Source organism: Kitasatospora sp. NE20-6 (genome assembly GCF_045862635.1).
In genome coordinates this window covers 1-40719 of the sequence record NZ_BPRL01000085.1, presented here as the reverse complement: position 1 = coordinate 40719, position 40719 = coordinate 1, and the positions used below count along the sequence as shown (strand labels likewise).

36 protein-coding genes and 1 pseudogene are annotated in these 40719 nt (G+C 72.2%); 16 read left to right on the top strand and 21 right to left on the bottom strand.

The window, feature by feature from the left end:
• Positions 1-126: pseudogene (locus SNE206_RS36525) on the top strand (lytic transglycosylase domain-containing protein); the annotation flags it as partial.
• A gap of 404 nt (positions 127-530) precedes the next feature.
• Here the strand turns inward: SNE206_RS36525 and SNE206_RS36520 are convergent.
• The 9 genes from SNE206_RS36520 to SNE206_RS36480 form a co-directional block, all read right to left on the bottom strand.
• Positions 531-1220 carry a polysaccharide deacetylase family protein gene (locus SNE206_RS36520; RefSeq protein ID WP_407917888.1) on the bottom strand — a complete coding sequence of 230 codons (690 nt, stop codon included), beginning with the start codon at positions 1218-1220 and terminating at the stop codon, positions 531-533.
• A complete protein-coding gene (locus tag SNE206_RS36515) occupies positions 1217-1528 on the bottom strand; it encodes a hypothetical protein (RefSeq protein WP_407917887.1) in 312 nt (103 codons plus the stop codon). The genes SNE206_RS36520 and SNE206_RS36515 overlap by 4 nt, the downstream gene beginning before the upstream one ends.
• A gap of 82 nt (positions 1529-1610) precedes the next feature.
• Entirely contained in the window at positions 1611-2474 is an 864-nt protein-coding gene (locus tag SNE206_RS36510) for a class II fructose-bisphosphate aldolase (RefSeq protein WP_407917886.1), read from the bottom strand.
• The gene (locus SNE206_RS36505; RefSeq protein ID WP_407917885.1) at positions 2471-3493 is read right to left on the bottom strand and encodes a 1-phosphofructokinase family hexose kinase; all 1023 of its coding nucleotides are present in this window, start codon (positions 3491-3493) and stop codon (positions 2471-2473) included. The genes SNE206_RS36510 and SNE206_RS36505 overlap by 4 nt, the downstream gene beginning before the upstream one ends.
• Complete coding sequence (locus SNE206_RS36500; RefSeq protein ID WP_407917884.1) at positions 3487-4266, bottom strand: DeoR/GlpR family DNA-binding transcription regulator; 780 nt, start codon at positions 4264-4266, stop codon at positions 3487-3489. The genes SNE206_RS36505 and SNE206_RS36500 overlap by 7 nt, the downstream gene beginning before the upstream one ends.
• Positions 4250-5272 (bottom strand): D-2-hydroxyacid dehydrogenase, encoded by a 1023-nt coding sequence (locus SNE206_RS36495; protein ID WP_407917883.1) that lies wholly within the window; start codon positions 5270-5272, stop codon positions 4250-4252. The genes SNE206_RS36500 and SNE206_RS36495 overlap by 17 nt, the downstream gene beginning before the upstream one ends.
• Positions 5272-6129: a carbohydrate ABC transporter permease gene (locus SNE206_RS36490; RefSeq protein ID WP_407917882.1), complete on the bottom strand. Its 858-nt coding sequence runs from the start codon at positions 6127-6129 to the stop codon at positions 5272-5274. The genes SNE206_RS36495 and SNE206_RS36490 overlap by 1 nt, the downstream gene beginning before the upstream one ends.
• Before the next feature lie 56 nt (positions 6130-6185).
• Complete coding sequence (locus SNE206_RS36485; protein ID WP_407917881.1) at positions 6186-7139, bottom strand: carbohydrate ABC transporter permease; 954 nt, start codon at positions 7137-7139, stop codon at positions 6186-6188.
• 23 nt (positions 7140-7162) lie between these two features.
• The gene (locus SNE206_RS36480; protein WP_407917880.1) at positions 7163-8464 is read right to left on the bottom strand and encodes an ABC transporter substrate-binding protein; all 1302 of its coding nucleotides are present in this window, start codon (positions 8462-8464) and stop codon (positions 7163-7165) included.
• Positions 8465-8740: 276 nt separating this feature from the next.
• Between SNE206_RS36480 and SNE206_RS36475 the strand changes: the two genes are divergently transcribed.
• From SNE206_RS36475 to SNE206_RS36465, 3 genes are read left to right on the top strand one after another with little or no spacing between them, the layout of a single operon-like run.
• On the top strand, positions 8741-9754 hold the full coding sequence (locus SNE206_RS36475; protein ID WP_407917879.1) for a carbohydrate kinase family protein: 1014 nt from the start codon (positions 8741-8743) through the stop codon (positions 9752-9754).
• 59 nt (positions 9755-9813) lie between these two features.
• Positions 9814-10710, top strand: coding sequence for an SIS domain-containing protein (locus SNE206_RS36470; RefSeq protein ID WP_407917878.1), 897 nt, complete (start codon positions 9814-9816; stop codon positions 10708-10710).
• Between the two features lie 11 nt (positions 10711-10721).
• Positions 10722-11057 carry a hypothetical protein gene (locus SNE206_RS36465; RefSeq protein ID WP_407917877.1) on the top strand — a complete coding sequence of 112 codons (336 nt, stop codon included), beginning with the start codon at positions 10722-10724 and terminating at the stop codon, positions 11055-11057.
• A gap of 57 nt (positions 11058-11114) precedes the next feature.
• Here SNE206_RS36465 and SNE206_RS36460 read toward each other — a convergent pair whose 3' ends face one another.
• From SNE206_RS36460 to SNE206_RS36440, 5 genes are all read right to left on the bottom strand, one after another.
• Positions 11115-11876 (bottom strand): DeoR/GlpR family DNA-binding transcription regulator, encoded by a 762-nt coding sequence (locus SNE206_RS36460; RefSeq protein WP_407917876.1) that lies wholly within the window; start codon positions 11874-11876, stop codon positions 11115-11117.
• Between the two features lie 149 nt (positions 11877-12025).
• Complete coding sequence (locus SNE206_RS36455; RefSeq protein WP_407917875.1) at positions 12026-12583, bottom strand: hypothetical protein; 558 nt, start codon at positions 12581-12583, stop codon at positions 12026-12028.
• A gap of 243 nt (positions 12584-12826) precedes the next feature.
• Positions 12827-14563: an IlvD/Edd family dehydratase gene (locus tag SNE206_RS36450; RefSeq protein WP_407917874.1), complete on the bottom strand. Its 1737-nt coding sequence runs from the start codon at positions 14561-14563 to the stop codon at positions 12827-12829.
• Positions 14560-15933, bottom strand: coding sequence for a hypothetical protein (locus tag SNE206_RS36445; RefSeq protein ID WP_407917873.1), 1374 nt, complete (start codon positions 15931-15933; stop codon positions 14560-14562). The genes SNE206_RS36450 and SNE206_RS36445 overlap by 4 nt, the downstream gene beginning before the upstream one ends.
• Before the next feature lie 47 nt (positions 15934-15980).
• Positions 15981-16871 (bottom strand): fumarylacetoacetate hydrolase family protein, encoded by an 891-nt coding sequence (locus SNE206_RS36440; RefSeq protein WP_407917872.1) that lies wholly within the window; start codon positions 16869-16871, stop codon positions 15981-15983.
• A gap of 226 nt (positions 16872-17097) precedes the next feature.
• On the opposite strand from SNE206_RS36440, the gene SNE206_RS36435 reads away from it, so the two are divergent.
• Positions 17098-18090 (top strand): hypothetical protein, encoded by a 993-nt coding sequence (locus SNE206_RS36435; RefSeq protein WP_407917871.1) that lies wholly within the window; start codon positions 17098-17100, stop codon positions 18088-18090.
• 88 nt (positions 18091-18178) lie between these two features.
• Complete coding sequence (locus SNE206_RS36430) at positions 18179-19381, top strand: saccharopine dehydrogenase family protein (protein ID WP_407917870.1); 1203 nt, start codon at positions 18179-18181, stop codon at positions 19379-19381.
• A 437-nt stretch (positions 19382-19818) separates the two neighbouring features.
• Here the strand turns inward: SNE206_RS36430 and SNE206_RS36425 are convergent, their stop codons facing one another.
• From SNE206_RS36425 to SNE206_RS36405, 5 genes are all read right to left on the bottom strand, one after another.
• Complete coding sequence (locus tag SNE206_RS36425; RefSeq protein ID WP_407917869.1) at positions 19819-21342, bottom strand: glycoside hydrolase family 43 protein; 1524 nt, start codon at positions 21340-21342, stop codon at positions 19819-19821.
• Positions 21343-21571: 229 nt separating this feature from the next.
• Positions 21572-23071 carry an alpha-N-arabinofuranosidase gene (locus SNE206_RS36420; RefSeq protein WP_407917868.1) on the bottom strand — a complete coding sequence of 500 codons (1500 nt, stop codon included), beginning with the start codon at positions 23069-23071 and terminating at the stop codon, positions 21572-21574.
• A gap of 134 nt (positions 23072-23205) precedes the next feature.
• Complete coding sequence (locus tag SNE206_RS36415) at positions 23206-24108, bottom strand: carbohydrate ABC transporter permease (protein WP_407917867.1); 903 nt, start codon at positions 24106-24108, stop codon at positions 23206-23208.
• Positions 24105-24998 carry a carbohydrate ABC transporter permease gene (locus SNE206_RS36410; RefSeq protein WP_407917866.1) on the bottom strand — a complete coding sequence of 298 codons (894 nt, stop codon included), beginning with the start codon at positions 24996-24998 and terminating at the stop codon, positions 24105-24107. The genes SNE206_RS36415 and SNE206_RS36410 overlap by 4 nt, the downstream gene beginning before the upstream one ends.
• A 143-nt stretch (positions 24999-25141) precedes the next feature.
• Positions 25142-26437, bottom strand: coding sequence for an extracellular solute-binding protein (locus tag SNE206_RS36405; protein WP_407917865.1), 1296 nt, complete (start codon positions 26435-26437; stop codon positions 25142-25144).
• Positions 26438-27285: 848 nt separating this feature from the next.
• On the opposite strand from SNE206_RS36405, the gene SNE206_RS36400 reads away from it, so the two are divergent.
• The 4 genes from SNE206_RS36400 (at position 27286) to SNE206_RS36385 (ending at position 31751) form a co-directional block, all read left to right on the top strand.
• Positions 27286-28383: a sugar ABC transporter substrate-binding protein gene (locus SNE206_RS36400; RefSeq protein ID WP_407917864.1), complete on the top strand. Its 1098-nt coding sequence runs from the start codon at positions 27286-27288 to the stop codon at positions 28381-28383.
• An 80-nt stretch (positions 28384-28463) separates the two neighbouring features.
• The gene (locus SNE206_RS36395; protein WP_407917863.1) at positions 28464-29243 is read left to right on the top strand and encodes an ATP-binding cassette domain-containing protein; all 780 of its coding nucleotides are present in this window, start codon (positions 28464-28466) and stop codon (positions 29241-29243) included.
• Positions 29240-30517 carry a sugar ABC transporter permease gene (locus tag SNE206_RS36390; protein WP_407917862.1) on the top strand — a complete coding sequence of 426 codons (1278 nt, stop codon included), beginning with the start codon at positions 29240-29242 and terminating at the stop codon, positions 30515-30517. Before SNE206_RS36395 ends, SNE206_RS36390 begins: the two co-directional genes overlap by 4 nt.
• 13 nt (positions 30518-30530) lie before the next feature.
• Positions 30531-31751, top strand: coding sequence for an ROK family protein (locus tag SNE206_RS36385; RefSeq protein ID WP_407917861.1), 1221 nt, complete (start codon positions 30531-30533; stop codon positions 31749-31751).
• Positions 31752-32066: 315 nt separating this feature from the next.
• Here the strand turns inward: SNE206_RS36385 and SNE206_RS36380 are convergent, their stop codons facing one another.
• Complete coding sequence (locus SNE206_RS36380) at positions 32067-32954, bottom strand: alpha/beta fold hydrolase (protein ID WP_407917860.1); 888 nt, start codon at positions 32952-32954, stop codon at positions 32067-32069.
• Between the two features lie 67 nt (positions 32955-33021).
• On the opposite strand from SNE206_RS36380, the gene SNE206_RS36375 reads away from it, so the two are divergent.
• Positions 33022-33483, top strand: coding sequence for a MarR family winged helix-turn-helix transcriptional regulator (locus tag SNE206_RS36375; protein WP_407917890.1), 462 nt, complete (start codon positions 33022-33024; stop codon positions 33481-33483).
• Positions 33484-33995: 512 nt separating this feature from the next.
• On the opposite strand, the gene SNE206_RS36370 is transcribed toward SNE206_RS36375, so the two are convergent.
• Entirely contained in the window at positions 33996-35282 is a 1287-nt protein-coding gene (locus tag SNE206_RS36370; protein ID WP_407917859.1) for a glycoside hydrolase family 6 protein, read from the bottom strand.
• Positions 35283-35657: 375 nt separating this feature from the next.
• Between SNE206_RS36370 and SNE206_RS36365 the strand changes: the two genes are divergently transcribed.
• The 5 genes from SNE206_RS36365 to SNE206_RS36345 form a co-directional block, all read left to right on the top strand.
• A complete protein-coding gene (locus tag SNE206_RS36365; protein WP_407917858.1) occupies positions 35658-36671 on the top strand; it encodes a LacI family DNA-binding transcriptional regulator in 1014 nt (337 codons plus the stop codon).
• Between the two features lie 296 nt (positions 36672-36967).
• Entirely contained in the window at positions 36968-38272 is a 1305-nt protein-coding gene (locus SNE206_RS36360) for an ABC transporter substrate-binding protein (RefSeq protein WP_407917857.1), read from the top strand.
• A gap of 177 nt (positions 38273-38449) precedes the next feature.
• Positions 38450-39442 (top strand): carbohydrate ABC transporter permease, encoded by a 993-nt coding sequence (locus tag SNE206_RS36355; protein WP_407917889.1) that lies wholly within the window; start codon positions 38450-38452, stop codon positions 39440-39442.
• Positions 39443-39462: 20 nt separating this feature from the next.
• Positions 39463-40422, top strand: coding sequence for a carbohydrate ABC transporter permease (locus tag SNE206_RS36350; RefSeq protein WP_407917856.1), 960 nt, complete (start codon positions 39463-39465; stop codon positions 40420-40422).
• Between the two features lie 56 nt (positions 40423-40478).
• On the top strand, positions 40479-40719 hold a 241-nt coding region (locus SNE206_RS36345), incomplete at its 3' end, for a family 1 glycosylhydrolase (protein ID WP_407917855.1).

The window sequence follows — 40719 nt, the reverse complement described above, 5'->3', positions numbered from 1 at the left end:
TCCGCCGGCGCCGACTGGAAGACCAACCCCAAGACCCAGATCAAGTGGGCCTACGACTACATGAACTCCCGCTACGGCAGCCCGAACGCCGCCTGGTCCTTCTGGCAGACCCACCACTGGTACTGAGCCGACCCCGGCACACCACCAGCCCGTCCGGCACCCCACCACCACTCCCCCACCGCCCCGGCGGCCGGACAGGAACCACCAGGGGCACCCGGAAGGGGCCCGGCAGGCGTACACCGCCGCCGGGCCCCTTCCGGGCATTCCGGGACACCCGGAAGGGGCGTCGGCCCGGAACTGCGGCCGGATCTCCCGGCCGGTCGTCGGCGCAGCGGGCGTGGGTGCGGAGGCGCCGTCTGCCCGGCGGAGACGGGTCGCGTTCGGCGCTCGCACGGACGGCCCGGTGGACGGCCGCACGGCTGCGGCCACCGCCGTCGCGTCCGTCGGCCGTCACGCCCGTCCGCGGGGGTGCCCGGGGTGCCCGGACAAAGGCTCAAGGCTCGCGGAGCCCGGCCGCGGGCGGCAGGGGTTCACCCCAGGTGCTGCACCATGGTGTTGCTGAAGAGGTAGCGGTACCCGGCGTCGCGCAGCGCCGCGTCGTGGTCGGCGCTGTGGCCGCGCGAGGTGCCGCGCAGGAAGGCGAAGCAGGCTGCCGACTGCCCGGTCACGGCGTCCATCCGGCGCTTGGGGGCGAAGATCTCGCGCTCGAAGTCTTCGGGCGTGACGATGTTCGCGGTCTCCTCGTGGCAGGCGGTGTGCGGGGTGACGACGTGCCGCTCGCCGAGTGCCGCGACCTGGTCCCAGGTCATCGCGAGGCGCTCGCCGCGGACGTCCTCCGGTACGAGGTCGATCTCGTGCGCCTCCGCGAAGTCGTACTGCTCGGCGACGGGCACGTCGAGGAAGCCGGTGGCGATGAAGAACCAGGCGGTGAGGCCGGCCTTCTCGGCGAGCGGGGCGGCGACCTCGGCGTTGTTGCGGTAGCCCTCGTAGAAGACCGGGATGAGGCCGGGCCGGTCCTTGTGCCAGAGGCCGGTGGTGCGGAACCGGTCGAGGTCGTCGAGGCCGACCGGCGCGTACCGCTCGGCGTACGCGGCGAGCTCGGCCTCCAGCTGCTCGCCGTCGGCGGCCGGCGTGTTGTGGTAGTTGACGACGCGCAGGAAGCGGCCTTCGGCGAAGGCGCGCGCCTCGTCGGCGAAGCTGATGTCGCGGGCGGTGTTCACGGGGTGTCCTGGGGCTCGAAGTGGGCGATGGCCATGACCTGGAGGACGTCGATCAGGGCGGCCTGGTCGTCGTCGGCGGAGCCGGGTGCCAGCTCCTCGCGGTAGTGCGCGATCAGCGGCGCCAGGGCGGCGCCTTCGGCGCGGGCGCGCCGGTCGGCGACGGGGCCGGCGCCGTCGAACTGGAAGGCGAGGAACATCGGGATGCCCTCGCGTTCGAGGACCCGCTCGTGGCAGGCGTCGAGCACGGCACGGGCGTCGGGGACGGGGACGGGGACGGGGACGGACGAGGGGGAAGGACTGCGGTTCACGGCGGTCTCCGGTGGTTCGCGGTGAGGGTGGCGGTGCGGTCGCGGTCGCGGTCAGGCGCAGCGGGCGCCGGTGCGGTCGCGGTCAGGCGCAGCGGGCGCCGGCGGTGCGGTCGGCGGGTGCGGCGACGACGCGCAGGAGGCGGGCGGCGGCGGCGGTGACGGCGTCGCGGGCGGGAGTGAGCCAGCGGCGCGGGTCGACGGGGAGGCCGGTGACGGGCGGGTTGCGGACGGCGTCGCTGAACGCGACGTTCAGCTGCGTCCCGATGTTGATCTTCGTCATGCCGCAGGTGACGGCCCGGCGCAGGTCCGTGTCGGCGACGCCGGAGGAGCCGTGGAGGACCAGCGGTACGGGGACGGCGTCGCGCAGTTCCGTGATGAGTGCGTGGTCGAGGCGGGCCGACTGCTCCGTCATGGCGTGCGAGCTGCCGACGGCGACCGCGAGGGCGTCGACGCCGGTGAGCCGGGTGAACTCGGCGGCCTCGGCCGGGTCGGTGCGGGCGGTCGCGGAGTGGACGCCGTCCTTGCCGCCGATCTCGCCCAGTTCCGCTTCCAGCCACAGGCCCTCGGCGTGCAGCAGGCGGGCGGCGCGGGCGGTCGCGGCGACGTTCTCGTCGTGCGGCAGCCGGGACGCGTCGAACATCACCGAGCCGTAGCCGTGCGCCGCGGCCTGTTCGACGAGCGCGAAGTCGTCGACGTGGTCGAGGTGGAGGGCGAGCTCCGCGTCGCTCTCGTGGGCGATGGCGGCGCACGCCGCGGACAGCGGGGCGAGGGAGCCCTGGTAGCGGACGGCGTTCTGGCTGACGGCGATGATCGCCGGCAGGCCGGTGAGTTCGGCGGCGGCGGCCACCGCACGGGCGTGCTCGAGGGTGATGACGTTGAAGGCGGCGACGCCGGTGCCGGCGGCGCGGGCCCGGGAGACGAGGTCGGCGGTGCGCAGGAGGCTCATGGGCGGGGTGCTCCGGGGGTGCGAGGGGGCAGGGGGCCGGTGTCGCCGACGGTGGTGCGGGCCAGCAGCTCGGCGAAGAGGGCGGGCGAGACGTCGCCTGCGAGCGGCGACGCGACGGCGGCGGCCGAGAGGGCGACCGCCTGCCGGAGGCGCTCCGGCCACGGCGTGCCGAGGGCGAGACCGCAGGCGAGTGCGGCGACGGCGGCGTCGCCCGCCCCGGTGGGGTTGCCGCGGACCACGGCCGGCGGTGCCGCGTGCCAGGCCCGCCCGTCGGCGAGGAGGGTCATTCCGTCGGCCCCGCGGGAGGCGGCGACGGCGGCGGCACCGGCGTCGAGCAGCAGCGCGGCGTCGCGGGCGACGGCTCCGGGGGTGGCCGCGGTGGCCGCCTCCGGGCCGTCCGCGGTGCCGGGGCGCTCCGGGCGGCGGTAGTCGGCCAGTTCCGTGGCGTTCGGCTTGACCAGGTCGGGTCGGGCCGCGATTCCGGCCCGGAGTGCCGGGCCGGAGGTGTCGAGGACGACCGGTGCGCCGGCCTCGTGGCAGCGGTGCACCAGCTCGGCGTACGCGTCGGTGGGCAGGCCGCCCGGCAGGCTGCCGGAGAGCACGACCACCGACGCCCGGCGGGCGAGGTGCCCGAGCCGGTCGGTGACGGCGTGCCACTCGTCGGCGGTGAGGCGGGGGCCGGGTTCCCACAGGCCGGTGGTGCGGCCGTCGTCCTCGACGACGGCGACCGTGCGGCGGGTCTCGCCGGCGATCGGCACGACCTCGGCGGGCACTCCGGCGGCGGCCAGGTCGGCGTGCCAGCCGTGGGCGGTGCTGCCGCCGACCGGGGCGAGGGCGATCACCGGCACGCCGAGGAGGTGCAGCACCCGGGCGACGTTGACGCCCTTGCCGCCGGCGCGCGCGTGCACCCGGTCGGGCCGGTGCTCGCGGCCCGGGTGCAGGCGCGCCACGTGGTGGGTGACGTCGAGGGCGGGGTTGAGGGTGACGGTCAGGACGGGGGCGTGCGGCGGGGTCAGCACGGGACCACCACCACCCCGGCGGCGTGCAGCCCGCACCGGACGGGGTGGGCGGCGTCGGCGTCCGTGACCAGGGTGGAGATCCGGCCGACCGGGGCGAGCCGGATGGGTCCGCGCCGCCCGAGCTTGTCGGCGTCCGCGAGCAGCACGAGGCTGCCGCCGGCCTCCAGCAGGGCCCGGTCGGTGCGCGCCTCGCGGACGTTCGCGCCGGTGAGGCCGGTCTCCAGGTCGATGCCGAACGCGCCGGTGAAGACCTGGTCGATGCGGAACTCGGCGAGGGCCTGCTCGGTGAGGTGGCCGAGCAGCGACTTCTCGCGGTGCCGCAGGAGCCCGCCCAGCACCACCACCGCGATCGACGGGTGGCGGGTGAGGGAGTGGGCGATCGCGAGGGAGTTGGTGATCACGGTGAGGTTCTCGCGGTCCACGAGGTGGCCGACCATGGTCTCCGTGGTGGTTCCGCCGCTGATCAGCACGGTGGAGTCGTTCCGGACGAGGGCGGCCGCCGCGGCGCCGATCCGCCGCTTCTGTTCCCGGTGCTCCTCGGAGCGGGACGACTGGTCGGGTTCCAGGTCGTCGGCGACGAGCGTCGCCCCGCCGTGGACCCGGTGCAGCAGGCCCTCCTCCTCCATCTCCCGCAGGTCGCGGCGGACGGTGGACGGGCTGATGCCGAGTGCGTGGGCCAGCGCGCCGACCTGGACGGTGCCCTGGGTGCGCAGGTAGCCGAGGACGAGCCGGCGCCGCTGCGGGCTCAGCAGGTGGTCAGTAGCCGTGGACACGGTCCACCAGGTTCAGCAGCGGGCGGCCGTCGAGGTGGCGCGCCAGGTTGTCGGTGACGAGGTCGAGCACCTGCCGCTCGTAGTCGGGGGAGAAGCCCGCGACGTGCGGGCTGACGAGCACGCCGGGTTCCGTCCAGAGCGGGTGCCCGGCGGGCAGCGGCTCGTTGTCGAAGACGTCGAGGGCTGCGCCGGCGAGACGACCGGAGCGCAGCGCCGCCGTCATCGCGTCCTCGTCGGCGATGCCGCCGCGGGAGACGTTGATCAGGACGGCGCCCGGCTTGAGCGCGTCGAACGCGGCCTTGTCGATCATGCCGCGGGTCTCGTCGGTGAGCGGACAGGTGAGCACGAGGTAGTCGCAGCGGGCGAGGAACTCGTGCAGGCGCTCCGGCGTGTACAGCTCCGCCGGGTCGTCGCCGTCGGCGGTGCCGAAGAACTCTCCGGCGCGCGGGGCGGCGCCGCGCCTGAGGCCGAGCACGGTCATCCGGTGGGCGGTGGCGAGCCGGCCGATCTCCCGGCCGATCCGGCCGTAGCCGACGACGCCGACGGTGGCGCCGGCGAGGCGGCGCGGCATGAGGGTGTCCCAGCGCTCGGCGAGGCTCGGCCAGCGGCCCTCCTGCTGCACGGCGATCATGCGGGGCAGCCGGTGGGCGAAGCCGAGGACCGCCATCATCACGTACTCGGCCATCGGGACGGGCGAGATGCCGCCGATGGAGGTGATCGGGGCGGGGCCGTCCCAGACGGGGGTGCCGCGCAGGTGGTCGGCGCCGGAGGTGTCGAGCTGGATCCAGCTGAGCCGGGGGGCCTGTCCGGCGGCGGGGAACACCGATCCGGTGTGCAGGACGTCGGTGCGGGCCCAGACCTCGGCGGGTACGTCCTCCGGGGTCCCGGCGGTGATCTGCTCGACCACCAAGCGGGGCGAGACGGCGCGCAGCTCGTCGAGCCAGGCCTCGGGGAAGGACAGGGTGGAGAGGTAGTGGACGGTGTCGCGGTCGGTGTGCTGGCTCATCACTTGATTCCCGATCGGGCGAAGCCCTGGACGAAGTAGCGCTGGAAGCAGAGGAAGATCACGACCATGGGCAGGACGCTGATCAGGGCGAGCGCCATGATCGCGCCGTAGTCGGAGGTGTACTGGCCCTGGAGGAAGAGCAGGCCGACCGACAGGGTGTAGAGGTCGTGGTCCTTGAGGACGGTCAGCGGCCAGGCGAAGTCGTTCCACTGGTTGAGGAAGGTCAGCAGCGACAGCACGGCGATCAGCGGCTTGCTCAGCGGCAGGACCACCGAGACGAAGGTGCGGATCTGGCCGGCGCCGTCGCAGCGGGCGGCCTCGATCACCTCGTCCGGGATGGCGAGCATGAACTGCCGGGCGAGGAAGATGCCGAAGGTGGCGGAGGCGGCGGGCAGGATCACGGCCCAGAACGTGCCGAACATCCCGAGGCTGCCGACCATCTTGAACTGCGGCACCATCAGCACCTGCAGCGGCACGGTCATGGTGCTGACGAGCACCAGGAACAGCGTGTTGCGGCCGCGGAAGCGGGTCTTGGCGAAGACGTAGCCGGCCAGCAGGTTGACGGTGACGGTCAGCGCCACCACGCACACGGTGACCACCACCGAGTTCATCAGCCAGGTGCCGGTCGGCAGGGCGAGGACCGTGCGGAAGTTCCGCAGGGTCGGGGCGGTGGGCCACCAGTGCAGGTCGGCCGAGTAGAGGTCCGTCAGCGGCGAGAACGCGGTGAGGACCATCCAGTACAGCGGCAGCAGCATCACCAGGCCGACGGCGGCGGCGAGCAGGGTGCGGGCCACCGGGACGCGGCGGCCGGGGCCGGCCGCACGGGTGGTGCGGGGGGATCTCGCGGGGGGAGCCATGGGGAGGGGGTCCTTCCGGGCGGCGGGCGGGGGGCGGCGCGCGGGCGGGGAGGGGTTCAGCCGACGGTGTCCCGGTTGCGGCTGAACCTCCACTGGAGGGCGGTGAAGGCCATGACGACGACGAAGAGGACGATGCCGATCGCGGCGGCGTAGCCCTGCTGCCGCACCTCGAAGCCGTTGTGGTAGGCGTACGTCACGAGGACGTCGGTGGCGTGGCCCGGGCCGCCGCGGGTGAGCACGTAGACGGTGTCGAAGACCTGGAACGAGAAGACGACGTTCATGATCAGCAGGAAGAAGGTCGACGGGCCGAGCATCGGTACGGTGACCAGCCGGAACTGCTGCCACCCGGAGGCGCCCTCCAGGCGGGCGGCCTCGTACAGCTCGGGCGAGATGCCCTGCAGGCCGGCCAGGTAGATGACCATGTTGAAGCCGATCCGCGTCCACAGCGTGACCAGCACGATGGAGAACATCGCGGAGGCGCCGTTCGTCTGCCAGGACAGCCCCGGCAGGCCGAGCGAGGTGAGCAGCTTGTTGGCGAAGCCGATGTTCTCGTCGAACATGAGCGTGCCGATCAGGGCGGTGGCGACGCCGGAGATCACCATCGGCAGGTACACCAGCGTGCGCCACAGGATGCGGCCGGGCAGGACGGAGTTGAACAGCACCGCGGCGCCGAGGCCGAGCGCCATCTCCACGGGCACCGTGCAGACGCAGAAGACGAAGGTGTTGAGGAACGACTGCCAGAACACCGGGTCGGCGAAGAGCGTGCGGTAGTTGCCCAGGCCGACCCAGGTGCCGGCGTCGAACCCGCTGCTCTCCCGCAGGCTGAGCACGAAGGCCAGCACCAGCGGGATGATCAGGAAGACGCCGACCAGGAGCAGGTTCGGGCTGAGGAAGGCCCAGGCGGAGGCGGACTCGCGCAGCCGCCTGCCGCGCAGGCGTTCCGCCATCGGCGGCCTGCCCGGCGAGGCGGTTGCGGTGGGGCGTCTTTCTCCGGTCACGGTGATGGCCATGGTCGCTCCGATCAGGGGGGATGTCAGCCCGCGAGGGCCTTGCGGGTGCCGGCGGCGATCCGTTCGACGGTCGCCTCGGAGGACTGGCCGCCGACGAAGGCGGCCTCCAGTTCGTCCTGGAGGACGGCGTTGATCCGGCCGAACGCGGGGACGGCGGTCTGGGCGGTCATCTCCGGGGTCAGCACGGTCGCCTGTTCGAAGAAGACACCCATCAGGTCGGGCCTGACGGCGTACGAGAAGTCGGCGTCCAGCAGTTCGCCGAGGGTCGGCAGGACGACGGTCTGCTCGCAGAAGGTGCGCATCGCGGCCGGGGTGGCCAGGAACTTCGCGAACTCGACGGCGAGGTCGGCGTGCTCGGTGTGCCGGGTGACGACGACGGTGTTGCCGCCGAGGTCGGTGGCGGCCGCGGCGTCGCGGGGCTGGAAGGTCGCGCCCCACTGCTCGTCCTTGAGGGCGGGTGCGATGGTCGGCAGCATGAAGTCGCCCGCGAAGGTCATCGCGACGGTGCCCGAGGTGAAGAGGGAGTCCGGGTAGCCGTAGCTCTTCACGCCGCTGTTGGGCGGCACCAGGCCGCGCTCGAAGAAGCCCTTGGTGAAGTCCATGGCCTTCCGGGCCTGCGGCGAGGGGATCGCCGGCGCGGTGAGGCTGTCGTCGAGGAGGCGGCCGCCGGCCGCGAAGAGCCAGGTCAGCCAGCGGTAGGCGCCGCCCTGCTGCCAGTCGTAGGAGAACGGGTAGACGTTCGGGGGGAGCTTCGCCTTGAGGCGCCCGGCGATCTCGTCGAACTCCTCCCACGTCCAGGCGTCGTCGAGCCGCTGCGGCACGGAGGTGATCCCCGCCGCCTCGAACATGTCCTTGCGGTAGAGCACGGCGGTGGTGTCGGTGTGGTGCGGCACGGCGTACGGGCGGCCGTCGTGGCAGACCGCGGCCCAGAACGCGGGCAGGAAGGCCGCCCGCTCGGCGGTGGTGAAGTAGGGGGACAGGTCGAGGAGCTGGCCGTTGCCGCTGTACATGCCGAGGGTCATGTAGTCGCAGCGGAAGAGGTCGGGTGCGCGGCCGCCCTGCAGCTGTGCGTCCATGTCGATGAACATCTGCGCGTACGGCTCGATCTGCAGCCGGACCCGGACACCCGGGCGGGTGCTCTCGAAGGTGGCGATCAGGGAGCGGAACGCGGCGAGCTCGGCGTCGCTGCCCCAGGTGGCGAAGGTGAGGGTGGTGCGCCCGTCGCCGCTGTCGGTGGAACCGGTGAATCCTGAGCGCCGCGCGTAACCGAGCCCGATGGCGCCCGATGCGGCGCCGGCCAGCAGAGCACGCCTGGTGAGGGACATCGCGTTTCCTTGGGCCGTGAGGTGGGGGACGGCCGCCGAGGGAGGCGGTTGCGAGATTTCTAGTTCGCCCGACGGCAATCAGTCAATAGCGCGCAGAGATTGCTTGTTTTTGCTCATTTGAGCTTGACTCGTGGGTGTTCGGCTCCCTAGCGTCGTCACCGAGGCCGGCTGCTCATCCGTGACTGCTCACCTGTGAGCGGCCGAACACCGCGGGTCCTCGGCCCCCGGCGCCTCCACCCCACCGTACGAGCCCCCCGAAACGAGGCGATGCACCCCATGCCCGGCCGACCCCTGCCCGGCCCCTCCTGCGACCTCCTGGTCCTGGGCGAGCTCAACGCCGACGTCGTCGCCGACTGCGGCGACACGCTGCCCGCCTTCGGCCAGGCCGAACAGCTCCTCGACCGGGCCGCGCTCACCCTCGGCAGCTCCGGCGCCATCACCGCGTCCGCCGCGGCCGCCCTCGGCCTGCGCGTCGCGTTCGCCGGCGTCGTCGGCGACGACCCGCTCGGCACCTTCGTCCTCGACGAGCTCGCCGCCCGCGGCGTCGACGTCTCCGCCTGCCGCCGCCTGCCCGGCCGTGCCACCGGCATGACCGTCGTGCTCAACCGCACCGGCGGCGACCGGGCGCTGCTCACCTTCCCCGGCACCATCCCCGACCTCGCCGTCGCCGACGTGCCCGGCCACCTCCTCGACGGCGCCCGCCACGTGCACGTCAGCTCCTACTACCTGCAGGACGCCCTCCGGCCCGGCCTGCCCGCGCTGTTCGCCACGCTCGCCGCCCGCGGCGCCACCACCTCCCTCGACCCGGGCTGGGATCCGTCCGGCACCTGGGACCACGGCCTCGCCGACGCCCTGCGCGCCGTCCGCTGGCTGCTCCCCAACGACCAGGAGCTGCGGCACATCGCCGCCGCGCAGACCGGCACCCCCGGCACCGCGGACCCGGACGCACTCCTGCGGGCCGTCACCGCGCTCGGCCCCGGCATCGCCGCCAAGCTCGGCGCCACCGGTGCCGCCGTCCTCGACCGGCCCGCCACCGCGGGCGGCACCGGCGCGGCCGGACGCGTCACCGTCACCCCGGTCACCCCGGTGGACACCACCGGCGCCGGCGACAACTTCAACGCCGGCTTCATCGCCGGCCTGCTCGACGGCGCCGACCCGCACGACGCCCTCGCCCGCGCCGCCGCCTGCGGCTCGGTCTCCGTGCTCGGCTTCGGCGGCACCGGCCGCCACGCCGGGCCGGCCGAGGCCGCGGCCCTCGCCGCCGACCTGCCCCGCACCCCGCTGCGGTGACCGCGCCCGCCGCGGACCGCGCACCCCGCCGACCTGCCGTCCCCGACCAGGAGAACCCCATGACCGTGCCCACCGAGATCCCCGACACGATCACCGCCCGCGAGGTCGCCACCCAGCCCGACGTCTGGCACCGGGCACTGACCGCCGGGCCCGACGCGTACGCCGCGCTCCCCGCGCCCGGCACGCCCGTCCTCGTCGTCGGCTGCGGCACCTCGTACTACGTCGGCGACGCGTACGCCCGGCTGCGGGAGAGCGCGGGCCTCGGCCGCACCCGCGCCGTGATCGCCTCCGAGCTCGACCGGATCGGCGACGACGAGACCGTGCTCGTGATCTCCCGCTCCGGCACCACCACCGACGTGCTACGGGTGATCGGGCGCGTCGCCGGCCGCAACCCGGTCGTCGGCGTCGTCGGCACCCCGGGCTCGCCGATCGCCGACGCCTGCGACGCGACCGTCCTGCTCGACTACGCGGACGAGGTGTCCGTGGTGCAGACCCGCTTCGCCAGCACCGTCCTCACCGTGCTGCGGCACTCCCTCGGCCTCACCCCGGACGGCGTCGCCGACCAGGCCCGCACCGCCCTCGCCCGCCCGCTGCCCGGGGCCGGCCACACCCAGTTCGTCTTCCTCGGCACCAACTGGACGGTCGGCGTCGCCCAGGAGGCCGCGCTGAAGTGCCGCGAGTCGGCCGGCGTCTGGACGGAGGCGTACGCGCTCTGGGAGTACCAGCACGGCCCGATCTCCGTCGCCGGGCCGCACACCCTCGTGTGGTCGCTCAGCCCGGTGCCGCAGGTCGTCGCGGACGCGGTGCGCGGCACCGGCGCCACCCTCGTCGAACCGGAGCTCGACGCGATGGCCGAACTCGTCGCCGTGCACCGGCTCGCCCTGCGGCTCGCCGCCGCGGCGGACCGCGACCCGGACACCCCGCCGCACCTGTCCCGCTCCGTGCAGCTGGTCTGAGCGGGCCCGCCGTGCCGATCGTCCACGTCACCGCACCCGCCTCCGCCGACGGCCGCGACCCCGAACGGCTCGGCGCACTGTGCCGGGCCGTCGCCGAGGGGCTCGGGCTGCCGCACGACGCCGTCGTCGCCGTCCTCACCCCCGCCACCGCGACCGTGACCGGCGCAGGTCCGCTGCCCGCCTGGCCGCTGGCCGTCCTGCACGGCCGGGCCCGCCCCGCGGACGCCGTCCGCGCGGCGCTGGCGGGCGCCGCCCGCGCCCTCGCCGACGGCTGGGGGGTGCCGCCCGACCAGGTCTGGGCCGAGTGGCGCCCGGCCGCCGGGCACGAGATCGCCGCCCTGGCATGACCGGAGGCCGCACACCCACGGGTGTGCGGCCTCCGCCGTGGTGCACGGGCGCCCGCGTCAGACCTGCACGACCGTGACGCCCGCCGAGCGCAGCGCCGCGACCTCGTCCGCCGGCGCGTCGGTGTCCGTGAAGAGGTACGTCATCCGTTCCGGCCCGGCGATCCGCACCGGCCCGCGCACCCCGAACTTGCTGCTGTCCGCGAGCACCGCGACCCTGCCCGCCGAACGCAGCAGGAACCGGTCGGTGTCCGCCTCCTCGACGTGCGCGCCGGTCAGGCCGCGCCGGTCGACGCCGTACGTGCCGACGAACGCCATGTCGACGCTCAGCTCGTCCAGGGCCTCCCGGGTGAGGTGCCCGAGCAGGGACATCTCGCTGTGCCGCAGGTACCCGCCGAGCACGACGACGTCGACCTGTTCGTGCTCGGAGAGCGCGAACGCGATCGTCAGCGAGTTGGTGACGACGGTCAGCTCCGGCACGTCCACCAGGAACGGCACCATCGCCTGCGTCGTGGTGCCGCCCGTCACCATGATCGTCGAGCCGGGCTCGACGTGGCCCGCCGCGGCCCGGCCGAGGCGCTGCTTCTCCACCGAGAACGCCTTGCTGCGCAGCTGCCGCACCGGCTCCTCGCTGCCCTCCGGTGCCACCGCTCCGCCGTGCGTACGGGCGAGCAGGCCCTCGGACTGCAGGTCGGTGAGGTCCCTGCGGATGGTCGACGGGCTGACCTTCAGCCTGCGTGCCAGCTCGCCGACCTGCGCGACCCCCTCGCCGTGCACCAGCTGCACCAGCTGCTTCCGCCGCTCGGCGCCAAGCATCGTCATCTCCCCGCGCTCCTGTCCCGCCCCGCCGGCCGCATCGGGACTTCCGCCCCTGTCCGGACGGGCACTCATTATGACCGGTGCACCGGTCGGCGTCACGGCAGGTGGCACCGCGTGCCACCCCGGTGCGGCGGAGCCGCCCGCGTGTCCCGTCACGCGGGGCGCTCCGTCCACGGACGGACCGAGCCGAGCACCGCGGCGCCCGGTGCGCCGAGGCCCGCCCGGCCCGTGTCGAACAGCCGCAGCGCACCCGTGGAGATCTCCGCGGGGGTGTGCCAGCGCGGCCCGCCGGGGCCGTCCGCCCAGCCGAGCAGCAGCCGCCGGGCTTCCGGGAAGGGCATCTCGCCCGCCTCCGGTGCGGCCCAGGCGCTGGTCAGCAACAGGACGGCCGGGCCTCCCCCGCCGACCCGGCCGAGCATCCCGGAGACGGCCCCGGCCGGGGCCGCCGGGCAGTACAGCAGCGCGCCGGTGAACGGCCCGAGGGCGTCCGCCACCGTGTCCAGGGCGTCCGGCAGCCCCGGGTCGCGGACGTCGGCGGCCAGCGGGCGCACGGCGTCGCCGCACTCCCGGGCCAGGTCGGCCAGCGGGCCCGCCCGCCGGGCCAGCGCCGACACCCGGTGCCCGCGCCCGGCCAGCGCCACCGCCGCCGGGCGCAGCACGCCCGTCGCGCCCACCACCAGCACGTGCCCCGTGCCTGTCGTCCCCGCCATCTCCACTCCTCACGTCCTGCTCGTACAGCGTCCTGTCCGTGCGACGCCCTGTCCGTACAGCGGCCTGCCCGTACGACGTCCTGTCCGTACGCCCTGCCGGGCCCGCCGGGGCGGACATGCGGCAGGGCGGGCCCGGGGGGGATCGCCCCCGGGCCCGCCGTCCGGCCGTCGCCGGGTACCGGCCGCGGGCGTGGTGCCCGCCCGCGGCCGGTGGTCACGGTGCGCCCCGTGCGGGGCGCGGGTTCAGAACGCCTGCTTGGGCACGCCCGCGGGCGACTTGCCGCGCAGGAAGCCGAAGTCGGCGCCGCGCGGTGCCTGCTCGACGTTCTCCACGTACAGCCGCAGGTAGCCGCGGTCGGTGTCCGGCACCTCGGGGGGCCGCCAGTCGGCGCGGCGGCGTTCCAGCTCGTCCGCGTCGACCTCCATGTCCAGGGTGCGGGCCGGCACGTCGAGGACGACGGTGTCGCCGGTGCGCAGCAGGGCCAGCGGGCCGCCGACCGCGGCCTCCGGGGCGGTGTGCAGCACCACCGTGCCGTAGGAGGTGCCGCTCATCCGGGCGTCGCTGATCCGCACCATGTCGGTGACGCCCTCCTTGAGGATGCGGGCGGGCAGCGGCAGGTTGCCGACCTCCGGCATGCCGGGGTAGCCGCGCGGTCCGGCGTTGCGGACGACGAGGACGTCCTCCGGCCGGACGTCGAGGCCGGGGTCGTCGGCGTCGGCGAGGTACTCCTGCAGGCTGTCCCAGACCAGGGCGCGGCCGCGGTGGCGCAGCAGTTCCGGCGAGGCCGCGGACTGCTTGATCACGGCGCCGTCGGGGGCGAGGTTGCCGTACAGCACGGCGATGCCGGATCCGGCCGGCTTGACCGGGTTGTCGAGCGGGCGGACGACCTCGCGGTCGAAGCACTCGGCGTCCGCGTAGTTCTCGCCCAGGGTGCGGCCGGTGACGGTGGGCGCGGAGCCGTCCAGCAGCGGGCCGAGCGTCGTGACGAGGGCGCCGAGGCCGCCCGCGTAGGCGAAGTCCTCCATGAGGAAGCGGCCCGAGGGCATCAGGTCGGCGAGGGTGGGGACGTCCCGGACGAGCGTGTCGAAGTCGTCCAGCTCCAGCGGTACGCCGACGCGGCCGGCCAGGGCCAGCAGGTGCAGCACGGCGTTGGTGGAGCCGCCGAGCGCGGCGTTGGCGCGCACCGCGTTCTCGAACGAGGCCCGGGTGAGCACCCTGGACGGGGTCAGGCCCTCGCGGACCATCTCGACGATGCGCCGCCCGGCCCGGTGCGCGAGCGTCTTGCGGCGCGAGTCCGGGGCGGGCAGTTCCGCCGAGCCGGGCAGCTGCATGCCGAGCACCTCGGCCAGGCAGGCCATGGTGGAGGCGGTGCCCATGGTCATGCAGTGGCCGCTGCTGCGGGCCATGCACGACTCGGCCTCGGCGAGCTGGCCGTCGGTCATCCGGCCGGCCCGGTGTTCCTCGGTGAAGCGCCACACGGAGGTGCCGGAGCCGATGTCGCGGCCGCGGTACTTGCCGTTCAGCATCGGGCCGCCGGTGACCATCAGGGCGGGCAGGTCCGCGCTGGCCGCGCCCATGAGGTAGGCGGGCGTCGTCTTGTCGCAGCCGGCGAGGAGGACGACGCCGTCCAGCGGGTTGCCGCGGAGGGTCTCCTCCAGGTCCATCGCCATCAGGTTGCGCAGCAGCATGGCGCTGGGCCGCACCAGCGGCTCGCCCGCCGAGGTGGTGGGGAACTCGAACGGCACGCCGCCGGCCTGCCAGATGCCGCGCTTGACGTGTTCGGCGAGCTCCCGCTGGTGCAGGTTGCACGGGGTCAGCTCGGACCAGCTGTTGGCGATGCCGATGACCGGCCGGCCGTCGAACGAGTCGTCGGGCAGGCCCTCGGCGCGCAGCCAGGAGCGGTGCATGATGCCGGTCTTGCCCGGGTCGGAGAACCAGCCGGCGCTGCGCAGGCCCGGCTGCGCGCCGCCGGTGCTCATTCGAACCCCGGCAGGTGGTGCGCCTGGGCGGCGAGCAGGTCGTCGGTGAGGCGGGCGGCGGCGTCCGGGTCGGTGACGGCGCCGTCGGCGATCATCGCCTCGACGACGAGGCCGCGGTCGCCGGTCATGGCGGCCTCCACGGCGAGGTACACCGAGGACAGGCGGCGGGCCAGGATCGCCGTGAGCGGCGCGGAGAGGTCGGGCACGGCGATCGGCCGCAGGCCGCGGGCGGTCGCCACGGCCGGGATCTCCACCGCGGCGTCGCCCGGCAGGCCGGGGACCGCCCCGTTGTTGGGCACGTTGACGGAGAACATCTCCCGGCGGTCGCCGAGCACGGAGCGGATGATGCCGATGAGCTGCTCCTGCTCGCCGCCGGAGCGGTGGAAGACGCTCTCGTCGAGCGGCACCTCGCCCTCGGCCTGCGCGCGCATGCCCTGGTAGCGGTCCTCGCCCCAGGCCAGGATCTCGGGCACGGAGAAGGCGTCCACCCCGAGGGTCTTGCCGTAGTACCGCCCGCCGGGGAAGCGCTCGGGGAAGAACTCGGTGACGTGCCGGTCCGCGGCTGCCGGGAAGGCGCCGTAGCGGCGGAAGATCTCCCACGAGAAGGGGTTGTGCCAGGCCTTCACCCCCTCGTTGAAGATCGAGCCGATGTCCGCCGGGTCGGCGGGGACGGCCAGCTCGGTGTCGAGGCGCTCGCGCACCAGCGGCCACGCGTCGGCGCCGCGCCAGCGGAAGTCGTAGATGAACGTGAGGTGGTTGATGCCGGCGTACAGCGTGGACGTCTCCTCCAGCGGCTTGCCGACGAACTCGGCGAGCTCCCGCTGGATGTGGTGCATGCCGTGGCACAGGCCGACGACCGAGGCTCCCGCGTACCGCGTCATCGCCATGATGTTGGCGGTCATCGGGTTGCTGTAGTTGAAGAACAGCGCGTCCGGGGCCAGCTCGGTGACGTCGCGGGCGATGTCGACCATCACCGGCGTGGTACGCAGCAGACGGGAGATGCCGCCGGGCATGATCGAGTCGCCGACGGGCTGGTGGACGCCGTGGCGGCGGCAGATCTCGTCGTCGAGCAGCCAGCCGGTGCGTCCGCCGACGCCGACGCAGGTGACGACGAAGTCGGCGCCGGGCAGGGCGGCGCGCCGGTCGGTGGTCGCGGTGACGCGGACGCGCTGCTGCACGCCGCGGGCCTCGGCCATCCGCTCGGCGAGGCGGTGGGCGACGGACAGCGCGGTGCCGTCCACGTCGACGAGGCGGATGTCCCAGGCGCCGAGGTCGTCGGCGCCGATCAGGTCGGCGAGCAGGCCGCGGGTGAAGACGGCGCTGCCCGCGCCGATGAGGACGAGGGTGCGCCGGTCGGAGGGGGTGGGCATGAATGGCTCCCGGTGAGGTACGGAGGTGCTGCTGCGGTGCGGGCGGTTCAGGGCCGGGTGTGGACGACGGGGTTGCTGAGCCGGCCGATGCCCTCCACGCCGACGGTCACGGTGTCGCCGTCCTGCAGGTAGACCGGCGGCGTGCGGAATCCGCCGACTCCGGGCGGGGTGCCGGTGAGGATGACGTCGCCGGGTTCCAGGGTGGTGCCCGCGGTGACGAAGTCCAGCAGCTCGTCGAGCTTGAAGATCATGTCGCCGGTGGAGGCGTCCTGCATGGTCTCGCCGTTGACCTCGGCCCAGATGCGCAGGGCGTAGGGGTCGTCGATCTCGTCGGTGGTGACGAGTTCGGGGCCGAGCGGGCAGAAGGTGTCGAGGGACTTGCCGCGGGTCCACTGCTTGTCGGAGAACTGCAGGTCGCGGGCGGAGACGTCGTTGGAGACGGTGTAGGCGAAGATGTCGGCGGCGGTGCCGCGGCGGCCCGGGCCGCAGCCGGTGCCGACGACGACGGCGAGCTCCGCCTCCCAGTCGACCTGGTCGGTGAGCCCGGCCGGCACGGTGACGGGGGCGCCGGGGCCGGTGATCGAGGTCGCGTACTTGGCGAAGGTGAGCGGCACCGCGGGCGCTTCCAGCCCGGTCTCGGCGGTGTGGTCGTGGTAGTTCAGCCCGATCGCGATGATCTTGCCGGGGCGGTGCAGCGGGGCGAGCACCTCCAGGGTGTCCTCGGGTACCCGTGCGCCGGTGCGCAGGGCGGTCTCCGCGGCGGCGCGCAGCCCGTCCGGGCCGTCCGTGGTGAGCAGGGCGAGCAGCGGGTCGGCGCCCGCCGGCGCGGGCAGTTCGACCGCCTCGGCGGCAGCGCCGGCCCGGGAGCCGTCGGCGCCGTCCCCGGTGAGCAGGAACGCCGCCACACGGCCGTCGAGTCGGGCCCGTACGAACCTCATCGGTCTCTCCTTGTGATGCCGTCGGTGATCTCTGACGCTTCGGGTCCGGTCGGCCGACCGGGGTGGTCGGCCGTGCGGCCCAGAAGCAGGATTCCGCGCAGAAACGAGCAATGTCAATCGTCATCTCGGAGTTTTTGCTCATTCTTGCTCATTGACGCGTGTTTCTGCGTCGACTAGCGTCCCGACTGCACCGCGGCTCCCCTCCTCCCTCACCGGAAGGCCGGCCATGCCCCTGCCCCACCCCTCCCCATCGGTGCCGGGCCTCACCGATGCGGCGTTCCCTCCGCTCCGCGGCACCCCCGCCCTCGCACAGAGCCGCTACGGCCTGCGCGGCAACCTCGAACTCGTCGCCCCCGCCGCCGACGACGGCCTCTGGGTCCTCTGGCACAACAACGACCCCGCCGACGGACCCGAGCCCCCCACCGGCCCCCCACCGGGCGCCTGGAGCGGCGGGCTCCACTTCGCCGCCGGGCACCGCTACGACGACGTCCGCATCGTGCAGAGCGCGCACGGACCGGACCACCTCGAACTGCTCGCCCGCACCGGCCCGGACGTCCACCGCCACCGCTGGAGCCCCGCAGCGGGCTTCACCCGCGAGGACGCCCTGCCCGTCCACGCCGCAGGAGCCGTCGCACTCGCCGAGGACCCCCTCGGCACCCTGCACGCGGCCGTCCCGCTGCCCGGCGGCGGTGTCGCCCACCTCACCGCGGACCCGACCCGCTACCCGGCACTCGACTGGCGGACGCTGCGCACCGTGCCGACCGACGGCCGGGCGGACGCCGTCACCCTCGTACCCGATCCCGGCCGGCCCGGCGCCGTGCACCTGCTGGTCCGGACCGGCCCCACCGTGCACCACCTGCCGCCCGGCCCCGGCGACCCGCGGCTGCCACCCGTGCCCGCCGCCGCCCACACCGCGATCGCCGACCCGCACGACGGCCTCCGCCTGCTCGTCGCCGGACCCGACGGGCACCTGCACGTCCTGCGGCCGGGCCGGCCGCCCGCTCCCGCCGCCGGCCTCCCCGGCACCGGCCCGGTCACGGGCATGGCCGCCTCCGCGTGCTCCTTCGCCCCCGGCCGCACCGACCTCGTCGTGCTGCGTCCGGACGGCCTGTCCCACCTCGTCCAGACCCACGGCCCCGACGGCCCGTGGACCACCCGCCCGGCCCGCTCGCGCATCCGCCCCGCGGCCGACGGCGCACCCCTGCACCGCCGGGCCTGACCACCACCGGGCCTGACCACCACCGGCCCGGACCCTCCGACCACCGGGTCCTCCGCGCGGAGGACCGACAGCGAAAGCGAGAACCACCATGCGAATCCTGCTCGTGGGAGCCGGCGGCGTGGGCGGCGCCGTCACCCGGATCGCCGCCCGCCGCGACTTCTTCGACCTCATGGTCGTCGCCGACTTCGACGAGGCCCGCGCCCTCTCCGTGGCCGCCGCCACGGACGACGCCCGCTTCGTGGCCGCCCGCGTCGACGCCTCCGACCAGCACGCCGTCGAGGCGCTCCTCACCGAGCACCGCTGCGACGTGCTCCTCAACGCCACCGACCCGCGGTTCGTCATGCCGCTCTTCCGCGGCGCCCTCGCGGCCGGCGCGCACTACCTCGACATGGCGATGTCCCTGTCGCACCCCCACCCCGAACGGCCCCACGAGCTCACCGGCGTCAAGCTCGGCGACGAGCAGTTCGCGCTCGGCGACGCCTGGGAGGAATCCGGCCGGCTCGCCCTCGTCGGCATCGGCGTGGAACCCGGCCTCTCCGACGTCTTCGCCCGCTACGCCGCCGACGAGCTCTTCGACGAGATCGAGGAACTCGGTGTCCGCGACGGCGCGAACCTCACCGTCGACGGCTACGACTTCGCCCCCTCCTTCTCCATCTGGACCACCATCGAGGAGTGCCTCAACCCGCCCGTCGTCTACGAGAAGGACCGCGGCTGGTTCACCACCCCGCCCTTCAGCGAGCCCGAGGTCTTCGACTTCCCCGACGGCATCGGCCCCGTCGAGTGCGTCAACGTCGAACACGAGGAGGTCCTCCTCATGCCGCGCTGGATCGACGCGAAACGCGTCACCTTCAAGTACGGCCTCGGCCAGGAGTTCATCGACGTCCTGCGGACCCTCCACAAGCTCGGCCTCGACAGCACCGAACCCGTCAGGGTCGGCAACGCCCTCGTCACCCCCCGCGACGTCGTCGCCGCCTGCCTCCCCGACCCGGCCGGCCTCGGCGACCGCATGCGCGGCAAGACCTGCGCCGGCACCTGGGTCAAGGGCACCAAGGACGGCGCCCCGCGCGAGGTCTACCTCTACCACGTCGCCGACAACGAGGTGACGATGGCCGAGTACGGCTCCCAGGCCGTCGTGTGGCAGACCGCCATCAACCCGGTCGTCGCCCTCGAACTCATCGCCACCGGCGCCTGGACCGCCACCGGCATCCAGGGCCCCGAAGCCCTCCCTCCCCGGCCCTTCCTCGACCTCCTCACCGCGTACGGCGCGCCCTGGGGGCACCGCGAGATGTGACCCGGCCACCGGGGGCCGGAACAACGGCACCCCCCGAAGAGGTGCCCGCCGTGTCCCCCGCCGTCGTCGGCGGGGGACACGGCGGGCAGTTCACCGCCGCCCGACCGGCTGCCCGGACGCCTCCACCGAGTTCGTGTACGGGAACCACCCGGACGAGCCGTAGGGAAACGGCTCAGGGCCGGGCGGTTCTGCTCGGCGGTCGGGCGGGAACGCCGGCCCGGTCCAGGACAGCGGCCATCTCGTCCCCGGGGAGCGCAGGGTCGGCACCCGCACCGGAGGCCAGGTCGGGGACATGAAGCGCCTCGCGGAGCCGGTGGAGCGGGAGGCGCGGGTCGCCGACCGCCGCCTGGCGGGTCCGGACTTCGGGGTCATGGCCCATGTGACGGGAAGCGTCCCGGCGAGTGGGCCGAGGAACCGGCTGTCCTGCCGGGGCGGCTTCAGGCCGAGGGTGCCGGGACGTAGTGGAACCAGTCGAATGCGACGGTACCGCCGGTTGCGTACATGCCGATGACGCGTCCGGTGAAGCCCGTGGCGACCTCGGTGGACAGGTAGCGCCCCTCCAGTTCGGCGAGCGGCCGCGCGCCCGGTGCGTCGGGATCGCCGAGCCAGAAGGCGATGGTGTCGGGGCCGACGGGCTCGGTGCCGGCGAACTCGGGGAACGGGGGCACGATGTCGGCGGTGCGGACCGTCACGGTGAGGGTGAGCGGGCCCGACGGCGCCGGGCGGCGGGCCACGGTCCGGCGCAGCGGGCCGATGCGCGCGACCACGCGGACCTCTCCCCCACCGGCCTCCAGGTCGTAGTGGTGCGCCTCGTCCATGCGCACGCTCAGGCCGCCCCGTCCCGTGCCCGGGTCGAGCAGGGCGGCGGCACGGCAGTCGTGGTGCTGCTGGCGGCGGCCGACGAAGGTGTGGCCGGGGCGGTCGAGGGTGGGGCCGGTGGCGGTGAGGGTGAGCCAGCCGGTGCGCTCGGTCAGCGACCAAGAGCCGTCGGGACGGGCGTGGGGCGAGATCCAGTGGGGCGCGAGCGCGGGCGCGTCGAAGTCGTCGCGGGCGGGCAGGGCCGGGAAGGGGCACCAGGCGCCGGCGGGCGCGGGGTGGCGCTCCTGCACGGGTGCCACGGCGGGCCAACCGTGCACGTCCCATTCCACGGGGGTGAGGAAGGTTTCGCGGCCGAGCACCTGGAAGTTGGGTGTGTAGCCACGGGGTCGGGTGCCGAGCAGCACCATCCACCAGGTGCCGTCGGGCGCCGTGACGAGGTCGGCGTGGCCGGTGCTCTGGACGGGCCGATCGGTGCCGCTGTGGGACAGCACGGGGTTGGCGGGTGCGCCTTCCCAGGGGCCGCGCGGCGAGCGGGCGCGGGCGATGGACACGGCATGACCGCGTTCGGTGCCGCCCTCGGCGATCAGCAGGTACCACCAGTCGCCGATGCGGTAGAGGTGCGGTGCCTCGGGCCACTTGAGGCCGGTGCCCGACCAGGTGGGGAAGGGCCCCTCCAGTACCTCGCCCCTGACCGGGTCGATCCGGGCGATGTGGATGCCGGGGACGGTGAAGGCGCACCAGCAGGTGCCGTCCTCCTCCCATGCCAGGTCCGGGTCGATCCCGGGGAGGTCGATCCACACCGGGTCCGACCAGGGGCCCTCGGGCCGTTCGGCGGTCACGATGTAGTTGCCGCCGGCGCTGACATTGGTGTTGATCACCCAGAAGAGGCCGTCGTGGTGACGGATCGTGGGGGCGTAGAGGCCTCGGGAGGCCATGCTGCCGGGCAGCGGCAGCGGCAGTTGCCCGGGGCGGTCGAGCACGTTGCCGATCTGCCGCCAGTGCACGAGGTCCTTGCTGTGGAAGATCGGCAGCCCGGGGAAGTACTCGAAGCTGGAGCACACCAGGTAGTAGTCGTCGCCGACCCGGCACACACTGGGGTCCGGGTGGAACCCGCTGATCACGGGGTTGTCGTACGTCCGCACAGGGCGTGGTCCTTTCGGAGTGCCAGGGCTTGCCGGCGTTGACGGTGCTGGGACCGGGCAGGTCGCACGAGTGACGCGAGGTCAGGGCTGCCGGCCGGTCCGGGTGGGACGGGGGGCGCCCGACTGCGTCGGCGCACACCTGGCACGGGCCCGATGACCACGCCCCGGGGCGTTCCTCGGCCGCCACCCGGAACTCCGTGGCGGTGCCGGACCTGCTCCGTGTCGTCGCTCAGCGGAGGGCGATCGCCGTCCACGACACCGGCGGCAGCTCGACGGTGAGCACGCCGTCGGCGAGTGTCGCGCTCGTGTTCGCGGACGGGGTCACCCGGTGCTGCTCGGCGAGCGTGTTCTTCGCGTGGACGTCGGAGTCGGCGAGCGTGACCGCCTCGACGATGCGCGAGGAGGCGAGGCTGCGCACGTCGATCGTGACCTGCGCGGCCTCCTCCAGGTCGCGGTTGACGAGGAAGACCGCGGCCCGGTCCTCGTCGACGGTCGCGACGGCGTCGATGACGGACGCCTCGCCGTGGCGCGCCGTTCTGTACGTCGGCGCGTCGATCACGGGCCGGATCACCTCGCCGGAAGCGAGCCGGCTCGTGATCGAGAACGGGTGGAAGGTCGTCTGCCGCCAGGCCGGGCCGCCGGGCTCGGTCATGATCGGCGCGATCACGTTGACGAGCTGCGCGAGCGATGCCGAGGCGACGCGGTCGCTGCGCTTGAGGAGCGTCATCAGCAGGTTGCCGACGACGACGGCATCCGCCACCGTGTACGTGTCCTCGAGCTGCCGAGGGGCGTGGCGCCACTCGTCGTTGACCTCCTCGGACTCCTGGTGCTCCTTGAGGTACCAGACGTTCCACTCGTCGAAGGAGACGTTGATCTTCTTGTTCGAGCGTTTCTTGTATCCCACGTGGTCGGCGGTCGCGACGACGGTGTCGATGAAGTAGTCCATGTCGATCGCCGAGGCGAGGAAGGAGCCGAGGTCGCCGTCGTGCTCCTGGTAGTACGCGTGGCACGAGATGTGGTCGACATGGTCGTAGCTGTGCTCGAGCACCGTGCGCTCCCAGTCGCCGAACGTCGGCATGCCGGACCCGGAGGAGCCGCAGACGACGAGTTCGAGGTCCTTGTCGGCCGTCTTCATCGCGGCGGCGGTGCGGGCGGCGATCTTGCCGTAGTCGTCGGCCGTCATGAAGCCGGTCTGCCACGGTCCGTCCATCTCGTTGCCGAGGCACCACATGCGCACGTTGTGCGGATCCGGAGTGCCGTTGGCGATGCGCAGGTCGGACAGCGCCGTGCCGGACGGGTGGTTGGCGTACTCGAGCAGGTCCAGGGCGGGCAGGATGCCTCGCGTGGCGACGTTGACCGCCAGCATCAGCTCGGAGTCGGTGAGCTTGAGCCACCTGGCGAACTCGTCGAGGCCGACCTGGTTCGATTCGAGCGAGTGCCAGGCGAGGTCGCGGCGTACCGGGCGCTTCTCGCGCGGACCGACCGAGTCCTCCCAGCGGAAGCCGGAGACGAAGTTTCCGCCCGGGTAGCGGATGGTCGTGCTGCCGAGTTCCCTGACGAGTTCGACGACGTCCATGCGGAACCCTTCGTCGTTCGCGCTCGGGTGTTCCGGCTCGTAGAGCCCGGTGTACACGCAACGGCCGAGGTGTTCGACGAACGAGCCGAAGGTGCGGCGCCGGACAGGGGCGATGACGGCCTGCCTGTCGAGCTCGATGTGGGCGCGGGGCAACTCGGTGGTCCTTTCGATGGGATGGCGCGGGGCGTGCCGCGGGCCGGGCGATGCCGCCGATCGGCGGCCCGCCCCTGCCGGGGGTACGGCAGGGGCAGGCGTGGGACGGTCCGGTGCGGATCCCGGTGCCGGTTTCAGCCCTTCACGGCGCCGGTGAGACCGCCCACGATCTTCTTCTCGAAGATCGCGAAGAAGACCAGAGCGGGCAGCATGGCGAGCGAGGTGAACGCGAGAACCTTCGCCGTGTCCACGGAGTACTGCGAGGAGAAGGCCTGGACGCCGAGCGGCAGGGTGAAGTTCGCCTGCGAGTTCAGGATGTACAGGGGCAGGACGTAGTTGTTCCAGCTGCCGATGAACCCGAGGACGCCGACCGTCACCACACCGGGGCGCGACAGCGGGATCACCATGCGGAAGAAGAATCCGAGTCGGCTCGTACCGTCGATCGCGGCGGCCTCCTCGATCTCGTTCGGAATGGCCCTGAGGAACGGCACCAGGATGATGACGGTCGTCGGCAGGCCGAAGGCGATCTGCGGGACGATCACGCCGAGCAGGTTGTCGACGAGGCCGAGGTCCTTGACGACGATGTAGAGCGGGGTGATCGCGATGACCATCGGGAACATCAGGCCGGCGGCGAACAGGGAGTACATCGCGCCCTTGAGTTTGAAGTCGTAGCGTGCGAGCACGAAGCTCACCATCAGGCCGAGGACGACGGTGCCGACGGTGCTCGCCAGCGCGACGATGACGGAGTTGGCGAATTCGCCCCAGAACGTCACCGACTTCAGGACGCTGATGTAGTTGTCGACGACCCAGGGGTGCGGCAGGGCGGCCGGGCTCGTGCTGATCTGCGAGTTGGTGCGGAATCCACCGAGCACGATGTGGAGCACCGGTGCGATGCAGGCCCCGATGAAGAGCAGTGCGACGAAGTAGGTGAAGGGACTCCCCCACTTCTGCGGCTTGTCACGATTGCCGCGACGGCCGACGGGCGCATTCGGCTCCCCGGTGGAGGAGGACCAGGAGTTGGCGGTCGTCGCGCTCATCGGGCGGCTCCTTCGGTGACGGCACCCTGGAGGTCGCGGCGCAGGACGAAGCGCTGGTAGATCAGCGCGACGACGAGCGAGATCAGGAACATCACGACCGCGATCGCGCTGCCGTAACCGTAGTTGCCCGCGTTGCGGCCCTGGGCGACCATGTAGATCGCCATGGTCGAGGTGCCTGCGGTGCCCGCAACGTACGGCCCCCAGATGATGTAGACGAGATCGAACAGTTGCAGCGAGCCGATGATCGACAGGAACACCCAGATGCGGATCGTCGGCCCCAGCAGCGGCAGCGTGATGCGGCGCTGGATCTGCCAGTAGGAGGCGCCGTCGATCTGAGCGGCCTCGAAGAGCTCCTCGGGGATCGACTGCAGGCCGGCGAGCATCAGGATCACCGCGAACCCGACGTACTTCCACGAGATGATGCCCATCAGCGTCCAGATGGCCAGCTTCGGGTCGGAGAGCCATTCGGCCTGCAGGGAGCCCAGGCCGATGTGCTGCAGCAGGTCGTTGACGGCGCCGGTGCTCTGGAGCATCAGGCTCCAGCCGGTGCCGACGATGACCTCGGAGATGACGTAGGGCACGAAGATCAGGACGCGGATGATCGAGCGGCCGCGGATCTTCTGGTTGAGCAGGAGCGCGAGGGTGATCGCGAGCGGGCCCTGGATGACCAGTGAGAGCACCAGGACCAGGCCGGTGTGCCACAGCACCTGCTGGAACGCGGGGTCGGTGAGGATCAGCTTGTAGTTGTTCAGACCGACCCAGTCCGTGGGCGCCCCGTAGCCGTGCCACCGGTAGAAGCCGTAGAACGCGGCGAGCGCCACCGGGAAGATCACGAACGCCAGGAACATGATGATCGCCGGTCCGGACAGGAGCACGATCTCGAGCCGCATCCTGGCACGGCCGCGGCGGCGCGCAGCCGCTCGCGGCGGAGCCGGGGGCGCGGACTCGGCCGCACCCCCGACTCCGGACGTGCCCTGCGACCGGCGGCCGGTGGCCGTGTCAGTACCCAGGGGGTTGCTCATCGTCTGCTTACTCAGCCCTTCGCGGCCGCGGCGTTGGTGTCCTTGGCGATGTCGGCGGCGCTGCCCTTGCCGGCCAGCAGGTTCACGACGGCGGTGTTCATGGCGTTGCCGACGTTCTGGCCGTACTCGGTGTCGAGGAACATCACGGAGTAGGCGGCCTTGTTGAAGGCCTGCAGTGCCGAGACGTTGTAGGAGTCGGTGACGACCCCCTGGGCACCCTTGTTCACCGGGATCGTGAAGAAGGCCTTGGAGTAGGCCTCCTGCTGCTCCTTGGTCACGAGCCACTGGAGGAAGGCGAGGGCCTCCTTCGGTGCCTTCTTGGACAGCGAGTATCCGTCGAGGCCGCCCATGATGGCGGTCGGGTCGCCCTGGCCACCGTCCACGGCGGGGAAGGGGAACCAGCCCAGGTCGGGGAGCGGCTTCTGGTCCTTGGTCAGGCTGCCGATCACACCGGGATCCCAGTTGCCCATGAGTTCCATGGCCGCCTTGTGGTTCGCGAGCATGCCCGCGGACGACCCGGCGCCCTGCTGGGCCGAGGTCGTCAGGAAACCCTTCTGGAAGGGTTCGACCTTCAGGAACGAAGCCAGGTCGTCGCCGGCCTTGGTCCAGCAGGCGTCGTCGAACTTGAGCGACTTGGCGGCGCTCTTCATGGTGTCCTGGCTGCACTCGCGCACGGCGAAGTTGTAGTACCAGTGCGCAGCCGGCCAGGCGTCCTTGGCGCCGACCGCGATCGGCGCGACGTCGGCCGCCTTCAGCTTCGCGACATCGGCCTCCAGCTCGGCCATCGTCGTCGGCGTCGAGTCGATGCCGGCCTGCTTGAACAGGTCCTTGCTGTAGTAGATGCCCTCGGGCTGCGTGTCGAGCGGCATCGCGTAGGCCTTGCCGTCGATCGAATAGCCTGCGATGGCTGCCGCGCCCGCGTTCGCCTTGTCGGTGTCGGTGAGGTCCAGCGCCTGGAGCTGACCGGCCTGGACCATGGCCTGCATCTTGCCGCCGCCGCGCTGCAGGAAGATGTCCGGGGCGGAGTCCGAGTTGAGGGCGGTCTGCAGCTTGCCGTCGAGGTCCTCGTTCTGGATCGCCTGGATCTTGATCGTGACGTTCGGGTGCAGCGACTGGTACGCCGCCACGGCGGTCTTCCAGTACTCGGCGCCGGGCCCGGGCTGCGCGTTCTCCCAGAGGGTCAGCGTGACCTTGCCGTCGGACGAACCGCCGCTGTCGGCGTCGCTGCCGCCGGCGCAGCCGCTGACGGCGAGTGCGATGGCCAAGCCGAGCGCGGCAGCCGTCGCGCTGCGGGTCTTCCTCGTCATCGTGGGACTTCCTGTTCTGTCGTCATTGCCGGAATGGTGCAGATGGTTCGCGCGAAGTCATGGCGCGCTGGGCAGCAGGGGTCTCGTGCATGCGCCGATCCGGGTGTCCGGGCGGCGGGCCGGCCTGGGTGACGGTGAGGGTGAGGGTTCGGCACGTGCGCGGAGCCGTGCCGGTCACTGCAACCCCTGCTTTCCGGCTCCGGGCATGCGTGTGTGGGCGTGCCGGGTGGGCGGGTACGGCCGTGCACGGAGTCGTATGCGTCACGGGGGGGTCGACCGGTGGAGAGTATGTGCTCGGCGCGGAGCGGCAGTCAATGACCAGTTTCCGAGAATTCGCCGAAAGTTGTAGGTGATCTCCCCAGGTCGGCATCGAAACATTTCGACACCCTCCACCGATCGCGCCGCCCGGCTTCGCCCCTCGCCGCCCTTGAGGCCTGCGGCACCAGGCCGCCGGGTCCCCGCCTCGCCGGCTCCTTCCGCGCCGGGCCACCACCGCGACCCTGCGGGCCCACCCGGACGACATCCCGGCCCGCATCGCCCGTCCGGCCCGCCGCCTGACACTCCGCCCGCCCGACCGCCGGCCCTGGCGGCATGCGTTCACCGGCCCGTTCGACACCGCACACGCATCACCGGGGCCCGGGCGCGCGACCGCATGCAGTGACCCGATTGTTACGACGCGGTGTCCGCCGAGGGGCTGGCGGGGCCGTTCCGCAGCACGTATGTTGCCGCTCACAACATTCAGCGCCTACGGGTTTCGCCCCCGCACGGTGCCAACCGCACCGGTGCCCCACCCCTCGGCCCCCTCCCGTCCGGCACCGGACCGGGCGCATCCGAAAGGACCCAGTCCCATGCGCAAGAGACTCCTCGTCGCCGCCTCCGCATCAGCGGCGCTCCTGACCGCAGTGACCGCCTGTGGAAGCTCCTCCTCGACCACCACTGCCGATGCGGCCGGCACCAAGAAGCCGAAGGTCGGCGTGATCCTCCCGGACAGCAAGTCCTCCGTCCGCTGGGAGACCGCGGACCGGCCGTACCTCACCGCGGCCTTCAAGGCGGCCGGCGTGGACTACGACATCCAGAACGCCGAGGGCGACAAGCAGGCGTTCCAGACGATCGCCGACCAGATGATCACCAGTGGTGTGAACGTGCTGATCACCGTGAACCTCGACAGCGGCACAGGCAAGGCCGTCCTCGACAAGGCCAAGGCGCAGGGCGTGGCCACCATCGACTACGACCGGCTCACCCTGGGCGGCTCCGCCCAGCACTACGTCAGCTTCGACAACACCGAAGTCGGCAAGCTGCAGGGGCAGGGCCTGGCGAAGTGCCTGAGCGACATGGGAGCCAAGACGCCCGTCGTCGCCGAGCTCAACGGGTCACCGACGGACAACAACGCCACGCTCTTCGCCAACGGCTACAACAGCGTCCTGGACCCCAAGTACGCCTCGGGCGAGTATGCCAAGGGCCCCAACCAGCCGGTGCCCGACTGGGACAACGCCCAGGCCGGGACCATCTTCGAGCAGATGTTCACCAGCAAGCCGGACATCGCCGGCGTGCTCGCGGCCAACGACGGCCTCGCCAACGCGGCCATCGCCGTCCTGCGCAAGAACCACCGCAACGGACAGGTCCCCGTCACCGGTCAGGACGCCACCGTGCAGGGCCTGCAGAACATCCTCGCCGGCGACCAGTGCATGACCGTCTACAAGGCCGTGAAGAAGGAGGCCGACGCGGCGGCCGCGCTCGCGATCGACCTCGCCCACGGCAAGAAGGGCCAGACCAGCAGCACCGTCCACGACCCGGTCGGCAACCGCGACGTCCCGGCGACGCTCCTGACACCGGTGGCCATCTTCAAGAACAACGTCCCGGACGTCGTCAACGACGGCTTCGTCACCAAGACCGATCTGTGCACCGGCACTTACGCCGCCCTGTGCACGGCTGCCGGCATCAAGTAACCCGGCGCCCGGCCGCACACCGTGGGCCCCGGCCTCGCAGCGAATGGGGCCCACGTACGACCGATTCCCAGGAGCCCCCCATGACACAGCCACCGATTCTGGAACTGCGCGGGATCGACAAGAGCTTCGGCCCTGTCCAGGTCCTGCACGACGTCGCCCTCAGCGCATACACGGGCGAGGTCACCGCCCTCGTCGGTGACAACGGCGCCGGCAAGTCGACCCTCGTCAAGTGCATCGGCGGGATCCACGCCATCGACGCCGGGGACTACCTGTTCGAAGGCAGCCCGGTCCAGGTGCACAGCCCGCGCGACGCCGCCGCCCTCGGCGTGGAGATCGTCTACCAGGACCTCGCGCTGTGCGACAACCTCGACATCGTCCAGAACATGTTCCTCGGACGCGAGATACGCCGCGGCCTGGTCCTGGACGACTCGACCATGGAGGAAATGGCGGCTGCGACGCTCAAGGGACTGTCCGTACGCACGGTCAAGTCCCTGCGCCAGAAGGTCTCCAGCCTCTCCGGCGGCCAGCGTCAGACCGTCGCCATCGCCAAAGCCGTGCTGTGGAACAGCAAGCTCGTCATCCTCGACGAGCCCACCGCCGCCCTCGGCGTCGCCCAGACCGCACAGGTCCTCGAACTGGTGCGACGGCTCGCCGACAACGGCCTGGCCGTCGTCCTCATCTCGCACAACATGAACGACGTCTTCGCGGTCTCCGATCGAATAGCCGCCCTCTACCTGGGGCGCATGGCGGCCCAGGTCAGGACCTCGGACGTGACACACGCCCAAGTCGTCGAACTGATCACCTCCGGCCGCAGCGGTGATCTGGGCATCACCACCACCTCCAAGGGAGCCGCCGCATGAGCGCCGCCATCGCACCCCGAAAGCCCGACAGGCCCAACCGGCCCGCCCGCACCGCGGACGCACACCCACCCGCCCCCACACTGAGCGACATCACCCGCACCTACCTGGAGCGACTGCGCGGAGGCGAACTCGGCGCCCTGCCCGCCGTCGGCGGCCTGGTCGTCCTGTGCGTGTTCTTCGCCGTCCTCCGCCCCGTCTTCCTGTCCAACCTGAACTTCGCCAATCTCCTCACCCAGAGCGCCGGCAGCATCGCCATCGCCATGGGTCTGGTCTTCGTCCTGCTCCTCGGCGAAATCGACCTGTCGGCCGGCTACGCCAGCGGCGTCTGCGCCGCCGTGCTGGCCATCTTGCTGACCAACCACGGATGGCCCTGGTACGCCGCGGTGCCCGCCGCCATGCTCACCGGCGCAGCCATCGGTCTCCTCATCGGCACCCTCGTCGCCAAAGTCGGCATCCCCTCCTTCGTCGTGACCCTGGCCGCGTTCCTCGGGTTCCAGGGCATCGTGCTCATCCTGCTCAAGGAAGGCACCAACATCTCCGTCCAGGACCCGACCATCCTGGCCATCGCCAACGACAACCTGAGCCCCGCACTCGGCTGGGCGCTGCTGGCCGGCTGTGTCATCGCGTCCGCAGCCCTGCAACTGCGCCGCAGCCGCGACCGGCGCGACCGAGGTCTGCCCGGCATCCCGGCCGCCCTCCTGGCGGCGCGGATCGGCACGATCACCGTCCTCGGCGGTACAGCCGTGTACTTCCTCAACGAGGAACGCAGCCGCAACATCGTCGTCGCCTCCCTCAAGGGCGTCCCGATCGTCGTGCCCGTCATCGGGGTCCTCGTCCTGCTGGGGACGTTCGCCCTGCAGCGGACCGGCTTCGGTCTGCACATCTACGCCGTCGGCGGCAGCGCGGAAGCAGCCCGCCGCGCCGGGATCAACGTCTCCTTCATCCGCATCACCTCCTTCGTGATCTGCTCCTGCCTGGCGTCCATCGGCGGCATCATCGCCGCATCCCGCGGGAACTCCGTGGACCCCAACACCGGAGGCAGCAACGTCCTGCTCCTCGCCGTCGGCAGCGCCGTCATCGGAGGCACCAGCCTCTTCGGCGGCCGCGGCCGCATCGTGGACGCCGTCCTGGGCGGCCTGGTCGTCGCCGTCATCCAGAACGGCATGGGCCTCATGGGCTACACCTCCGGAGTCAAGTACGCTGTCACGGGCTCGGTCCTGCTGGTGGCAGCCGGCGTGGACGCCCTGTCCCGCCGCCGCTCCGTCCAACGATGAGGTTCGCGCCCCGATGAAGGCTGGCCCCTCCCAGGAAGAGATCCGCCAGCACAACCTCGGTGCCCTGCTACGCCACGTCCACCTCAGCGGACCCACTTCACGAGCCGACCTTGCAACCCGGATAGGTCTCAACCGCAGCACCATCCTGGCCCTGGTCAACGACCTGACCGCCGCAGGCCTGGTCCACGAAGAACTGCCCAGGGTGACCGGCCGCGCCGGGCGCCCGTCCCTCGTGGTCCGGCCCGAGCCAACCCGCGCCCATGTGCTGGCCCTGGACATCGGCGTGGAACGCCTGACAGCCGCACTCATCGGCCTCGGCGGCGTATTCCTGGACCGGCGCGAATGCGCCTGGCCTCCGGACCATCCGCAGGACCCCGCAGAGGTGGCCGACATCCTGGCCGGCTACGCCCAGCAGATGCTGACCGCTGCTCCTGTCGGCAGTTCCTGCGTCGGGGTCGCCGTGGCAGTGCGCGGCGTCATCCGCCACCCCGACGGACTGGTCGGGCTCACCCCCAACATGGGCTGGAAGGACGTCGATCTCGCCGCCGAGCTCGCCGGAAGGCTCCCCCTGGAAACCCCCGTCCTCGTCGCCAACGAGGCCAACCTCGGCGCCCTCGCCGAACACCGGCGCGGTGCCGGCCGCGGCAGCCGGAACCTCGTCTACCTGCACGGCGAGATCGGCATCGGCGCCGGCATCGTCATCGACGGCGAACTCCTGCGCGGCCAGCACGGATACGCCGGCGAGATCGGCCACACCACGGTCAACCCCCATCAGGGCCGGCAGTGCGGCTGCGGCGCCCACGGGTGCCTGGAAGCCGAAGCGGGCGAGCGCGCCCTGCTGGAAGCCGCAGGCCGCGACAGCCGCATCACCGGAATCGACGCGGTGCGGGCGGTGGTCACCGCCGCCGACCGAGGCGATGTCAACGCTCGTGCGGCACTGCACCAGGTCGGGGACTGGCTCGGCATCGGCGTCGCCATCCTCGTCAACCTCCTCAATCCGGACCTGATCGTGTTCGGCGGCACCCTCCGCGACGTCTTCCTCGGCTCCGCAGCGCAGGTCCGCAGCCGGGTGAACACCAGCGCCCTCGCCGCGTCCCGGGCGGACCTGCGCCTGCGTGTCAGCGAACTCGGCAACGACACCGTCCTGATCGGTGCCGCCGAGCTCGCCTTCTCCGAACTGCTGTCGCGACCGCTGGAGACACTGGGCCGTGTGCCGGGTCCGCCTCTCGCCTGACCTGCGGGCTTTGCCCCGCGACGTGAACACCCCTGAGAAGTGGTCCGCCGACCCGCCGACCCGCTACGAAACTTTGGATACGCACAGGTGTTCGTGAATTTCCGGTTCGGGTGACACCGGCGCCGGCGCCGCATGAAGACAGGATCCCTGTGCAGCTCGGAGGTTGTCGAGACGAAAGCTGGAAGGAGAACCCGTTGCCGCTCCTATACGCCGTCGCCGCGGGCGGTGGCAACTCCGCTCCTCCAAGGTGCGGTTGCTCGGCACACCGGTACGACTGCCCGAACACCTCGTCGTCGTACTCACCGACCTCGCCCGTCAGACCGAACCCGTTGCGGCCCGGCTCTCCTGATCGTCCGTCAGGAATTCGGTGATCCGGCGGTTGGTCTCTGCAGGCGCGGCGGTGGGCAGCGCGAAGTGGGTGAGATCGGCGAGGGTCTCGATCCGGGCGTGCGGTACGGCCTTGCGGGCGCGGGCCGCGACCTTCGCCGCGTCGTGGGTGCCACTGCGGCCGGCGAGAAGGACCAGGATCGGGACGCTCAGCGTCGTGGGGTCCGGGCGACGGCCGACGACCAGCTTCCGGTCCGCGAAGCCCGAGACCGCCAGAGCGTAGAGCCGCTTCCAGTCCGGGTCGGTGTCCGTGCCCGCCGTCTCGCGGTCCAGGTAGGCGAGAGCGCGGGTCACCGTCGGGCGGACCAGTACCGGCAGCGACCGCAGGAGGAAGGCGGGGCGGTAGCCGGCGAAGCACTGGGTCGGGTCGAGCAGTACCAGCCGGTCGACCCGCTGCGCGGCGTGCAGGGCGTACGTCAGGGCGATCCAGGCGCCGTAGGAATGGCCCAGCAGGTGCACGCGGGATGCACCGAGGCCGTCGAGCAGCGCGTCCAGCCAGTCCATCAGGTCGGCGGTGGTGCGCAGCGGGCGTCCCTCACGGATGCTGCGGCCGGCGTCGCCGGGGATGTCGACGGCGAGCACCCGATGACGGGTGCCGAGCGCCCGGGCGTTGGCGAACCAGACTGCCCCGGTGGAGCCGCCACCGTGCAGGAGGAGCAGCGGGGTGGCATCGGCGGGCCCGTAGGCATGGATGCGGGTGGTGCCGTACGGGGTGGGAACGTCGATCTCGGTGGTGCCGGCGGGCCAGCGGGCGAGCAGTGCGTCGTAGGCGGCGAAGAACTCCTGGGATTCGGACACGGTGAACTCCTCGGGCATCGTCTCGTTGACCGATTCTCTCGCTTGGCGAGATACTAGCCGAGTGAGCGATAACATCCCCCCAGCGATGCGGCTGGTTCACCTCCTGCGCGCGGTGGCCGTGGAATTCGATCTGCGCGGAGCCGAGTTCGCCGGGCAGAACGGCCTGCACCCGACCGACTTGCGGGCCCTCATCTGCCTGCTCGACGCCGAGCGGGCGGGCGCCACCGTCACCCCGGGACGGCTCGGTGAGGCGCTGCGGCTCAACTCGGCGGGCACCACCGCCCTGCTCGACCGGCTGGAGCGCCTGGGGCTGGTCCGTCGCAAGCGCGACGAACACGACCGGCGACGGGTCCTGTTGACGGTGGACCAGAAGGCCGTCGAGCTGGGCTGGGCCTTCTTCGGCCCGCTCATCGCCGACCTGGTCGAGGCGGCCGAGGACTTCACCCCTGGCGAACTGGACACCGTCCACCGCTACCTGACCGCAGCCCTCCACGCCGCCGCTCCCGCCGGCACCCCCAAGGGCCCCCGGTCGCAGACCCACCCGTAGCAGGGCGCCATCCCGGTCGGGACTTCACCAGCCGCACCGCACCGCCCGCCAGGCATCCGCGCCGACACGGCGTCACCCGGCACAGCAGCACTCGGCACAGCAGTACTCGCCCACCGCACACCACGGTCCGGAGCACCCGAGGGGAAGACCACGAGCAACCGCGCACGCCCATCCGACAGAGGAAGAGGTCGTCGAGTTCGCGGTCCCCGCGATCCTGGCCCGCTGGGCCCGCCGCCGTCGCACGGGCACGCTCGATGAGTGGCGGCCGATGTCCCCCGCCACGTAGCCGCCCGGCACCGCAAGAGTCTCCGCATGAACGGTCCGCAGCAGCCGCACCAGAGGCTCCCAGGTGGCGAAGTCGTAGAGCGCGGGCACCAGGAACCTCCGGGTCGATCCGAACTCCTCGTGGGGTGGCGGAGCGGTGGCCGGGTGCCAGCGGGCCGTGGGGGCTTGTGCCGGATGCGGGTCCGTGCCCGCGGCGGGCTGTGTGGCGCGCCGCCGCGGGCGGCGGGTCAGCGGGGCAGGTTGAAGGTCAGGGACGGGTTGGCGTTGCGGGCCAGGGTGTGGGCGAAGTCGGGCCACCAGGCGCCGGCCGCCGGGTCCTCGACGCCGCCGTACTCGGGGTCGCCCGGTCCGGGGGTGCCTCGGTGGCAGGTGCCGTCGGACTCGCCGATGGTCTTGACGTAGAGGTAGGCGTCGGCCAGGGGCGTGCCGGTGTCGGCGGTGGGGCGGACGCCGATGCCGCGGCCGGGGGCGTTGCACCAGTGTTCGGCGTCGGTGTACTTGCCGGCCGGCGGGATCCACGCGCCGAGGCCGTTGCGGCTGTTGTCGAGGACGTAGTGGGTGAGCTGGTCGGCGGCCGGGGTGCCGACGTTCTGGTCGAACCAGGCGTCGGTCCAGCGCCAGGTGGTGGGGTCGAAGAAGTCGACGGCGTTGCCGGGCAGGCCGTCGTTGGGTGCGGCCGCGGAGTAGTACTGGTTGGCGCACCGGTCGGTGTGGCCGCGGGCCCAGTCCGGGCCCTTGGTGGCGAACCAGACGCACTTGGAGACCCAGGTGCCGTAGCGGTTGAGCTGGTCGGTGGGCTGGTAGTTGGAGACGTTGAGGGCGAGGCCCTGGCTCTGCTCCAGTCCGGCGTCGAGCAGCCGCTGGGCGATGTCGCCGACGGGGCGCCAGTTGCTGCTGCCGGCGTCGAGGTAGACGGAGGTGCCCGGCCTGGCCTCCAGGGTGGTGACGGCCGCCCGGATGTCGGCGATGCGGGCGGTGGTGAGTGTGCCGGTGGGGTCGGTGGTCGCGTCGCAGTCGCGGGGCAGCAGGGCCAGCCCGTCCGGTTCGACGATGACGACGGCCTTGCCGGTGCCGATGCCGTCGGCCACGGCCTTGACCCAGGCGCGGTACTCCTCGGAGGTGTCGGCGCCGCCGCTGGAGTAGAAGCTGCAGTCGCGGCCGGTGACGTTGTAGAGGACCAGGACCGGGACGGTGCGGCCGGCCTGCGCCTTCTGCATGATCTTCTTCACCCGGGCCCCGACCTCGGCCGGGGTGCCGTTGTCCAGCCAGATCGCCTGGGGCCAGGTGGCGAGCATGGCCATCCGGGCCGCGTCGGCGGTGTGGCCGGCCTTGAGGTCGGTCACTGCCTGCCGGGCGGCTCCGGCGTCCGGGTCGACGTAGAAGCGGGTGTCGTGCGGCAGGGCGTGGCCGGCCGCCGGTACCGGTGCAGCCGCGGCTCCTCCGGTGAGGCCTGCGCCGGCCAGGACCGCACAGGCCAGTGGGGCGAGCCAACGGCTCGTTCTCACGGATGTCATGACGAAACGTCTCCTTGTCGGGGCGACGGGGTGGGCAGGGCATGGCGGCCGGGACCGCGTGCACGGCAGCCGGGACCGCGCGCACGGCAGCCGGGACCGCGTGCAGGGCAGGCGCCGCGGGGCGGAAATCCCGAGGCAGGGGACACAGGGTCCACGCGCGCTGCCCATGAACGGAAGCGCTTCCATGCTGCGGGCGATGCAATCCTGCCGGGACCACATCGTGAAGTCGCAGTTCCACCTATGTCAATACGCTTGCATCAGCCCACTCTTCACATGAACATCGGCGCGCTGTACAGTTCGAACTGGAAGCGCTTCCATATGGCCGAGCGTGGAACGCGATACTGTGCAAGGGCATCGAGATCGAGGTGAACGAGGATGACGGACGAGCCGACGCGCCGACGGCCGACCTTGGACGAGGTCGCCGAGCGTGCTGGTGTCTCCCGCACCGCGGCGTCGAGAGCGTTGAACAACGCCCCCAACGTGAGCCGGGGCAAGCGCGACGCCGTCCAGCGCGCGATCAAGGAGCTCGGGTACATACCCAACCCCACGGCCCGGGCTCTGGCGACGCAGCAGGCGGGGGCGGTGGGCCTGATCATCTCCGGGGAGGATCCGGCGGTGCTCGCCGATCCGTTCTACGGGCAGGTCATCGCCGGCGTCGCCGCGGTGCTGGAGGAGGCCGACCTGCACCTGGTGCTGTGCCTGGCCACCTCCACCCGCGGGCAGGTCCGGGTGAAACAGCTGCTGCAGGCCAGGGCGGTCGACGGGGTGATGCTGATGTCCCTGCGCGGGGACGATCCGCTGACCCGGCTGGCCCTGGAGGCCGACGTCCCCGCCGTGTTCGGCGGCAAGCCGCTGCACGGGCAGGTCCCGTACTACGTGGACGTGGACAACGCGAGCGGCGCCAGGGAGGCGACGGACCACCTGATCTCCCTCGGCCGTACCCGGATCGCCACCATCACCGGACTGCTGGACACCGACGTCGGCCGGGCCCGCAGGCGCGGCTACACCGAGGCGCTGACCCTGGCGGGCCTGTCTCCCCACGCGGAGGCCGCCGGCGACTTCACCGAGCGGAGCGGCATCGCCGCCATGGAGTCCCTCCTCGCCCGCGCCCCCGACCTGGACGCGGTCTTCGCCGCCAACGACAACATGGCCGTCGGCGCACTGCGGGCACTGCACCGCGCGGGGCGGTCCGTCCCGGCGGACATCGCCGTGGTCGGCTTCGACGGCCTGACGGCGTCGGAGATCGCCGAGCCGGCCCTCACCACGGTCCGACAGCCCATACAGAGCATCGGCCGGGAGATGACCCGCATGCTTCTCGCGCTGATCGCGGGCGAGAAGCCGAGCCCGCTGATCCTGCCCACCACGCTGATCCGGCGCGACTCCACCTGACCCACCGCCGGCCTCCGGCCGTCCGCGCCGCGCTGTCCGCGGTGCGGTGATCCGGCCTGCCCTCCATGGGGGCAGGCAAGCCTGCTGACCAGGCAGAACAACCTCTTGACAGCCTCCGCCGGAGGCAGCAGGGTTTGACCTCATCCACCTGGGAGCGCTCCCACATACGGCAGGGCCGGGCCTTTCGGCTTCCCTCCGTCCGAGCCCCCGACCCCCCGCGATCGCTCGCCGTGCCCCTCCCGGCGTCGAAGCACGCACCCCCGCGCACCGCGCACACCCCATCCAGGAGATCACCCATGTCCATGCGCCGCCGCTCCCGCAGAACCGCCGCCCTCGTGTCGGCCGCCGCCGTCACCACGCTCCTGGCCACCGGATGCTCCTCCTCCGGCGGCTCGGGCTCGGACGACCCGAACGCGAAGATCACCCTGAGCGTGGGCGACTTCGGCACGTTCGGCTACAAGGAGGCCGGGCTCTTCGACGAGTACACGAAGGCCCACCCGAACATCACGATCAAGGAGAACACCACCACGCAGGAGGGCGACTACTGGACCTCCCTGCAGACCCGCCTGTCGGGCGGCGGCCTCGACGACATCCAGGCGCTGGAGGTGAGCCGGATCGCGCTGGCCACCTCCGACCAGCTCAGCAGCGCCTTCAGCGACCTGTCCAAGGCCCCGGGTGTCGACAAGGACGCCTACCTGCCGTGGAAGTGGCAGCAGGCCACCACCGCCCAGGGCACCACCATCGGCCTGGGCACCGACGTCGGCCCGATGGCGATCTGCTACCGCCAGGACCTCTTCCAGGCCGCCGGCCTGCCCGCCGACCCCGCCGCCGTCAGCGCCCTGTGGGCCGGCGACTGGGCCAAGTACGTCGAGGTCGGGCGCCAGTTCCAGGCCAAGGCACCCAAGGGCACCTACTTCATGGACACCGCCTCCGGCCTCTACAACGGCGTGGTCTCCTCCAGCCCCGAGCAGTACTACAAGAACGGCAAGATCGACTACAAGGACTCCGCCGGCGTCCGCGACGGCTGGAAGCTGGCCACCGACGCGGTCCGGGCCGGTACCACCCAGGGACTCAAGGAGTTCGACACCCCCTGGCAGACCGCCTTCTCCAACTCCACGTTCGCCACCACCGTCTGCCCCTCCTGGCAGCAGGCCAACATCGAGAAGTTCTCCGGCCCCGGCAACACGGGCAAGTGGAACATCGCGCAGGCCCCCGCCGCCGGCAACTGGGGCGGCTCCTTCCTCGCGGTGCCCGCCTCCGGCAAGCACGTCGCCGCAGCCCAGGAACTGGTCGTCTGGCTCACAGCCCCCGAGCAGCAGGCCAGGGTCTTCCAGAAGGTCGGCAACATCCCCGCCAACCAGAAGGCCTACACGCTCGCCGGCGTCACGGACTTCACCAACCCCTACATCGGACCCAAGGCCCCCACCGGGCAGATCTTCTCCACCGCGGCCAAGGCCATCAAGCCGGCCGAGACCGGCCCGCACCACGGCGACCTGCACGGGGCGTTCAGCAACGGCGTGCTGCTGATGGAGCAGAACCACAAGAGCTCCGACGAGGCCTGGGGCGCCACCCTCAAGCAGATCGAGAGCAGCATCCAGTAGCGCCCCCGCGCGCCGTACGGGCGGCGCGGCGGCCCTCCCCCGCCCTGCGGCCCGTACGGCGCCCCTCCCCAGGCAGCCAAGCCCCTCCCCCAGGCAGCCAAAGCCAAGCCCGATCCCGCAACGACGTGACGACCCGCCCGGCCGTCGACACGGCACGGAGGAACCTCTGTGGCAACCATGACCCGCACCCGCCCCGATGAACCGGCCGACTCCCCGCCCACCGGCGCACCGGCCCGCACCAGAAAACCGACAGGCCTGCGCAGCCGTCTGCACCGCTGGGACCACGCGGGCTCGCCCTACCTGTTCGTCGCCCCCTTCTTCGTCGTGTTCGCCGCCTTCGGCCTCTTCCCGCTGCTCTGGACCGGCTGGCTGTCCCTGCACCGGGTCAGCCTCTACAACGTGGACCAGGCCGACTGGGTCGGCCTGCAGAACTACCGCGACCTGCTGTTCGGGCCACCCAGCCACTTCTTCTGGAACGCCCTGCGCAACACGATCACCCTCGGCGTCCTGTCCACCGTCCCGCAGCTGCTGATCGCCCTCGGCCTCGCGCACCTGCTCAACTACCGCCTCCCGGCCCGCGGCTTCTTCCGCACCGCGCTCCTCGCCCCGTACGCGACCTCCGTGGCAGCCGCGACCCTCGTCTTCGCCCTGATCTTCAGCCCCGAGGGAGGCATGGCCAACTGGATGCTCGGGCTGGTGGGAATCGGCCCGATCGCCTGGGAGGCCGGCGCCTGGAGCTCGCAGATCGCCGTCTCCGTGATCGTCATCTGGCGGTGGACCGGCTACAACGCGCTGATCTACCTCGCCGCCATGCAGGCGATCCCCCGCGAGCTGTACGAGGCCGCCGCCATCGACGGCGCCACCCGCTGGCAGCAGTTCCGCCACGTCACGATCCCCGAGCTCCGTCCCACCATCCTGTTCACCGCCGTCGTCTCCTCCATCGGAGCGACCCAGCTCTTCGGCGAGCCCTACCTGTTCGGCGGCCAGAGCGGCCACCAGGGCGGCGCGGACCACCAGTACGAGACCCTCGGCATCCTCATGTACGACCAGGGCTTCCACCACAGCATGCTCGGACGCGCCTCGGCCATCGCCTGGACGATGTTCGGCCTGCTCCTGCTGGTGGGCCTGGCCAACACGCTCATCGCCCGCCGCCTGCGCTCCACCACGTGAGCGGGAAGGACAACACGACCATGACTCCCGCCACCGACTCCTCCACCGCCCACGACCCCTCCGCCCTCCGTGCCGCGGGAACAGCACCCCGCCCGGCCGACCGCCCGGGGACCGCACGCCGCCGACGGCTGCGCTCCCCCGGCGCAGGCGACCAGCACCGGGCCGGCCCGCTCGCCCTGGCCATCCTCGTCCTGGTCGCCCTCGCCTCGCTGTTCCCGCTGTACTGGACCCTCGTCGCGGCCTCCACCGACAGCCACCGGGTCGTCTCCACACCTCCTCCGCTCCTGCCCGGCGGGAACCTGTTCCACAACATCTCCTACGTGTGGAACAACGCCGGAGCACGCGGCATGGGCGTCGCACTCCTCAACTCGACCCTGGTCGCCGGCACCGTCGCACTCAGCACCGTGGCGTTCTCCGTACTGGCCGGGTTCGCCTTCGCCAAGCTCCGCTTCCGCGGCCGCGGCCTCATGCTCGTCCTCGTCGTCGCCACCATGGCCGTGCCCGCCCAGGTCAGCATCGTCCCGCTGTTCATCCTGATGAAACACCTGGGACTGAGCAACCAGCTCGGCGCCCTCATCCTGCCCACCCTGGTCACCGCGTTCGGCGTGTTCTTCATGCGCCAGTACCTCACACAGGCCCTGCCCACCGAACTGCTGGAAGCCGCCCGGATCGACGGTGCGAACTCGCTGCGCGTCGTGTGGCACGTCGTCGTCCCCATCGCCCGGCCCGCCATGGCCGTCCTGGGCATGCTGGTGTTCGTCCAGTCGTGGAACGACTTCCTGTGGCCGATCATCGCGATGAACGGCTCCACCAACCCCACCGTCCAGGTCGCCCTCGCCGGGCTCGGCACCGGCTGGTCCACCGACTGGTCGATCATCACCGCCGGAGCCCTCGTGGGCACCCTGCCCCTGCTCGTGGTCTTCACCGTCTTCGGCCGCCAGATCGTCGGCGGCATCACCCAGGGCGCACTCAAGGGCTGACCGGCCAGCCCGCCGCCGCCCGCACGCCCGCCACACCCCTTGGGAGAACACCCGCCATGACCATGGTCTCGACCCACCCCCGTTCCGTGCGACACGCCTTCCCGCCGGGATTCGCCTGGGGTGCGGCCACCGCCGCGTACCAGATCGAGGGCGCCGTCGCCGAAGGCGGCCGCACCCCGTCGATCTGGGACACCTTCAGCCACACCCCGGGCAAGGTCGCGAACGGCGACACCGGCGACACCGCGGTCGACCACTACCACCGCTTCCGCGAGGACGTGCGGATGATGGCCGACCTCG

Coding starts and splice junctions, on each gene's coding strand:
- SNE206_RS36510 (WP_407917886.1), bottom strand. CDS start 2,474: ATGAGCCTCCTGCGCACCGCCGACCTCGTCTCCCGGGCCCGCGCCGCC.
- SNE206_RS36495 (WP_407917883.1), bottom strand. CDS start 5,272: ATGAGCCAGCACACCGACCGCGACACCGTCCACTACCTCTCCACCCTG.
- SNE206_RS36490 (WP_407917882.1), bottom strand. CDS start 6,129: ATGGCTCCCCCCGCGAGATCCCCCCGCACCACCCGTGCGGCCGGCCCC.
- SNE206_RS36485 (WP_407917881.1), bottom strand. CDS start 7,139: ATGGCCATCACCGTGACCGGAGAAAGACGCCCCACCGCAACCGCCTCG.
- SNE206_RS36480 (WP_407917880.1), bottom strand. CDS start 8,464: ATGTCCCTCACCAGGCGTGCTCTGCTGGCCGGCGCCGCATCGGGCGCC.
- SNE206_RS36475 (WP_407917879.1), top strand. CDS start 8,741: ATGCCCGGCCGACCCCTGCCCGGCCCCTCCTGCGACCTCCTGGTCCTG.
- SNE206_RS36470 (WP_407917878.1), top strand. CDS start 9,814: ATGACCGTGCCCACCGAGATCCCCGACACGATCACCGCCCGCGAGGTC.
- SNE206_RS36460 (WP_407917876.1), bottom strand. CDS start 11,876: ATGACGATGCTTGGCGCCGAGCGGCGGAAGCAGCTGGTGCAGCTGGTG.
- SNE206_RS36455 (WP_407917875.1), bottom strand. CDS start 12,583: ATGGCGGGGACGACAGGCACGGGGCACGTGCTGGTGGTGGGCGCGACG.
- SNE206_RS36450 (WP_407917874.1), bottom strand. CDS start 14,563: ATGAGCACCGGCGGCGCGCAGCCGGGCCTGCGCAGCGCCGGCTGGTTC.
- SNE206_RS36445 (WP_407917873.1), bottom strand. CDS start 15,933: ATGCCCACCCCCTCCGACCGGCGCACCCTCGTCCTCATCGGCGCGGGC.
- SNE206_RS36440 (WP_407917872.1), bottom strand. CDS start 16,871: ATGAGGTTCGTACGGGCCCGACTCGACGGCCGTGTGGCGGCGTTCCTG.
- SNE206_RS36435 (WP_407917871.1), top strand. CDS start 17,098: ATGCCCCTGCCCCACCCCTCCCCATCGGTGCCGGGCCTCACCGATGCG.
- SNE206_RS36430 (WP_407917870.1), top strand. CDS start 18,179: ATGCGAATCCTGCTCGTGGGAGCCGGCGGCGTGGGCGGCGCCGTCACC.
- SNE206_RS36415 (WP_407917867.1), bottom strand. CDS start 24,108: ATGAGCGCGACGACCGCCAACTCCTGGTCCTCCTCCACCGGGGAGCCG.
- SNE206_RS36410 (WP_407917866.1), bottom strand. CDS start 24,998: ATGCGGCTCGAGATCGTGCTCCTGTCCGGACCGGCGATCATCATGTTC.
- SNE206_RS36405 (WP_407917865.1), bottom strand. CDS start 26,437: ATGACGAGGAAGACCCGCAGCGCGACGGCTGCCGCGCTCGGCTTGGCC.
- SNE206_RS36400 (WP_407917864.1), top strand. CDS start 27,286: ATGCGCAAGAGACTCCTCGTCGCCGCCTCCGCATCAGCGGCGCTCCTG.
- SNE206_RS36395 (WP_407917863.1), top strand. CDS start 28,464: ATGACACAGCCACCGATTCTGGAACTGCGCGGGATCGACAAGAGCTTC.
- SNE206_RS36390 (WP_407917862.1), top strand. CDS start 29,240: ATGAGCGCCGCCATCGCACCCCGAAAGCCCGACAGGCCCAACCGGCCC.
- SNE206_RS36385 (WP_407917861.1), top strand. CDS start 30,531: ATGAAGGCTGGCCCCTCCCAGGAAGAGATCCGCCAGCACAACCTCGGT.
- SNE206_RS36380 (WP_407917860.1), bottom strand. CDS start 32,954: ATGCCCGAGGAGTTCACCGTGTCCGAATCCCAGGAGTTCTTCGCCGCC.
- SNE206_RS36375 (WP_407917890.1), top strand. CDS start 33,022: ATGCGGCTGGTTCACCTCCTGCGCGCGGTGGCCGTGGAATTCGATCTG.
- SNE206_RS36370 (WP_407917859.1), bottom strand. CDS start 35,282: ATGACATCCGTGAGAACGAGCCGTTGGCTCGCCCCACTGGCCTGTGCG.
- SNE206_RS36365 (WP_407917858.1), top strand. CDS start 35,658: ATGACGGACGAGCCGACGCGCCGACGGCCGACCTTGGACGAGGTCGCC.
- SNE206_RS36360 (WP_407917857.1), top strand. CDS start 36,968: ATGTCCATGCGCCGCCGCTCCCGCAGAACCGCCGCCCTCGTGTCGGCC.
- SNE206_RS36355 (WP_407917889.1), top strand. CDS start 38,450: ATGACCCGCACCCGCCCCGATGAACCGGCCGACTCCCCGCCCACCGGC.
- SNE206_RS36350 (WP_407917856.1), top strand. CDS start 39,463: ATGACTCCCGCCACCGACTCCTCCACCGCCCACGACCCCTCCGCCCTC.